Below are 54,485 nucleotides of genomic sequence, written 5' to 3'. Positions count from 1 at the left end.
CTTCGATGGCTCTCTGAAATTCGATTGCGGCGACGAGGGCGTGATTGTGCTCGCCCAGGGGGATGCCACAACCCAGGACCGGGACACTGATTGCACGCTCCGTCTGTCCGCGGACAATCTGCAAAAGCTGCTCGCCGGCAAGCTGAACCCGATGACCGCGGTGATGATGGGCAAGATCAAGGTGTCCGGCGACATGGGCGTCGCCATGAAACTGAGCAAGCTGATCGGCTGAGCCGCTTCCTCTTGCCCTAAGTATCCTGGGGGTGAGCGCCGCAGGCGCGAGGGGGCAAAGCCCCCTCCAACCATCAGATCTTCACAGCTTTCATCTGCTCATAATAGGGCATTGCCGCCTGCAGCACGGGCTGCAGCGCGTCCGGCACGTCTGGCAGCGGCCCTTCGGCGCCGGCAAATCCGGTGGAACTCCAGACCGCGCCATACCAATGTTCAGCCCACACGCCGTCATCCTTGTGCCCGCCTTTGGGCCAGCTCAGCATCTTCGGGGAATAGGGGATGCCGATTGCGTCGCACAGCTGCTCCAGTTTTGCCGCCGGGTTCTCGCGGATATCGTGGCTGTCCACCACCACCGGCGTCTGCCCCCAGCTGCGCACCAGGTCAAACAGCTCTGCCTGCTGGCGGAAGCCGATATCCTCCAGCGTGGGATTTTCCCGTTTTGCCGCATAAGAGGCAATCACCCGCGCCGGGTGACGGATCAGAAAGACATTGACCGCCTCGCGCATCCAGTCACGCGGCACGCCCGGGATCATGTGCTGGGTCATGTGTTTTTGATAATAGTAGGGCTTCGCCCCCGGGACCGGCCCAAGCAGCGCCTTGGCCACAGCTTCGGGGTCCTGCGGCTGGCTATCCAGAATCTCACTCCGCATCGGATGGTCGAGACCGGTCATCGCCAGATAGGCAGCATAAAACGGTTCATCCACCACTGCGCAATCGCCGCGGTTGCCAAAGGCATACATCATCGCGGTCGACAGGTTCCGCGGTCCTGACCACATGGCAATCCGCATCACGCACACTCCTTCTCAATCAGGTTCTTGTAGAGGCTCCTGATACGCTCGGTCATGGGACCCATCTGCCCGCTGCCGATCTGCCGCCCGTCGATCTCCCCCACCGGGGTCTGCGCGCCGAATGTGCCGGTGAGGAAGGCTTCATCCGCGCCATATGTGTCGACCAGTGAATAGTTCCGCTCATGCACCGGAATGCCGTTCTCTCGGCACAGATCAATCACTTTCTGGCGGGTGATGCCGTTCATGCAATAGTCCCCAGTAGAAGTCCAAACCTCCCCCTTGCGCACGATGAAGAAATTGCACGCGTTGGTGGTGTTTACAAAGCCATTCACGTCCAGCATCAGCGCCTCATCCGCGCCCGCTTTCTCTGCCGCGATGCAGGCGAGAATGCAGTTCAGCTTGGAATGGGAGTTCAGCTTGGGGTCCTGGGACATCGGCAGGCCCCGGATATGCGGCACCGTGGCCAGCTTGATCGGGCGCGGCAGGTTCGGGCGCGAGTGTTCCATGATGATCGTCATGGTCGGCCCCTGTTGCGACAAGGACGGATGCTGGAAAGGCCGGGTTTTCACCCCCCGCGTGACCATCAGCCGGGTATGGGCATCCGTTGTCATGCCATTGGCTTTTTGCGTCTCTAACAGGGCGTTTTCGACACCTTCCCGGTCCAGGCCGATGTCCAGATCAATGGCCTTGGCGGCCTCGAACAGGCGGTCCAGGTGCTCATCCATGAAGGCCCAGGCGCCGTTGTACAGGCGCAGCCCCTCCCAGACGCCATCGCCCAGCATGAAGCCGCTATCGTAAACGCTGACCTTGGCCTCGGCCTTGGGAACGATTTCGCCGTTCAGGTAGATCAGGATCTCGTCGTTGCGCCGGTCTTCTTCGGCCTGATGGGTGCTCATCTTTTTGGTCATGGAATCCTCCTGCTGGCGGCACGTTAGTAAAATTGGATCCAATTTCCAACCGGTAACTTGCTGTCACCTGTTTGTGAGAATTGCGCATGCCGGGTTGAGAGGCGCGGCAACTGCCGGCAGGGTGGCATCGAAGCAGGATGGAGGCGGAGATGCGTGTTCTGGAGAGACTTAAACCCTTGGCCCTGGCGGGTTTGATCGCCATCGGCACTGCGGCGCAAACTAATCCGCTGCAGGCTCAGTCCACTGAAGTCCTTACAGTGGCTGGCGGCTGCTTCTGGTGTGTGGAAAGCGATTTCGAAAGCGTGCCAGGAGTAATCGAAGCGGTGTCAGGGTACACTGGAGGCAAGGTGGCGAACCCGACCTACAAGGACGTGACCCAAGGCGGCAGCGGCCACTACGAGGCGGTGCAGATCATTTTTGACCCGGCAAAAGTGTCCCGGCAGCGGCTGCTGGAGATGTTCTTCCGCTCGGTCGACCCAACCGATGCAGGCGGCCAGTTCTGCGACCGCGGCGAGAGCTACCGCACAGCTGTTTTCGTCTCTAACAAGGCGGAAACGGCCCTGGCCAACAGAGTAAAAGCCGACGCGCAGAAGGCCTTGGGACAAAAGATCGTGACGCCGGTTCTGCCGGCGAAGACCTTTTACAAAGCCGAGGACTATCACCAGGACTACTACAAGGGGGACAGCCTGGTGTTCACCCGGTTTGGACCCAAGCGGCAGGCCGCAGCATACGAGCGGTACCGCCGGGCCTGCGGCCGGGACGCAAGGGTCGGGCAGCTTTGGGGCGCCGCGGCGCCTTTTGCCAAGGGGCATTAGTGCGGGGCCCTGCCCCCTTGGCGGTTGCAGCCGGAACGCGGCAGGCCGCCCGGATCAGAAACGGGCGGCTTGAACCTCTGCCAGCTCGGGGATCACATCCGCGGTGCCGTGGCGGGTGACCATGAGTGCCGCGGCACGGCTGGCCTGATCCATCGCCTCTGCCATCGCCAGCCCCCGGTCCAGGCCGGACAGGACGTAGCCGGTGAAGGTGTCGCCGGCCCCGGTTGTGTCGACCGCAGTGACTGGCAGCGCGGGCACATCCAGAACGGCGCCTGTTTCACCGTCGATGTGGCGGGCGCCTTTGGAGCCGAGGGTGATGATCACGTCCTTAATGCCAATTTGCCCGGGCGACTTGCCGGTGGCCTGCTGCAGCTGCTGGGCCTCGACCTCATTCAGGATCAGGAAATCCAGATACGGCAGCACCGCCTGAACCGCACCCGCATCAAACGGAGCCGCGGCATAACACACCCGCAAACCCATCTGCCGGCCCAGCTGCGCCGCCTCTGCCTGCATATTGGTTTCATTCTGCATCACCAGAATGTCGCCGGCGTTTGCCATGTCCAGCGCCTGGTTCAGCTGGTCTTTGCTGATCAACCGGTTGGCACCAGGGAACAGAATGATCTGGTTCTCTCCCCCCGGTTCCACAGCAATGATGGCGTGGCCGGTTGGTGCTTCCACCCGGACAATGTGCTCCGTGCCGGCTCCGTAGGCCTTCAGCCGCTCAATCGCCCAATCGCCGTCAGATCCCACTGCGCCGATGTGGTGAACCTCACTGCCGGCCCGGGTGGCGGCGACGGACATATTGGCGCCCTTGCCGCCCAGAAACCGGTCAAGGCGCAGGGCGGCCAGGGTTTCCCCCGCCGCCGGCAGATGCGGCATGGAGTAAACCATGTCCGCGTTGATCGAGCCGAGGTTCCAAATCGCCATATCAGATCACCCGATATTGCAGGCTGCCAGCACCGCCATGTTCAGAATGTCATTGGTGGTGGAGGTAGTCGAACAAATCTGAATCGGCTTGTCGATGCCTGACAGGATCGGGCCGATCACCGTGGCGCCGCCCATCTCCTGCATCAGCTTGACCGAGATCGAGGCCGAGTGGCGCGCCGGCACGATCAGGATATTGGCCGGGCCGGTCAGCCTCTGGAACGGGTAGTACCGCTGCGCGCGCTCGTTCAGAGCCACGTCAACGGTCATCTCGCCTTCGTATTCGAAGTCGACGCCCCGCTTGTCCAAGACGGTTGGCGCAACATGCATCTTTTCCGCGCGTTCCGACACCGGATAGCCGAAGGTTGAGAAGCTGACAAAAGCCACCCGCGGCTCAAGACCCATATGGCGGGCCACCACGGCTGCACGCTCCGCGATGTTGGCCAGGTGGTTTTCATCAGGCCATTCATGCACCAGAGTATCGCCGATCAGCACGATCCGCCCCTTGTGCAGCAGCGCGGTGACACCCGCCACACCGTGATCGGCATCGGCATCGAACACATGGTTGATCCGGTCCAGCACATGCGCGGATTTGCGGGTCGCACCGGTCACCAGACCGTCACCATGCCCATGCGCCAGCATCAGGCTGGAGAACACATGTCGGTCGCGGCCCACCAGCCGGTGGATGTCCTTGCGGTCGAAGCCCTTGCGCTGCAGGCGGCTGTACAGGAAATCCTTGTACATTTCGAAATGGGGTGTGTTGGCGGCGTTGATAATCTCCAGCTCGCGCACTGCATCGCCAAGGCCGGCTGCCTCCAGTTTGACCCGCACGTCCTCCTGCCGGCCGACAACCAGCGATTTACCAAAGCCGGAACGCTGGTACATCACCGCCGCGCGCAGCGCGCGGGGATCGTCGCCCTCGGCAAAGATCATCCGCGACTGGGCAGAACGGGCCCGGGCGTTCAACCCGCGCAGGATTGAGGCGGTCGGATCCATGCGGGACTTCAGGCCAACCTCATAGGCGTCCATGTCCACGATCGGGCGGCGTGCGGCACCGGTATCCATGCCAGCCCTGGCAACCGCCGGGGGAATCCTATGGATCAGCCGCGGATCAAATGGGGTCGGGATGATGTAATCACGGCCAAAGGTCAGCGACTTGCCATAGGCCAGCGCCACCTCATCCGGCACATCTTCGCGCGCCAGCGCGGCAAGCGCATGGGCGCAGGCGATCTTCATCTCGTCATTGATCGCACGGGCGTGAATGTCCAGCGCACCACGGAACAGATAGGGAAAGCCCAGAACGTTGTTGACCTGGTTCGGATAATCCGAGCGTCCAGTGGCGACGATGGCATCCACACGCACCTCATGCGCTTCTTCCGGGGTGATTTCCGGATCCGGGTTTGCCATGGCAAAGATCACCGGGTTGTCAGCCATCGAGGCCACCATGTCCTGTGTCACGGCACCCTTGACCGAGACCCCCAGAAACACATCGGCCCCGCGCATCGCCTCTTCCAGGGTCCGCAGATCGGTGCTGACAGCGTGCGCCGATTTCCACTGGTTCATGCCCTCGGTACGGCCCTGATAGATCACGCCCTTGGTATCGCATGCGATGCAGTTTTCATGCCGCGCGCCCATGGATTTCAGCAGCTCGATACAGGCAATACCGGCAGCGCCGGCGCCGTTGAGGACGATCTTCACCTCCTCGATCTTCTTGCCCGACAGATGCAGCGCGTTGATCAGTCCCGCCGCACAGATCACCGCGGTGCCGTGCTGGTCATCGTGGAAGACGGGAATGTCCATTTCTTCCTTCAGGCGCTGCTCGATGATAAAGCATTCCGGCGCCTTAATGTCTTCCAGGTTGATGCCGCCAAAGGTCGGGCCCATCAGCTTGACCGCCTCGATGAACTTGTCCGGGTCTTCGGTGTCCAGCTCGATGTCGATCGAGTTCACATCGGCAAAGCGTTTGAAGAGGACCGACTTGCCTTCCATCACCGGCTTGGAGCCCAGCGCGCCCAGATTGCCCAGGCCCAGCACCGCAGTGCCGTTGGAGATCACTGCAACCAGGTTGCCCTTGTTGGTATAGTCATAGGCTGTTTCGGGATTCTCAGCGATTGCCTCGCAAGGCACCGCAACGCCCGGAGAATACGCCAGCGACAGGTCCCGCTGGGTGGTCATCGGGACGGTCGCGTTGATCTCCCATTTGCCCGGAGACGGCTCCAGGTGAAACGCCAGGGCTTCCGCGTCGGTGATCTTGTTCTTGGGCATTTAATCTCTTGTCCTCTCCTCGTCGCCGACCGTCTTATCCCAGCCCACCGCGCCCCTCAATCCGGGGTTTCAAGAATCTGTATCGCCAGATTTTAGAAAAAAGCGGCTAAAAGACGATAGATTCCGTCAGGATTTCGCCTCAAAGCAGACCGCGGAATGCTGTAATTCCTTAATAGGTCTTAAGGCGCACCTGTCTTCCAGGTGGCGCTGAGGCCGGGAAGTCTGGGCCAGAAAGCAACGGTCAGAACGGCGTTTGTCCGCCCGCCAAGGGCATAGGATCAAAGGAAAAGTGAGGAATGATAAGTTTCCACAACAATTCCGGGGCGATGGTGGCCTTGCAGACATTGGGCGGAGTCAATTCTCAGCTCAACCAAACGCAAGACAGCATTTCCACCGGTCAGACCATTAATTCCGCACAGGATAATGCGGCCCTCTGGGCGATCTCCGAACTGATGAACTCGGATATTTCCGGCTTGCGATCGGTGTCGGACTCTTTGTCGCTGGGCGAGGCTACCGTGGCGGTTGCCTCAGCCGGCGCAGAGCAGATCACCGAAACCCTGACCGAAATGCGGTCACTGGCCATCATGGCCAGCAGCGGCATGGGCGACTTCAGCAAGTATGAGGCCGCCATGGCAAAGAAGACCGAGCAGATCAATTCGATCATCTCGTCTTCCGGCTTTAACGGGGTGAACCTCCTGAAGACCGATGTCGACGGTGCCGGCGGCACCGGACTGACAGTTCCGTCTGCGATCTCCAGCGACGGCAGCCTGACCACCCTCAGCGTTGACGGTGTGGATTTTGAAGGCAGCCCGCAGTTCGATCTTGGCAACCGGACCGCAATCACCGACAGCGCCAGCGCCCTGACCGCCTTGGGAGAAATCGAAGGCTTTCTTGCCTACGCAGTCGAAGGTTCGGCGGCTCTGGGATCCAGCGCCAATCAGCTCGCTGGTCAGGGCGATTACGTCAGCAAGCAGTCGGATGCGCTCACCCGGGGCGTCAGCTCGATGATCGACACCAGCATCGAAGAGGCCGCAACCAAGCTGCTGGCATTGCAGTCGCAGCAGCAGCTCAGCACGCTGTCGCTCTCCATCGTGAACACGATGCCTGACACGCTGCGCAACCTCTACTGACAGCAGGCTGCCGCCGGGTCCCCTGGCGGCAGCCATATCCGGGTTTTCCTCGCTCCGCCCCCATTGTAGATGTCTTGCAAAGACGACCCCGGGGGACTTTTCATGACCGTAACGCCCATGATGGCGCAGTATCTGGAAATCAAAGCAGCGCATCCCGACGCGCTGCTCTTCTACCGGATGGGCGACTTCTACGAGATGTTCTTTGAGGATGCCGTGAACGCGGCTGAGGCGCTGGACATCGCTCTCACCAAACGCGGTAAGCACAACGGTGACGATATTCCGATGTGCGGCGTGCCGGTTCATGCCGCCGAAGGTTACCTGCTGACCCTGATCCGCAAAGGCTTCCGCGTCGCTGTTGGGGAGCAGCTGGAAAGCCCGGCCGAGGCCAAGAAACGCGGCTCGAAATCGGTGGTGAAACGCGATGTTGTGCGGCTGGTCACCCCCGGCACACTAACCGAGGACTCCCTGCTGGAGGCGCGGCGCCACAATTTCCTGGTGTCTTATTCCGAACTGCGGGATGAGGCCGCGCTGGCCTGGGCTGATATTTCCACCGGCGCGTTTCACGTGATGCCGGTTGCCCGGGTGCGCCTGTCTCCGGAGCTGGCCCGCCTGGCGCCTTCGGAACTGATCGTTGCGGATGGGCCAGCCTATGATGCCGCCCGCCCGCTGACCGATGAATACAAAATTCCGCTTACCCCACTGGGCAAGGCCAGCTTTGACAGCACCGCAGCGGAAAAGCGGATCTGCTCCCTATTCAACGTGAGCGCACTGGACGGCTTCGGCACCTTCACCCGGGCCGAAGTCTCTGCGATGGGCGCGCTGATCGACTATTTGGAGATCACCCAAAAAGGTAAACTGCCGCTGCTGCAGCCGCCGCAGCAGGAAGCCCAGGACCGGGTCGTGCAGATCGACGCCGCCACCCGCCGCAATCTGGAGCTGACCCGTTCCCTGTCCGGCGGCCGTGCAGGCTCGCTGCTGTCAGTAGTTGACCGGACGGTTACACCCGGCGGCGCCCGGCTGCTGGAACAGCGCCTGTCCAGCCCCTCACGCAACCTCGACACCATCCATCAGCGTCTCGCAGCCTTGGATTTCGCGGTTGAGCACACGCGGACTGCCGAAGATCTGCGCGCCGCTTTGCGCAAGACGCCGGACCTTGACCGTGCGCTTTCCCGCCTAGCCTTGGAGCGCGGCGGCCCGCGCGACCTGGCCGCTATCCGCAACGGGCTGTCGCAGGCAGAAGTGATCGCAGGTCTCTGCAGCGGGATGGAGCTTCCCGCACTCGTGGCCGGAGCAGTCTCGGATCTGCAGGGGTTCGATGACCTGCTGTCGCTGCTGGACGCCGCCCTGGTCGCCGAACCGCCCCTGCTGGCCCGCGATGGCGGTTTCATCGCGTCTGGCTATGACCCGGACCTGGACGAAGCCCGCACCCTGCGCGACGAGGGCCGCTCGGTCATCGCCTCCATGCAGCGGAAATACGCGGAGCACACCGGCGTCTCCTCCCTGAAGATCAAACACAACAACGTGCTGGGCTACTTCATCGAAACGACTGCGACCCACGCGGACAAGATGATGTCCCCGCCGCTGAACGAGACCTACATCCACCGCCAGACCACCGCCAACCAGGTGCGGTTCACCACGGTGGAGCTGAGCGAGATAGAGACCCGCATCCTGAACGCCGGGAACCTGGCGCTGGAAATCGAAAAGCGGCTCTATACAAGGCTTTCCGGCGCCATTCTGGACACTGCTGCCCGCCTCAACACCGCCGCCCGCGGGCTGGCGGAACTGGACCTTCTGACGGCGCTGGCCGATCTGGCCCGCGGCGAGAACTGGACCCGCCCCAAGGTCGACAACAGCCGCGCGTTTCACGTCAAGGGCGGGCGCCACCCGGTGGTGGAACAGGCCTTGCGCCAGCAAGGCGGCGAGACCTTCGTGGCCAATGATTGCGACCTCACCGCTCAGGACGGCGCAGCCGTCTGGCTGCTGACCGGCCCGAATATGGCCGGTAAATCGACCTTTCTGCGGCAAAACGCACTGATAGCCCTGCTCGCCCAGATGGGCAGCTACGTCCCCGCAGACGGCGCTCATATCGGCATTGTCAGCCAGCTGTTCAGCCGTGTTGGGGCATCGGATGACCTAGCGCGCGGCCGCTCTACCTTTATGGTGGAGATGGTCGAAACCGCCGCCATCCTGAATCAAGCAGACGACCGCGCCTTGGTCATTCTCGATGAAATCGGCCGCGGCACCGCCACGTATGACGGCCTCTCCATCGCCTGGGCCACGCTGGAACACTTGCATGAGGTCAACCGGTCCCGGGCGCTGTTCGCCACCCATTACCACGAATTGACCCAGCTCGCGGCCAAGCTGGAAGGCGTCGACAACGCCACCGTGGCTGTCAAGGAATGGGAAGGTGAGGTGATCTTCCTGCATGAGGTGCGAAAGGGCGCCGCTGACCGTTCTTACGGCGTCCAGGTCGCGCAGCTCGCCGGTCTCCCCGCGTCGGTGGTTGCACGTGCACGGGATGTTCTCGACATGCTGGAGCAGGGCAGCCGCGAAGGCGGGTCCAAGATCCAGATTGACGACCTGCCCCTTTTTGCGGCCGCCCCGCCGCCGCAGCCCAAGGCGCCGGCCGGTCCTTCTCCTGCCGAAGAAATGCTTGCAGCCATTCATCCGGATGAGCTGTCGCCACGGGAAGCGCTGGAGATGCTCTACAAGCTGAAAGAAGCTGCTACCTGAAACGAAAGAGCGGCCCCAGCCGGGACCGCTCTTTCATCTTTCCTGAAATACTCCCGCCGGAGGCACAGGCCCGCCAGGGCCTGTTCATCAGCTGGCCGGAGTGGACGACACGCCAACCTGCGCCGCACGCAGAAGACGGTCGTGCAGCATGAAGCCTTCTGCCGACACCTGGATGATGTCGCCGGCCTTGGTGCCCGGCACCGGAGCCTCAAACATCGCCTCATGCACCTGCGGATCGAACTTGTCGCCAACCTCCGGCGAAACGACCCGGATACCGTGTTTCTCGAACACACCCAGCAGCGAGCGCATGGTCAGTTCGACACCTTCGATCAGGGCCGCGGACACCTCGCGCTGTTCGTCGGTTGCGGCTTCGATCGCGCGCTTCATGTTGTCATAGACCGGCAGCATGTCGCGGGCCAGCTTCGAGCCGCCATACTGCTCCGCCTCGCGGCGTGCCTTGTCGCCGCGCTTGCGGGCGTTTTCCGCATCCGCCAGCGCCCGCATAAAGCGGTCCTTCAGCTCATCCCGTTCTGCCCGGAGCGCATCAAGTTCCAGCGAGGCGTCGTCAAACTCCTCAGTTTGCGCTGCCATCTCCTCCGCCTCGGCGGCGGCGATGTCATCCAGAAAGTCTTCGTCCTTGAGCTCTGCCATTTTTCACCTCTAACTCCGGTCCGACAACAGCTTGCCGACCAGTTGTGCCGTATAGTCCACAATCGGCACGATCCGTCCGTAGTTCAGGCGCGTCGGGCCGATCACCCCCACCGCGCCGATTATCTTTCGATCCGCGTTCATATAGGGAGACACCACCAAAGAGGAACCCGAAAGTGAAAAAAGTTTGTTCTCCGAACCGATAAAAATACGCACGCCCTCGCCGTCTTCGGTCAGTTCCAGGAATTCAGCGATATCACGCTTGCGCTCCAGGTCGTCAAACAAGGTCCGGATCCGCTCCAGCTCCTCCGCCGCACCCGGCTCCGCCAAAAGATTCGCCCGGCCACGCACGATCAGACGGGCCTGCTCGCTACCGTCATCCTCCCAAACTGCCAGGCCGCTTTCGATCATTGCGTGTGCAAGGCTGTCGATTTCCTGACGCCGCGCCGTGATCTCCTTTTGAATTTCCCGCTGCACTTGGCTCAGGGTCTTACCCTCAATCAGCGCATTCAGAAAATTCGCTGCCTCCCGCATAGAGCTGGGGGTCTGCCCCGGCGGCGGGGTGAACAGCCGGTTTTCCACATGACCATCGGAGAACACCAGCACCACCAGTGCCCTGTCATGCGCCAGCGAGACGAACTCGATATGGCGGATCTCGGCCTCATGCTTGGGTGTCAGCACTAGCGACGCGCCCTGTGTCACCCCGGACAGCGCCGCCCCCACCCGGTCCAGCATCCCGCCCACATCGCCGGCATTGCGGCCCAGCGTCGCGTCGATTTTCTCGCGGTCCTGCACATTCAGATCGCCGACTTCCAGCAGCCCATCGACAAACATCCGCAATCCCAGCTGCGTCGGCACCCTGCCAGCGCTGACATGCGGGCTGTTCAGCAGACCCAGAAACTCCAGATCCTGCATCACGTTGCGCACAGTCGCCGCGCTGACTTTTTCGCTCAGCGACCGCGTCAGGGTTCGGCTGCCCACCGGATCGCCGCTTTCCAGATAGCTTTCCACCACAGCCCGGAACACCTCCCGGGAGCGGTCGTTCAGGTCCTCCAGAATGTTGCTCGGATTGCTCATTGTTCGTCCAGTATTTCTTACGGTTTAAACATAGGAACCCGCTACCCGGATGTCATTAAAGAGCAGAGCGGCAAAAGGTCAATCGGGCTTGCATAGCCCCGCGTCCGGGGGATATCCCCAAGCCAGCTAACAAAGGATGTGCCATGCGACCCTCAGGACGACAACTGAACGAAATGCGCCCCGTGTCGATCGAGACCGGCTTTACCAAACACGCCGAGGGCTCCTGCCTGATCAAGGTTGGCGACACCCACGTCCTGTGTACCGCCACCATCGAGGACCGCGTGCCGCCCTTCATAAAGGGCACCGGCCTGGGCTGGGTCACTGCCGAATACGGCATGCTGCCCCGCGCCACCAACACCCGGATGCGCCGCGAAGCTTCGTCGGGCAAGCAGGGCGGACGCACCGTGGAAATCCAGCGCCTGATCGGACGTGCCCTGCGGGCCGGCGTGGACCGCGTCGCCCTGGGCGAACGGCAGATCACCGTCGATTGTGACGTGCTGCAGGCCGATGGCGGCACCCGCTGCGCCTCGATCACTGGCGGCTGGGTCGCACTGCGGCTGGCGGTCAACAAGCTGATAAAAGCCGGCGACGTTCACATCGACCCGCTGCTGGACCCGGTCTCCGCTGTATCCTGCGGCATCTATGCCGGCCAGCCGGTTTTGGACCTGGATTACCCTGAAGACTCCGAAGCTGGCGTCGACGGCAATTTTATCATGACCGGCTCCGGCAAGCTGATCGAAGTGCAGATGTCGGCTGAAGGCTCTGTCTTCTCTCGCGATCAGATGAATGAGCTGATGGACCTGGCCGCCAAAGGCGCTGTCGAGCTTGCAGAGATGCAGAAGGCCGCGTCCAAATGACCCGCAAACTGGAAGGCGGCAAGCTGCTTGTCGCCACCCACAACAAGGGCAAGCTGAACGAAATCGCGGAGATCCTCACCCCCTACGGCGTGACGGTGATCGGCGCCGGCGAGATGGACCTGCCGGAACCGGAAGAGACCGAAGACACCTTTGTCGGCAATGCCCGGATCAAGGCCCATGCCGCCGCCAGGGCAACCGGTCTCCCTGCCCTGTCCGATGACTCCGGCATCACGATCGACGCGCTGAACGGCGCCCCCGGCGTTTACACCGCCGACTGGGCTGAGACCCCGAACGGCCGCGACTTCAAGATGGCGATGACCCGCGCCAATGACGAGCTGACCGCAGCAGGCGCCAGCGCGCCCCGCACTGCCCAGTTCCGCTGTACCTTGGTCGTCGCCTGGCCCGACGGCCATGACGAGGTATTTGAAGGCGTGATGCCGGGCCAGCTGGTCTGGCCAGTCCGCGGCGGGCATGGCTTTGGCTATGACCCGATGTTCCAGCCGGACGGTTACGAGATCACCTGCGCCGAGATGGACCCCGCGGAAAAGAACACGATCAGCCACCGCGGCAAGGCGCTGGCCCAGTTCGTGCAGGGCTGTTTCAGTGGATGACTGGCGTAATGGGGGCTTTGGCCTGTACGTGCATTGGCCCTTTTGCCAGGCCAAATGCCCCTATTGCGACTTCAACAGTCATGTCTCCGCAAGAATAGACCAGAAGCTTTGGGTTAGAGCCTATCTGGCTGAACTCGACAGACTCTCCGAGCAGCTCCCCGGCCGCGTTCTTAACACGATTTTCTTTGGCGGCGGCACCCCGTCCCTGATGCAGCCGGAAACCGTCGCCGCCGTCATCGAGCGGGCACGTGAAATCTGGCCTTTCGCCAACGACATGGAGATTTCTCTGGAGGCAAACCCGGGCTCCGTCGAGGCCGGCCGCTTTGCCGGCTACCGGGACGCCGGCGTCAACAGGGTCTCCATGGGCATTCAGGCCCTGAACGACGAAGACCTGCGCAGGCTCGGCCGCATTCACAGTGTCGCAGAAGCAAGGGCGGCCTTCGACATCGCCCGGGAGTGCTTTGACCGGGTCAGCTTCGATCTGATCTACGCGCGTCAGGGGCAGACTCTGGAGGCCTGGAAAGCAGAGCTGAAAGAGGCCCTCTCGATGGCCATTGACCACCTTTCTCTCTATCAGCTCACCATCGAGGATGGCACAGCCTTTGGCGACCGTTACGCCAGAGGCAAGCTGCGCGGCCTGCCAGAGGATGACACCGCCGCTGACATGTACCTGGCCACCCAGGACCTAACCGCGGCGCACGGCATGGCATGTTACGAGATTTCCAACCACGCCAGGCCAGGGGCGGAGTCCCGCCATAACCTTATCTACTGGCGTTACGGAGACTATGCCGGTATCGGCCCAGGCGCCCACGGAAGACTGACGTTGGGCGGCGTTCGTTATGCCACAGAAACCCACCTTGCCCCGGGCGCATGGCTGCAAGCCGCAAACGCCGGTAACGGAGAATCCCTGCGAGTTCCCCTAGCCACGGAAGATGCTGCGGCAGAATACCTGATGATGGGGATGCGGCTGAGAGAAGGGCTGGATATGGTGCGTTTTACTGAGCTTTCTGGCCGGCACCTCTCGGAAAGCAAGCTTAACGACCTTGTAGATCTGGGTATGGTAACTATCTCTGAAAAGCGGCTTCGCGCGACCGCTCAAGGGCGCGCCGTATTGAACGCGGTGCTCCGCGACTTGTTGATGGATTGAGGCAATGCGTTTCCTTTATGCCGGCTTAGGACTCTGCTGCGTGGCCTTAGCGGTTATTGGGATTGTTCTGCCTCTTCTGCCAACCGTGCCTTTCCTCCTGCTCGCCGCATTCTTCTTTGCCAATTCCTCCGACCGTTTGCACAACTGGATCGTTGCCCATAATGTTTTTGGCCCGATGATCTTGGATTGGCGGGAACGCGGCGCTATCCGGCCGGGCGCAAAAAAGGCGGCAACCGTTTCGATTGCCGCCGTCTTTGGGCTATCTCTTCTGCTTGGCGCGCCCGGTCATATATTGGGCATCCAGGCGGTGGTTCTCACGGCTGTACTGACCTTTATCTGGTCCCGCCCTAACGGCTGAGCATATTGCACAGCTCATCCAGCTGATCCAGGTTCTCATAACTGATCGTCACGGACCCGGCCTCTCCACCAGGCTTGTGGTCAATCGAGACCTTCATCTTCAGCATCGCAGACAGGTCCCCTTCCAGAGCCCGGGTATCCGCATCTTTCTCTGCTACAGCCTTTTGCTTTTTGGCTGGCGCCGTCCGGATTCCGGCAGCGTCTTTCTTGACCAAAGCTTCTGTTGCCCGGACCGACAATCCGCCCTTAACGATCTTCCGCGCCAGGTCTGAAGCGTTATCAGAGGTTATCAGCGCGCGCGCATGCCCGGCCGACAGTTTTCGTTCCTGTACCAGGATCTGAACGTCTTCCGGCAAATGCAGCAGCCGCACCAGGTTAGCGATGTGGCTGCGGCTCTTACCAAGCGCCTCGGCCATCTTTTCTTGAGTATGACCGAACTTCTCCATCAGCTGCTTATAGCTCTGCGCTTCTTCCATCGCGTTCAGATCAGAACGCTGGATGTTTTCGATGATGGCAACTTCCATCATCTCCAGATCGGAGTATTCGCGGATCAGGACCGGAACTTCATGCAGCTGCGCCGCTTGCGAAGCGCGCCAACGGCGTTCGCCGGCCACGATCTCGTAAACACCGCCTGCCTTCGGCCGCACGATCAGCGGCTGCAGGACACCCTTTTCCTTAATGGACGCCGTCAGGTCATCCAGATCCGCCTGCAGGAACTGGCGGCGCGGCTGGTTCGGGTTGGCAACAATCTTTTCGATCGGCACCAGCACTTCTGCATTCCGCGGCGCCTCTGCCTGGGTGCTCACCGGTGCAGGGTTCACATCTGCCATCAACGCCGACAACCCCCGGCCCAGCCCGCGCGGTTTCGTCTTTTTGTCTGCCATGGTTGCCTCCGGTTCTTTTTCTGCATTTAGGCCGCTATCTTGTGATGTTTATTCAGGAGTTCTTCGGCCAGGGCGCGGTAGGCCTGCGCTCCCAGCGAGTTGGTATCGTAGTTCAAAACAGGGAGCGCGTAGGAAGGCGCTTCGCTCACCCGCACGTTACGGGGGATTTTTGTCTGAAACACCAAATCTCCCAGGTTGTCGCGCGCATCCTGCTCGACCTGCTGCGACAGGTTGTTGCGCCGGTCGAACATCGTCAAAACGATTCCCTCAATGCGCAAATTGGGATTCGCAGATTGGCGAACCTCTCGAATCGTCAGCATCAGTTGCGTGACCCCTTCCAGCGCAAAGAATTCGCTTTGCAGCGGGATCAGAACGGAATGCGCCGCTACCATCGCGTTTACGGTCAGAAGGTTCAGAGACGGCGGGCAGTCAATAAGGACATAATCCCAATCGTAGTCATCCATAGCCGTCTGACGCAGGGCGTCATGCAGCAGAAAGCTGCGCTTTTCATTGGTGAAAAGTTCGATATCCGCGGAGCTGAGATCCACCGTCGCCGGGATGATGCACAGGTCTTCGATTTCAGTCTGACGAATCACATCCGTCAGAGAGGCATCTTCCACCAGAAGATCGTAAGTTGTCAGATCCCGGTCGGCGGGATCAATCCCGAGCCCGGTCGAAGCATTCCCTTGCGGATCAAGATCGACAACCAGGACCCGCAGCCCGCACTCGACTAGGGCGGCAGCAAGGTTTATCGCCGTTGTTGTCTTCCCTACCCCGCCTTTCTGATTTGCGACCGCGATAATACGAGGCCCCTCCGGGCGGGAATAATCAGACACGGGCCACTCCCTTTATCTTTAGGATTACTGCTTCTTGTTCCGTCAAACTTTTAACTGGTTCCGCATCAAACCGCCATCGTTGCCGCGCGTTATCCACCTCTTTTTTCCAGGTTTCCCCCTTGGGGAGCAGAGCAGTTCCTCCGGCGCCAAGATGCCTCTCAGCGAACTCCAAAAGGAGGGACAGATCCGCCAGCGCGCGCGCCGACAGAACCTCCGCGTTCTGCGGGTCAGCTTGCTCAATACGTTTGGAAATCACCGTGACCTTCGCATCGCACTCCCGTGCAACGGTACGAAGGAACGCTGACTTGCGCTGATCGCTCTCAATCAAAGTGGTCTTCATTTCCGGGGCTTCGTCTGCAGCCAGAATCGCAGCAATCAAACCCGGAAATCCGCCCCCGCTTCCGATATCCACCCAGTGATCGGGGGCATCAACACAGCGGAAAACCTGAACGGAATCCGCAATATGCCGCGACCACAGGAGTTTCAGGCTGGACTTGGAAACCAGGTTGATCTTGGGATTCCATTTCTTTATGACCTGCTCGAAGATCTCCAGCCTCGCCAATGTTTCACGTGAAACATTCAATTCCTCGAGGATTCGTTTCTCGTTCATGCAGATTTATCCTGCCGCGATTGGTCCCGGCGAAGACGAGCCAAAAGGAGCGCCAGAGCTGCCGGCGTCATCCCATCAATCCTCGCGGCTTGCGCCAAGGTTTCCGGGCGTGCTACTGACAGTTTTTGCTGCAGTTCATTCGAAAGCCCCTCAATACCGTCATAGGCATAATCCGCTGGGATTACATACCCTTCATCCCGCTTCATCGCGGATATTTCCCGCTCCTGCCGCGCAATGTAATTCGCATAAAGCGCATCACGTTCGACCTGCCGGCGGATATCCGGATCGACACTTTCCAGATCAGGCATGAGGGGCACGATATCCTCAAATGCCACATCAGGAAAAGCAAGAACCTCCATCCCGGAGCGCCGGTTTCCGTCCTGATTCACCCTAATCCCTGCTGCGGCAACCTGTTTCGGGGTGAAGCTCTGCGCTTCCAGAACGGTACACGCTTGCCCCAATCGGTCGCTCTTTTCCAGGAAGACCGCCTGGCGTTGTTTGCCGGCGCAGCCGATCTCGATGGCCAAGGGAGTCAATCTCTGATCAGCGTTATCAGCCCGCAGGGACAGCCTGAATTCCGCGCGGGACGTAAACATCCTATAGGGTTCGGTCACTCCGTTCGTGGTCAGGTCATCGATCATAACACCGATATAGCTGTTTGATCTACTGAAGCTGACGGGGCCCTCCCCCAAGCTGGCACGCGCGGCGTTCAGGCCGGCAACCATCCCCTGGGCTGCGGCCTCCTCGTACCCAGTGGTGCCATTGATCTGGCCGGCAAGATACAGCCCGGGCACGTCTTTCAGCCGCAGCTCCAGAGTCAGAGCCCGAGGATCAACGTAGTCATACTCAATGGCGTATCCCGGTTGAAGGATGACCGCTTGTTCCAATCCACGGATCGAATGAACATAATCCTCCTGAACATTCTGCGGCAGGCTGGTGGAGATGCCGTTCGGATAGACAGTGTGGTCTGTCACGCCCTCAGGCTCCAGGAAGATCTGATGAGAGTCTTTATCTGCGAAGCGGACAACCTTATCTTCGATCGACGGGCAATAACGCGGGCCAACCCCTTCGATGTGCCCGCCGTACATTGCAGACCGTTCCAAATTCTTCTGTATGATCTCGTGGGTCTTCGCGTTGGTGTGGGTGATCCCGCAAGACACCTGCTTTGCACTGGTCGATTTTGTCAGGAAGGAAAAGAAAACAGGATCCTCGTCTCCTGGCTGCGCTTCCAGAATATCCCAGTTGATAGTCCGTCCATCCAATCGCGGCGGTGTGCCAGTCTTCAGGCGGCCCAACGGCAGAGCAAAGTTATCCAGACGCTCCGCCAGCTTGACCGACGGCTTGTCCCCCATGCGGCCGCCCGGTTTAGAAACGTCACCTATGTGAATAACGCCGCGCAAAAAGGTTCCCGACGTCAGAATGACCGACTTACTCGGAATTTCGCTGCCGTCGGAAAGGATCACGCCGGCGACGGCATTCCCTTGCAGGAGAAAGTCAGTGACCTCCCCTTCAACGATATCCAGATTCTCCTGCGCCACCGTCAGCCGCAGCATTTCCCTCCGGTAGATCGCCCGGTCCGATTGCGCGCGCGGCCCCTGCACTGCGGGGCCTTTGCGGCGGTTCAGCAAGCGGAACTGAATGCCGGCGAGGTCGGCCACCCGCCCCATCACACCGTCTAGCGCGTCAATCTCCCGAACCAGATGCCCTTTTCCCAGCCCGCCAATCGCTGGGTTGCAGGACATGACGCCGATACCATTGCGGTCCAGCGTCACCAGTGCTGTGCGAACACCCATCCGTGCTGCTGCATGGGCGGCTTCGGTGCCGGCGTGGCCGCCGCCTACTACGATCACGTCATAAGCTGAATGTTTCACGTGAAACACTCCTTCATTTCCCCAGGCAAAAACTCGAGAAAATCTCGTCCAAGAGATTCTCTACGCCAATCCGCCCAACCAGCATTTCCAGTGCCCGAATGGCCGATCGCATTTCCTCGGCCGCTATATCATAGAACTCGGGGCCGCGTTGCAGGATTTCTTGCGCTTCAGACAAGCTGACGAGCGCCGAAAGCATGGCATCCCGATGCCGTGCCCGCGTCGCGATACCAGCTTGGGCTGACCGGTTTTGCAACACTTTGGAGATATGATCAACCAGCCGGTCAATCCCCTGCCCTGACTGGCCGGAAATCGCATCGCCGGCATCGTCGCGCAAATCTGCCTTGGGCAGCAGCCGGATGTCCCCCTGCTGCATTTCGACATCCAGGACTTCGTCCCTTTCCGCCAGAAACACGCGCAGATCAGCATCTTGCGCCCGTTTACGGGCCAAGGCGATACCGATCCCTTCAACGTGATCATCGGTGTCGCGCAGCCCCGCAGTATCAAGTAGAGTCACGGGCAGGCCGGCAAGATCCATACGGACTTCGATAATATCCCGGGTGGTGCCGGCATACTCAGACGTGATTGCCGCCTCCCGGCCGGCCAGCGCGTTCAGCAGCGTGGACTTACCGACATTCGGAGCGCCGACGATTGCCACCTCAAAACCGCTGCGGATTCGTTCGGCAATTCTGACACCGGCAGTCTCCTTTTTGAGGCCGGCTTGAACATCCGCCAGCAATTCTGAAACCTCGGGGGTAACATCTACCGGCACGTCCTCGTCTGCGAAGTCGATGGTCACTTCGATCAAAGACGCAGCGCGGATCAGTTTGACCCGCCAAGCTTCCGCCAGCTTCCCCAGCCCGCCGGCGAGGATCACCTGCGCTTGCTTGCGCTGTGCTTCGGTTTCCGCGTCAATCAGATCGGCAAGACCCTCGACCTGAGCCAGGTCCAGATTACCGTTTTCCAGCGCGCGGCGCGTGAACTCACCCGGATCGGCCATTCGGAGGCCCTCGATTCGTCCCAGCGAATCGAGCACAGCAGAGACTACTGCTGTACTTCCATGTGTTTGAAATTCAACAGTATTTTCGCCAGTAAAGCTATGCGGAGCAGTAAAGCTCAGGACCAGCGCTTCATCGAGGCGCTCTCCTGATTCGTCCTGCAGGATTCGCAGGCTGGTGCCCCGCGCCGGCAAATCCCCGCCGCAAAGCTGCGCGCCGGCGGTAAGCGCCAAAGGGCCGGAGACGCGGATCACCGCGACCCCGGCCTTCCCTTGAGCGGAGGCCAGCGCAAAGATCGTGTCCATTGGGTGGCCTTTCTCTCTCGCCGGCCCGGATCAGGTATTCATCGAGTCGAAAAATTCGGAGTTACTCTTGGTCTGCTTCAGCTTGGACAGCAGGAACTCAATCGCGTCTGTCGTGCCCATCGGGTTCAGGATCCGGCGCAGCACAAAAGTCTTGGCCAGATCGCCCTTGTCGACCAGAAGATCCTCTTTCCGGGTGCCGGACTTGAGGATGTCGATGGCCGGGAACACGCGCTTGTCCGCAATCTTGCGATCCAGGACGAGTTCAGAGTTACCGGTGCCCTTGAATTCTTCGAAGATCACCTCGTCCATGCGCGAGCCGGTGTCGATCAGGGCGGTGGCGATGATGGTGAGCGAGCCGCCTTCTTCGATATTCCGGGCGGCACCAAAGAAGCGTTTCGGCCGCTGCAGAGCGTTCGCATCGACACCACCGGTCAAAACTTTACCCGAGGACGGCACAACAGTGTTGAACGCCCTACCAAGTCTTGTGATCGAGTCGAGAAGAATCACAACATCTCGTTTGTGTTCGACAAGACGCTTGGCTTTTTCGATGACCATCTCGGACACCGCAACGTGGCGGGTCGCCGGCTCGTCGAAAGTGGAGGAGACGACCTCGCCCTTCACCGAGCGCTGCATGTCGGTCACCTCCTCCGGGCGTTCGTCGATCAGCAGAACAATCAGGTAGCACTCCGGATGGTTCTTCTCGATCGAATGCGCGATGTTCTGCAGGATCACCGTCTTACCGGTGCGCGGCGGCGCCACGATCAGCGAACGCTGGCCCTTGCCGATCGGCGCAACCAGGTCGATCACCCGGGCGGAACGGTCCTTGATGGTGGGATCCTCGATCTCCATCTTCAGGCGCTCATCCGGGTAAAGCGGGGTCAGGTTGTCAAAGGCGATCTTGTGGCGGGCCTTTTCAGGCTCCTCAAAGTTGATCATGGTGACGTTGGTCAGCGCGAAGTAACGCTCTGTCTCCAGCGGCGCCTTGATCTGGCCTTCCACGGTGTCGCCGGTGCGCAGCGAATACTGGCGGATCATGTCAGGCGAGACATAGATATCGTCCGGGCCAGGCAGGTAGTTTGCCTCGGGCGAGCGCAGGAAGCCAAAGCCGTCCTGCAGCACTTCCAGCACCCCATCACCGCCAATGTCCCAGCCTTCATCTGCGCGTTCCCGCAGGATCTGGAACATCATTTCGCCCTTGCGCATGGTCGAGGCGTTTTCGATCTCCAGCTCCTCAGCCATTGCCAGCAGCGATTTTGGGCTTTTTGCCTTGAGGTCAGCCAGATTCAGGGATTGCACGGTCATATAGATACGGCCTCTACTCCCCGCTCATCCGGGGGTCGGTCACACGACAGGTTTGGAAAACGCGGCTGCCCGGACGGGCCCGCTGGAAGCCATACATAGGGACTCGTTTCAGATGAGTCAAACGCCGGCTGCAAGCGTTCCGGCGCTGCTGGGCCTGTTTCAGCGCCTCTGCGCTAGAATTTGAAGATGACGGAAACCACGATCACCAGCATCAGCACAGTGGGCACCTCATTCATCATTCGAAACTGCCGGCCCGTCAGCGTGTTCCGTTCTTCTTTGAAGTCGCGGTAGCGCAGCAGCAGCCAATGATGGAACCAGGTCATGGCGATGACCGACGCGCCCTTGGTCCAGGGCCAGACGTAGCTCCAGTCGACCATGCCGGGGGTCAGAACGATAAACAGCCCTGCGGCCCAGGACACATACATGGCGGGGCGCATGATGATCCTGAGGAGCTTCTCTTCCATGGTGAGGAAGATTGGAATGGCGTCCTGCACATTCTCAGCTTGCTCCACGTGATACACGAACAGACGAGGGAGATAGAAAAGACCAGCCATCCAGCTCAGCACGGCCATGATGTGCAGCGATTTGGCATATGGGTAGAGCGTGAACATCACATCGCTCAGGTCCATGGGCAGTTCTCCCCGGTCAGATCTGATCACCCTAATAAATAAATGAATATTAGAAGGATGATGTTTTTGTAGTGTGCGTGGATTCCAGTGGATAAGTGAATCCTCCCCCGCTTATCCCCAGCAAGGATAAGATTCCAGCGCGGAAGGGACAGGAGTCCTGGTTTTGCCGCCGGCGCCATGAAAATAAGGCGCGTTAAGGATGTCTTTACCTTCGCGTGCTTGGGGATAACAACGGGATGAACCGGGGAGTGCCGGCATATCCACGGATTCAAAGTTATCCTGACTCACAAAGGACGACTCAGCGGGTTGAATCCCGGGATTTGCGTCAACCCCTGGAGTCTTTACTTGAGCGTGGAAAACCATACAAAACGTCCTGAAACCGTCTGCTTCTTTCCCACGGGGTTTTCCACATGACTGCCCACATTGTGCTGGCTTCTGGTTCCGAAATCCGGGCGCATCTGCTGCGTCAGGCCGGGATCGAATTCGAAACGGATGTGCCGAGACTGGATGAGCGGGCGATCAAGGCCGCGCTGATGGCAGAGCAAGCGCCGCCGCGGGACATTGCCGATGCGCTGGCAGAAGCTAAGGCGCGCAAAATCAGTGCCAAGCATCCGGGCAGGCTGGTTTTGGGGTGCGACCAAGTCCTGGATTTCGAAGGGCAACTTCTTTCCAAGCCGGCGAGTGCAGAGGTCGCGTTGTCCCAGCTGAAAGAAATGCGCGGCAAGCGGCACATGCTGTTGTCGGCCGCCGTGATCTATCGGGATGGTGAGCCGATCTGGCGCCATGTCGGACAGGTCCGGCTGGTGATGCGCAACTGCTCTGACGCTTATCTGGAGAATTATGTCAACCGCAACTGGGACAGCATCCGCCACGCGGTGGGGGCATACAAGCTGGAGGAAGAAGGCGTGCGGCTGTTCGCTTCTATCGAGGGCAGTTACTTTAATGTCTTGGGATTGCCGCTGATGGAGCTTATCAGTTACCTGGGTTTGCAAGGGGTAATCGAGCAATGACAGAAGCAAAAATCCCGCTCGCCGGTGTGATCGGCTGTCCGGTTTCACATTCCAAATCCCCGCAGCTCCATGGCCACTGGCTGAAAACGCATGGCATCGCCGGGCATTATGTGCCGATGCATGTGGAGCCTGCGGACCTGGCAGAGGCCATCCGGGCAATGCCGAAAATGGGGTTCGTCGGGGCCAATGTCACGATTCCGCACAAAGAAGCGGTGATGGAGATAGCCGACAAGGTCACCGACCGGGCGAAACTGATCGGCGCGGCCAACACCCTGATTTTCCGGGAAGACGGCACCATCCTGGCCGATAACACAGACGGGTACGGCTTTATCACCAACCTGCATCAAGGCGCGCCGGATTGGGATCCTCAGTCCGGGCCGGCCATTGTGCTTGGGGCCGGCGGCGCCTGCCGTGCAGTAGTTGCCTCGCTGATAGAGGCCGGGGTCCCGGAGATCCTTCTGAGCAACCGCACGCGCGAGCGGGCGGAACAGTTGCAAAAGGATTTCGGCAACCGGATCAGCGTGGTGGAATGGCTCCAGGCCGGCAACGCCATCGAAGAAGGCAAGCTGATTGTGAACACAACCTCTCTGGGTATGGTGGGCAAACCGCGGCTGCGTGTGCCTCTGGACGGTTTGCGGTCCGATTCCGTCGTGACGGACCTGATATATGCACCGCTGAAAACCGGCCTGCTGGAAACGGCAGAGGAAGCCGGCTGCACTGTGGTCGACGGGCTGGGCATGCTGCTGCACCAGGCGGTTCCGGGGTTCGAACGCTGGTTCGGCCACCGCCCTGAAGTTGACGCTGCCACCCGGGCGGCGGTGCTCGGATGAGCTTCAGCCTCGGCCTTACCGGGTCCATCGGAATGGGAAAAAGCACCACCGCCCAGCTGTTTGCGGCGCAGGGTTGCGCGGTCTGGGATGCGGATGCCGCGGTTCACCGGCTGTATGGCAAAGGCGGTGCGGCCGTTCAGCCGATGTCGGAAGCATTTCCTGACGCTATTGAGGGCGGGGAAGTCAGCCGCGCCGCGCTGAAACGCATCATTGGTGCAGATCCGCAGGCTCTGACGCGGATTGAGGCCATCGTGCATCCGCTGGTCGCGCAGGACCGCGCGTCCTTCCGGGCTGACGCGAAAAGCGACGTTCTGGTCTTTGACATCCCGCTGCTGTTTGAAACAGGTGGCAACGCGGAAATGGATGCGGTGGCCTGCGTGACGGTGGACGCGGAAACCCAGCAAGAGCGGGTTCTTGCCCGCGGCACAATGACGGTTGAGCAGTTCCGGCAGATCCTGCAAAAACAGATGCCAATTGAGGAGAAGATGGCCCGCGCCGATTATGTGATCGAGACGGACACACTTGAACACGCCGAGGCGCAGGTGGCAGAAATCCTCGCAGATATCAGGAGCAAACTGACCCATGCGTGAAATCGTTCTTGATACCGAAACCACCGGGTTTGATCCGTTTTCCGGCGACCGCATCGTCGAAATCGGTGCGGTGGAGCTGTATAACCACATGCCCACCGGCAAGACGTTTCACGAATACATTAACCCGGAACGCTCGATGCCGGCGGAGGCGTTTTCGGTGCACGGTATCGGCCCCGACTTGCTGGAGCCGCCCCAAAAGCCGGAACCCGGTGCGGTGACGCTGCGGGACAAGCCGGTCTTTGCCAAGGTCGGGCAGAAGTTCCTGGATTTTGTTCAGGACTCCAGGCTGGTCATTCATAATGCCAGCTTCGACATGAAGTTCCTGAACGCGGAGCTGGATTGGATGGGCCTGCCAAAACTGCCGATGGATCAGGCGCTCGACACGCTGGCCATGGCCCGCAAGCGGTTCCCAGGCTCGCCGGCAACGCTGGATGCGCTGTGCCGCCGCTTCAACATCGACAACACCAATCGGACCTTGCACGGGGCGCTGCTCGACTCCGAGATCCTGGCAGATGTCTATCTGGAGCTGATTGGCGGGCGGCAGCCTGATTTCGGTTTGTCCGCCCAATCCTCTTCCAGTTCGGCCCAGGTCGAGGATGACTGGCGCCCTGTGCCGCGTCCAGCCTCCCTGCCCGCACGGATCACCGCGGAGGAATTGGCCGCGCATGAGGCATTTGTGGACAAGCTGGGAGATGACGCTTTGTGGAAAGCCTCCTGATCCCGCGAAGGCCCGCAAAAGAAAAACACCGCTGAATCCCAGCGGCGTTTTCCGTTTCAAAGGTCTGAAACCTTACTGCGTGGGTGCCGCTGCTGCAGCTTCGGACTGGCGGCGGGCCAGTTCGTTGCGGTAGATCGCCACAAAGTCGATGTTGTCCAGGTTCAACGGCGGGAAGCCGCCGTCGCGGGTCACATCGGACACGATGCGGCGCAGGAACGGGAAGGTCATGCGCGGGCATTCGATCAGCAGGAACGGGTGCAGCTGGTCTTCCGGCACACCGACGATGTTGAACACGCCGACATATTCCAGTTCCAGCACGAACAGGACGTTGCCGGCTTCCTTGTTCTTGGACTCGACGGTCAGCTTGGTGACAACCTCATACTGGTTCTCGGCCGAGCGCTTCTTCGCATCCAGGTTCACCTGCACGCTGACGTCGGGCTGAACCTCGCCGCCGGTGCCTTTCTGCGCCATCACGTTTTCAAACGACATGTCGCGGATGAACTGGCCCAGAATGTTCATCTGGACTTGCGGCTGCTGCTGGGCTTCGCCGTTTTCGGCCATGTAGATACTCCTGAAAATATGCTTTGGACCGTGCTTACCAGCTTGGTCCGGGTTCCTCAACGGGGACCGTCAACCCAGCCGGAGGGGCCGCCGCGCCGGTCAGACGGGGTCACATCTTCATAGTCGCCGTCGATGACGTCATCGGGCCGGCCGGCCGTTCCGGGATAGTGGCGGCCCTGCATGCTGCCGGGGCCCATCTGGAACTGCGCGACTGTGACACGGGCGCGCAGGTGGCGGTAAACCGCCAGCCGCACCGGCGGCATCAGCAGCGCAAATCCGACGGCGTCGGTAAAGAAACCCGGTGTGAGAAGCAGCGCACCGGCCACCAGGATCATGGCGCCATGGGCCAGAGGTTCTGCCGGGTCGGACAGTTGCTGGAACGAAGATCTCAGCTGTCCCATGGCCATACGCCCCTGGGTTTTCACCAGCCAAGTGCCCAGAACTGCGGTCAGAACCACAATGGCCAGGGTCGGCCACATGCCGATGGCGCCGCCAACTTGAATAAACAAAGCGATTTCAATGATGGGAACCATCAGAAAGGCCAGGAAGAGATACATCGGGGGTTTCCTTGCGATCATACACCCGGGCGGTAGACTTGCCCCCGCCCGTCACCTACATAAGACGTGACCGCTTTGGTTTCAAACAAAGCACGAACGCCTAGCATGAGGTTTCCATGGAGTCGCCTGTGATTCAGCTTTTGGTTCTGGCCGGTATCGCTGTGTTTCTGATCCTGCGCTTGAGAAGCGTTCTGGGAACACGCGAAGGCTTTGAAAAGCCGCCGCTGCCGCAATCCGAAGCCCGGGGCCGCCGCCCGGATCTGGAGGTGATCGAGGGCGGCCCGGACCGCGATATCACGGATTATGTGGCGGAAGGCAGTGAGCAGGCCCAGGCACTGGCGGCAATGAAACGGGCTGAGCCCTCCTTCCAGGTCCAGGAATTCGTGCAGGGCGCGCGCGGTGCCTATGAGATGATCCTCATGGGGTTCGAACACGGTAATCTGGACGACATTCAGCCCTTCCTGGCGGAAGATGTCTTTGACAGCTTCGTGGATGCCGTCGCGCAGCGCGAGGACAAGGGCTACAAGATCGAGGCCGACTTCATCGGCGTGCGGGAAACCACTCTGCAGGACGCGCAGTTCGACCCGCAGACCGGCCGCGCCGAAATCACCATGCGCTTCGTCGGCGAGATGACCTCAGTGGTCCGCGACCGCGGCGGCGACATTGTCGAGGGCGACCCCAAGGCGATCAAACGCCAGAAGGATACTTGGATCTTTGCCCGCAACATGGGCAGCGACGATCCCAACTGGCAGCTGGTTGCGACGGACGCATGATTGCGGCGCTTCGGGGGGCACTTGGGGCGGCTGCACTTGCAGGCGCCGCGATGACCGCCTCCGGGGCGCACTCAGAGACCGTGTCCAGCATTCTGGAATTTGAACAGCTTGATGGCTGGGCAGAAGATGACCATGCCCAGGCGCTGCAAGTGTTTCTGGGCACTTGCAGGGATCTGAAGGACCCCGACTGGGCCGCCCTGTGCAAGGCCGCCAGGTCGCAGCCGCCGGGCGGGGCGCGGGCGTTTTTTGAGCTGTTTTTCCGCCCGGTGCTGATCGAGGACGGCAACCCGGCTCTCTTCACCGGCTATTTCGAGCCGGAACTGACTGGCTCCCGCTATCCCACCAGCCGCTTCCGCTATCCGGTCTACAAGATGCCGCCAGAGGCACGCGGCGCTGATCTGTGGCTGCCGCGCCGTGAAATTCTGACCGGTGACGTGATGCAGGGCCGCGGGCTGGAAATCGCCTGGGTGGATGACCCGGTTGAGCTGTTCTTTCTGCAGATCCAGGGTTCCGGCCGGATCCGCCTTCCGGACGGCTCGACCATCCGGGTCGGCTATGGCGGCGCCAACGGCCACCCCTATAAATCCATCGGCAAGGAGCTGGTGCGCCGCGGTGTCTACAACGCCCATCAGGTCAGCGCCCAGGTCATCAAGTCCTGGGTCCGGCGCAATCCCGCGGACGGCAAGGAGCTGCTGTTTCACAATCCGTCTTATGTGTTCTTCCGCGAGGTGCGCAAAGTGGCGGCCTCCAAGGGGCCGCTTGGCGCCATGAACCGCTCGGTCACGCCGATGCGCACCATTGCCGCCGATCCCGCCTATACCCCGCTTGGCGCGCCGGTTTGGGTGGAAAAGGACGGCCATTTGCCGCTGCGCCGGCTGATGGTGGCGCAGGACACCGGATCCGCTATCAAGGGCGCTCAGCGGGCCGACATCTTTGTCGGCACCGGTAATCAGGCCGGCGAGACCGCCGGCACGATGAAAGACCCGGGCCGGATGGTGGTGCTGCTGCCGATCCAGCGGGCCTATGCGATGCTGCCGGAAGACCTTTGAATGACACGGCGAAAATTGACAGGCGATGAGATCGACCTCTGGCACAAGGTCGTAAAGCACACGGAGCGTTTGCATCCGGGCACCCATTCGTCGCCCCCTGCCCCGCCGATGCCCAAACCCAAACCGGTGAAGCAACCCGAACCGCGCCAGGACCCGTTCGAGGTCGGCAGCCGGGCCAAACCCAAGCCGGTGAAACACGACCTAAGGCCTTCGATTGCCCGCAGCCTGGCCAGTGATCCGCTGCAGATGGACGAAAAGGCCTTTCGCCGCATGAAGCGCGGCAAGCTGAAGCCGGAAGGAAAGCTGGACTTGCACGGGATGCGCATCGACACCGCGCACCCTGCTCTCACACGGTTCATCCTGTCGGCGCAGGCCTCCGGCAAACGGCTGGTGCTGATAGTAACTGGCAAGGGCAAGGACCGCGACGAGCCGGGCCCGATGCCGGTGCCGCGCGGGGTGTTGCGCCACAAGGTGCCGCAGTGGCTCTCGCTGCCGCCCTTGGCGCAGGCGGTCCTGCAGATCACCCCGGCGCACGTCAGTCACGGCGGCGCGGGCGCCTATTACGTTTATCTGCGGCGCAACCGCTGACGGCAGGGCCGTTACCTGTTGTCCGCAGGCGTCCCGGTCAACGCGACCTTGACGGCATTTTCGCGAATGACAATCTGGCCCGGCAGTATGTTCTGAAGCCGGTTTCGCGCCCGGTCGCGCGCAAACGTGTCCGCGGTTTGCCGGGCGCCGTTCAGCAGCGCCACCAGCGCCGGCGAGGAAGCCGCCACGAAATGCTGTGACTCCGCCTCGCCGGCAAAGGCGGTGGTGTCGATGATTTCCACCGGCAGGCTGCTCAGCTCTTCGATATTGTCCAGATTGCCGAGCCGCTCTTGCCCGTCCAGCCCGCGCAGGCGCTGGGACAGCGTCAGGACGTTGTCCTTGCGCGAGACAAAGATCAGGAACGGCTGCGGCACCTTGCGGAACCGCCGCATCTGGGTCTTGAACACATCAATGTCCAGATCCGGCGACATCAGCACCACGCCGCCCAGGTTCCGGGCGGTCCACCCGGGGGTCTGGATTTCAATCTGGCGCAGCGTCTCCATCGTCAGCAGCCCGCCCATGGAATGCGCGACGACCACCACCCGGCCGGCACCGGCGACACGCAGCTTGCGCAGCAGCTGCTCCAGCCCGTCGCGGGCGAACAGAACGCTGTCGCCGTCATAGGCATAGCCAAGTGGTTGTCCCTTGCTGGGCCAGGAATAGATGACCGTGGCGCCGGGAACGTTGATATCATGGGTCAGCTGGGCGGCCCGGAACGCAGTTTCGGCCTGGGTCGAGTTGAAGCCATGCACGAACACCGTGATGTCGCGTTCCTTTGGCGGAAACTTGGCCAGTTCCTGCTGCAACCGTGCCCCGAAGGCGGCGTCACTTTCGAATTTCTTCCGCCCTGCCATGGTGAACTCAGTGACGGGATCCGGGTTCCTGTAGCCGAATTTCAGGGAACCCGGAGTATGTTCCGGCGGAATTGAAACGGTCAGTTCAAGCAGGCTGTATCCCTCTGCCCGCTCCACGCCAAAGGTGCCATCGGGCAGCTGGTCGCGGTTGGTGGCGGCAAACACGGTCTTGGGGGTGCCCACGTTCAGGGCTGCGGGATAGGTGGGGGAAAAGGACCTGTCAGTGCAAGCTGTCAGTAACACCAGCATCACACCGCAAATCAGGCGCAGCCTTTGCATATCATCCCACCTCAATGAACTGGCGGCAGGCTACTGCACCTGCCGCCAATGTCCAGCGGCCGCAACCCGTGCGGGCGGGTTACAGCACGTAACGGCTGAGATCGGCTGAGCGGCCAAGCTCACCCAGGTTCTTTGTGACAAAGGCCGCGTCCACGGTTACCGCCTCACCCGAACGGTCCGGTGCGGTAAAGGACAGTTCCTCGAACACCCGCTCCATCACCGTGTACAGCCGCCGGGCGCCGATGTTTTCCACGCTCCGGTTCACCTCGGCTGCGATCTTGGCCAGGGCCGCGATCCCGTCTTTGGTGAAGGCGACCTCAACTTCTTCGGTGCCCATCAGCGCAGTGTACTGGCGGGTCAGCGCATTGTCGGTCTCGGTCAGGATGCGGACGAAGTCCTCCTCCGTCAGGGCCCGCAGGTTGACCCGGATCGGCAAGCGGCCCTGCAGTTCGGGCAGCAGGTCTGACGGCTTGGCAATGTGGAAGGCGCCGGAGGCGATGAACAGGATGTGGTCGGTTTTGACCGGCCCGTGCTTGGTGCTGACGGTGGTGCCTTCGATCAGCGGCAGCAGGTCGCGCTGCACGCCTTCGCGGCTGACATCGCCGCCCCGGGTTTCCTGGCGCGCGCAGACCTTGTCGATCTCGTCCAGGAAGACGATGCCGTTCTGTTCCACCGACTCCAGGGCGCTGCGGGTGACGGTCTCGTCATCCAGCAGCTTGTCGGCCTCCTCGCCGATCAGCACCTCATAGCTTTCGGCGACGGTCATCTTCTTGCGGGTGGTGCGGCCGCCCATCGCCTTGCCGAACAGATCGCCGAGGTTCAGCATCCCCATATTGCCGCCGGGCTGTCCGGGGATTTCGAACATGCCCATCGGGTTGGAAGTGTCGGCCACATCCAGCTCAATCACGGTATCGTCCAGCTCACCGGCCTTGAGCTTCTTACGGAACATGTCGCGGGTGGATTCGCGCGCATCACTGCCGGCGATGGCTTCCACAACCCGGTCCTCCGCCGCTTGGCGTGCGTTTGCCTTCACGTCTTCGCGCATGTACTCGCGGGTCTGGGCAATGGCGCTGTCAACCAGGTCACGGATGATCTGCTCAACATCCCGGCCGACATAGCCGACTTCGGTGAACTTTGTGGCTTCCACCTTGATGAAGGGCGCGCGTGCCAGCTTGGCCAGGCGGCGGGAAATCTCGGTCTTGCCAACCCCGGTAGGGCCGATCATCAGAATGTTCTTGGGATAGACCTCGTCGCGCAAATCATCTGCAAGCTGCTTGCGCCGCCAGCGGCTGCGCAGCGCCACGGCCACGGCGCGCTTGGCTTCCTTTTGGCCGATGATGAAACGGTCCAGTTCAGAGACGATTTCGCGGGGGGTGAGATCGGTCATGTCAGTCCTTTCCGGGCAAAACTCTTGAGAAGAAGTTTTGCTAAGAATTTCGAGGAAAATTCTTAGCCGCCGATGGTTTCGACGGTCAGGTTTCCATTGGTGTAGACACAGATATCGGCGGCGATGGCCATGGCGTCCCGCGCTACCGTTTCGGCGGACCTGTCGCTGTCCATCAGGCCGCGGGCGGCCGCCAGTGCGTAATTTCCGCCGGAGCCGATTGCCGCCACATCATGTTCCGGCTCCAGCACGTCGCCGGCGCCGGTAATCACGAACATGTCCTTGCCGTCGGTGACAATCAGCATCGCCTCCAGCTTCTGCAGGTATTTGTCGGTGCGCCAGTCCTTGGCCAGCTCGACACTGGCACGGGCCAGCTGGCCCGGGGTCGCTTCCAGCTTGGCTTCCAGCCGTTCAAGCAGAGTGAACGCGTCAGCGGTCGAGCCGGCAAAACCCGCCACCACGTCAAACCCGCCGGGCGACAGGCGGCGCACCTTGCGGGCCGTGCCCTTGATCACCGTTTGCCCCAGCGAAACCTGGCCGTCGCCGGCGATGACGACCTGGCCATTCTTTTTCACACCGATGATCGTGGTGCCGTGCCAGCCAGGAAATTTATCGTCTGCCATGTAAGTCTCCGTTTGGTTGCCCCCTATATGGAACCAACCCCCCGCCGGCACAAGAGATCGGCTAGGATCCGCGCTGATCCCAGGCTTGCGCCGGTGTTCGCTGCTATGCAGCATTTGCAGATCGGGGCTGTTTAACCGGCAATTGTGGAACCCGGAACCGCATCCTAAATGAAGCTCGCAACCGGCACAGCGTCGGCTGTTTCTCAGAAGGATATGCGCAAATGACGACCGCAAACATTCATGCGCCGCTCGGAGCAGTCACCGTTCTCCGCGTGGTCGACGCAGTGGCCAATGTGAAAACCGCCATCGTGGAATGGTATGTTGCCCGCGAAACCCGCAAGGTTCTGGCGCAGCTGACCGATGCCCAGCTGCGAGACATCGGCCTCGACCGTTCCGACATCGCCAAGTTCTGATCCCCGATGACCAGAAACCCTGAATGAGCCGCCCTGCCACGGGCGGCTTTGTTCATTCCGGGGTGCTGGTTTTGTATTTACCGGCCTGATCCGGCAGCCAGGCTTCGACCGCTGCGGTGGCCACCACATGACGGCTGCCTTCCACGGCATCCTCCACATCCAGTCCGCCCTTGACCGCCCGCACCCTGGCCCGTCCGCGCGGCAGGTCCTGTGCCACCAGTTCGCAATCCACCGCGTCCGGCTGTTGCACGCCGATGGTAACCTCCACCCGCATTTCGCTGTGGTCTACTCCCAGCTTGGAAAACAGCGTGATGGAGGAGTGATGCAGCGCGTCCTGCACCGCACGGCGGGCGGCTTTGGTATAGTCTTGGCCGTAAAGGTCGTTGCCGGTGCCCATTTCCAGGATGATGCGCTTTTCGCTCATTCTGCGGCCTCCATGTCAAAGGACACAACCACCGCTGCATTGGCGATCACCGTGCGTCCGCCCTGGGGCTTGTCTATGTCGAGCCCGCCTTTCACCACCGTGATGCTGGGCCGGCCGTAGGGGAAGATCTCCAGAAGCGCGTCCTTGTCCACCGCTTCCGGTTCCTGCACACCGATCTCGGCATCGATGATCATGTCTTCTTTTGAGAAATCAAACAGTTCCGCCATGTTGACGGAGTTGTGCCACAGCGCGTCCCTGATCGCGCGGCGGGCGGCTTCAGTGTAATCCTCGCGCCTGAGAGATGTGCCCATGCCGAATTCCACCAGGACCCGTGTCTTGGCCATGCTGCCTCCTGTATCTGCCTTGTGTGCGACCCTTGCAGGGCAGCCGGGCAAAGGAAAGAGCCAGTTTGGCGATTGCCGCAGCGCCAGAGCTTGCCAAAAAAAGAGCTGTCCCCGCCGGGACAGCTCTTTGAAATGCGGCAGCTGGTTCAGGCTCAGATCGACTCTTCGATCCAGCTCTGCAGCGCGGCCTTGGGGGCGGCGCCTGCGCGGTTCGAGATCACTTGGCCGTCCTTGAAGATGAACAGCGCCGGGATACCGCGCACGCCCATGGCAGCGGCGGCGTTCGGGTTGCTGTCCACGTCGACCTTGGCAATTTTCACCTTGCCGTCGAATTCCACGGCCAGCTCTTCCAGAGCCGGACCAATCTGCTTACAGGGACCGCACCACTCAGCCCAGAAATCCACCACAACGGGGATGTCGGAGTTCTTGACTTCGGCGTCAAAAGTGGCGTCGGTGACGGCAACGGTGGACATATGAATGTCTCCATGAGTGTGTGGCAACTGGAGTCGGAACCTAGGTACGGCTTAACCGATCGTCAAGGTTCCAACTGCCGCTTCAATGCCGCAGTCACAAGGTCGTGCGGCAGCGGCATCAGGGTTGCGGTGCGGGTCCAGAGCAGTGCGGTTTCGATAGTGCGGCCCGGATAGATCAGGGCCAGCGCATGGGCATAGGCCCCCATCTGCCGCAGCAGGCCTTCGGGGCATTGTTCAGGCGTTGCGGGCACGGTGGCGTTCGATTTGAAATCCACCGCGAGGACCGTTTCCGGTGTGATGATCAGCCGGTCGATGACGCCATGCAGGCGGGCGCCGTTCAGGTCAGCGGTGACAGGAACCTCGGCCAGTGTATCCGGGTGAAACACATCTGCCAGAGCGGCATTCCGCAGTACTGCGGAGGCCTCGGCCAGCAGTTCCGCACAGTCGCCTGCCCCTTGCAGCAGGTTTTGCGCCAGCTGCGGCCAGTCTGCGCCAGCCCGTCCCGGCAGATGCTCCAGAAGCAGGTGCAGCCGGCTGCCGCGGGCCTTTGCTGCCTCCTCATCAAGCCCCTGATCGCCCGGCAGCGCTTTGGCTCCGCCCAGGTCGGACGGGCTGAGCGCTGGCGCCGGCGCTGCATAGGCTCTGGCGGAGCGGGTGAAGACCTCCGGCAGATCATGTTTCACAACTTCCTGTGCTTCGGGCACGACCAGCGGCGGGCCGTCCCAATCGCCATGCTGCAGCCGCAGGCCGGTGCCGCCTTCCGCGTCGAATTCCACCGCGCCGCCGTCGCGCATCGCACGCTCGGTCAGCCGGTACCAGCTGTCGCCCTGCTCACCCACCTCGCCGGCAGCAGCGACGATCAGCCACTTCTCCGCCCGGGTCAGGGCCACATACAACAGCCTCAGCCGTTCGTTCTGCAGCTTCTCCTGCGCGGCTTCGCGGGCCGCCAGCATGGCGGGCGGCATCTGGTCCTTGGGCAGTTTCCAGACCGGGGTGCCGTCGGCCAGCATGATCTCTGCATCCCGCGGTGCCTGCCGTTTGGCAGTGTCCGGCAGAATCACGATCGGCGCTTCCAGCCCCTTGGAGCCATGCACCGACATCACCCGGATCATGTTGCCGGCCGCGCCCATCTGGCGTTTGATCTCCAGATCATCGGTCTGCATCCAGACCAGAAAGCCGGTGAGGCTGGGGACATCGGTGCGCTCATAGGCCAGCGCCTGCGACAGCAGCGCGTTGATGCCGTCCTCAGCCTCCGGTCCCAGCCGGCCCAGCAGTTTTTGCCGGCCGCCATGACGAGTCAGAATGCGTTCGATCAGGTCATAAGGGCGCAGGAAGTCGGCGTTGGCGCGCAGGTCGTTCAGCACGGCCATGGTTTCGGGGAACTCCCCTGCCCGGTCGCGCAATGCCGGCCACAGGTACATCGCCTCCCGCCGGTGCGCGAGGTCGAACAGCGCCTGCTCCGTCCAGCCAAAGAGGGGCGATTTCAGCGCCTCCGCGAGCGACAGAGAATCTTCGGGCAAAGCAAGGAACCGCAGCAGCGCCGCGATATCCTTGACGGCCAGTTCTGCGCCCACTTTCAGCCGGTCGGCGCCGGCGATGGGCAGTTCGGCCTTCTTGCAGGCACGGATGATCTCCGAGAACAGATCGGACCGGCGCTGCACCAGGATCAGGAAGTCGCCGGCCTGCACCGGGCGGCGCTTAAAGGTGCCCCGTTCCGGGCCGTCCTCGGGGATGGTGACGCCGGTGCCGATCATCCGTTTGATCGAACGCGCAATGCGCTCCGCCAGGATCACAGTGTGGTGGCGGCTGCTGGGGCGGTCCACCGGGCTGGTCCAGTCGGGGTCCTCGTCATCCTCGACCTTGCCGACAACCGGCCACAGATCCACCCGGCCCGGCAGGTCGGATTTAAACGCTTGGTGCAGCGCGTCCTTGCGGAATCCTGCCCGCGGGCTGTCGCGAAACACCAGATCCACCAGTTTCAGGATCGCGGCGGAGGAGCGGAAGGAAAAGTCGAGCGAAGCATCCTGCAGCCCTGCTCCGGTTTCCGCCAGCCGGTTGCCGAACTCCTGCTGCATCCGGTCGAATGCGTCCGGGTCGGCGCCCTGAAAAGAATAGATCGACTGCTTCTTGTCGCCGACCACAAAGATCGTGCGCTCCACGTCGGAACGCGCGCCTTCGCCGGCGGTGAATTCCTGCGCCAGCTTTTCGATCACGTCCCATTGCACCGGGCTGGTGTCCTGCGCCTCGTCCACCAGGATGTGGTCGATGCCGCCATCCAGGCGGTAGAGCACCCAAGCGGCAACGCCCGGATCGTTCAGCAGCTGGCGCGCCTTCAGGATCAGGTCGTCGAAGTCGAGCCAGCCGCGCAGCTGCTTGCGGCGCTCGTATTCCGGCAGGAAGGCGGCGGCAAAACGGTGCAGGTCGTGACTCTTGCGCGCTGCCGTCAGCGCCAGGCGTTTTGCCCGCGCATCCTCGACCCGCCGCATCAGCGGTTCCAGCTGATCCATCAGGGACAGGTGGGATTCGCGCAGTTTCTTGGTCGGGAACTTGTCAATTTTGGCTGTGAAAGGCTCCTTGGCGCTGGCGCCAGTCAGAAACACGCTTTCAAGTGTCCCCAGGTCGGCAAGCGCGGGTTTGGTGATGCCAGCCAGCTTGGCCGCGGCTTTCTGGTCGGTCGAACCGCCCTGCCCCAGCATCTCGCGGGTTCGCTGCAGCAGTTCTTCCTCGCCGCCCAGAAACACCAGCGCTTCCAGTGCAGTCTCGTCAAATCCTTCGGGGAGCCCGAACAGCTCCAGAAGCTGGGCCCAGTCCAGTGGGTCGCCGAAATCAGCGCGGCGCTGGCAGATGGCAGAGGTGAGCGTCTCAAAATCACTGTCGCTGACTTGCCGTGCCAGGGCATCGAGCTGAGGCGCTTGCGGGCCCTGGGCAAAATCCTCCATGATCTCCGCCCGCAGCAGCTGGCCTGCGCGGTCGTCCATCTCGGCAAACTGGGGGCTGACGCGGGCCTCCAGAGGGAACCGGCGCAGCAGCGAGGAACAGAAGGAATGGATGGTTTGAATCTTCAACCCGCCCGGTGTCTCGATCGCGCGGGCGAACAGGGTGCGCGCCTGTGCCAAATCCTCAGCCGTGGTGCTGACTTCTCCCAGTTCGGTCAGCGCGGCGGTCAGCGCCGCATCCCCAAGCATCGCCCATTCCCCCAGCCGTTTGAACAGCCGGTTTTGCATCTCGCTGGCGGCGGCCTTGGTGTAGGTGAGGCACAGGATGTGCTGCGGCTGCACGCCCTTCAGCAACAGCCGTGCCACCCGGTCGGTCAGCACTTTGGTCTTGCCAGAGCCTGCATTGGCGGCCAGCCAGGTAGAAGCATCAGGGCGCGCAGCCCGGAACTGCGCCTCAGAGGCGGCATCGCGGATGGTCATGCCAGATCCTCCGGCTGCGGGGTGGCGCTGCGGTCCCATTCGCCGTAGCGCGCCAAGTGGTCGTAATCGCCGGCGATGTCGTCCCGGTGCACCATGCGCCGGCTCGAATAGCCTTGGTCAGGCTCAAAATAGGCCGCGATAAGCGTGCGCAGCTCATCCCAGACCTTGGCTGGCGGCTCCGCCTCCAGCGGCGCCCGCACTTCGCTCAGCTTGCTGCCCAATCCTATGAACAGGGCGCGTGCGACCTCCGCAGGGCCGAGGTCCTCGAAAGCGCCCTCTTCGGCCATAGCCGCCTCGATCAGCAGCTGTTTTTCGAATTTCTTCTGCTGCGCTTCGCTGGGCGGCGTGCCCGTCTTGTAGTCATAGAGGTGCAGAAATCCGCGGTCGTCCATGTCAATCCGGTCGGCGCGGCAGGCGATGGTGAAATCGAGCGGATCCAGCCGGGCGCTGCCCTTGGCCTCAAAGGCGACCGGTTTGGCGCGAGCCTGGCGCTCCTGCTCGGCCAGGACAAAGTCGCCGGCAATCTTGCGGATGCGGCTGTGCCACAGGATGCGGGCGACGGGCCAAGGCACGTGTGTCTCCAGCAGCTCCCGGGTCTTGCCGACAAGATGACCGGCGGTCAGCAGTGAGGGGTCGGCCTGCGTTTCCTTGATGAAATGCTCAAATACTTCATGCACAACGATTCCGCGCAGAAGGGCGTCGGGTTCCTGCACCAGCGGGTTCAGCGGTTTCAGGCGCAGCACATGTTTGGCGTAGATCGCGTAAGGATCGCGGATCAGCCGCGGGATTTCGGTGATTGTCAGCCGCCGCGGGCGGGCCGCCACCGGCGGGCACGGGGCCGGGCGGGGGTATTGCGGAATCGGCGTGGGTTCTTCCAGCGCTTCCGCCCAGCCCAGCCACTGGCGGCCTTTGGCGCGCATGGAGTCCAGTGCCGCGCGGCCGCCCTGTTCCGGGAGGCCCGACAGCAGGTTGGTCAGCCGGTTCAGCCAACGGGAGGGCACGGTGTCGGCTTCCTCTGACCGTTCGGCGCGGGTCAGCCAGACCTCGGGCGCGGCGATGGCCTGCTGGAAGTCATGCGCCGACAGGCCGATGCGCCGTTCGGGCAGCAGAAGGCCGGCCTGGTTGCGCAGCTGCCGGTTCAGCCAGGGGTCGGGGCTGGCGGCCTCGGGCCAGCTGCCTTCGTTCAGGCCGCCAAGAATCACCAGATCGGCGCCCTGCACACGCGCTTCCAGCGTGCCCCAGATCATGATCGAGCCATAAGGCGCATCGCGGTCGCGCACCTCACCCTGGCTCAGCAGCGCGCCCAGCAGGTCGGTGAAGTCGCGGGCGGTCATGCCGCCGCCATACGGCGCCTCGGTCTCCAGGTTTTCGATGCAGGCGAGGGCGGCCTGGCCGGCTTTTTTGTCCCACAGGGTTCCTGATCCATCGGCTTGGCTGCCAGCGGCGATGCGTTCGGCCAAATCGCGCAGGCGGTTCACCCACTCGGTCAGGGGAAGCGTGCCAACAACCTCTTGATCCGCGAAACAGTATGACAGCCAACCGGTCCATCCCGGCGTCAGCTCGCGGCCCTTTTCAAATGCGGCAAAGGCTGCGGCATCCGGGAAAGGCGGGCCGTTGCGGCGCAGGGACAGTTCCAGCTCGCGCGTCTGGCGCAGATGGTTGCCGCGGTCCGCGCCGTCATGGGTGAGCGGGTGTTTCAGCAAAGTCAGCAGGCTGTCGCAGGCCAGCGGCTTGCAGAACAGCCCCGCCACATGGCGCAGGAAGCGGCCCGGCGGCGACAGCTGCAAGGGCTGGCCGGCGGAGTCATCGGGCAGAATGTCCCAGCGGTCCAGCGCCGCGGAGACCTGGCGGGTCAGCATCCGGTCCGGGGTGATCAGCGCCGCGGTCTGCCCGTCTTCGGCCGCCTGGCGCAGGCGCAATGCAATGGCGAGCGCCTCGGCACGGGGGCTGGGCGCCTCGACCAGGGTGAGGTTTTCGGTGGCCTCGCTCAACCCGGTCAGCAGGGGGCCTTCGCTCATCCAGGCATCTGTGACCGGAGCGGGGCGCAAGGCCAGCGAAACCAGCCGGTTGCGTTCGGGCGAGGTCGGCAGCGTTCCCGTCCAGGGCTGCACGTCGCCGGGTGACAGCTCCAGATCTTTCATCAGCTTGTGGAAACGGTACTGCGGGTGATCTTCTGAGATCATCGGATCATCCAGCCCGGCCCAGACATGATCCGGCTGGTCAAAGTCGAAGCCCGGCAGCACCACGGCCCCTTGCGGCAGCCGCGCGATGGCCTGCATCAGCATCAGCGTTGTGCCGCGCGATCCGGTGGAGCCGGCCAGGATCACCGGATGCTGCGGGGGCTTGTCCTGCCACTGTTCAATCAGATTCAGGACTACCTGCCGCTGCCGGGCCTGTGCATCCATTGCGCCCTCATGCAGGCCGGTGAAGTCGTCGGCGATGCCGATAAAGGCCTGCGCGCGGGCCCAATGGCCCGACATGTCTGAGACATCCAGCGCGCGGATCGTATCGGTGCTGACGCCTTCGCCCTGCATCTCATCGATCAGCGCCGCCAGGCTGTCGGAGAGGTCATAAAGCGAGGCGCGCGAGGCGAGATCGGGTTGTGCGTCCAGAAGTTTCGCGATCAGCTGCGACAGTTCCAGCCGGCGCCGCAGCGGGGGCAGGGCGGGCGGCAGGCCGTCCAGCGTGGCGCGCTGGGCCAAGTCGGCCAGCAGCATCATTCGCGGCAGCAGCATGGCCGGGCCGGCATCAAACAGGCCACGCACCCGGCGCGCCATACGGGAGGTGTTGACGATCAATTCAGCCCGCGCCAGCGCCTCCGGCGGCAGGCCCTGGCTTCGGCTGCGCAAGCCCTCAACCAGCGCACGCGGGAAATCGGCGCCGCAGGGCACGGCAAACAGGCGTGGTTTGGCGGATGGTTTAAACATCATCAGCGGTTATCAGGTCCTCGGCCAGTGTGATCCCTTCGGGATGGCCCACATCGCACCAGCGGCCGGGATATTCCAGCGCAAACAGCCGGCCTGCCGCGGCCATCTGATTCCAGAGTATGTTGAGCGAGAAAACCTTGTCCTCAACCTGGTGAAGCCTTTCCGTTTTCAGAATCTGCACTCCGCCATAGACCAGATCACCGCCGCGGCTGATGCGCCCCTCGGCATCCGTCGAGAAATCGCCGCCGCCGGTGCGGCCGACGGCCCTGTCCAGCGGCACGCAGACCAAGAGCGCATCCATGCGATCCGGGTCCCAGGCCTCCTGCGCCAGATGCAGCGGGTTGGGGCCTTTCCAGATGGCGTCGGTGTTCATCGTGAAAACCGGGCCGTCCCCCAGCAGCGGCAGCGCATGGCGCAACCCGCCGCCGGTGTCGAGAATATCCGGGTTTTCAAGGCTAAGAAGCACATTTTCAGGCTCTAAATAGGCCTTTAGCGGCTCTGGCTTGTAATGCAGGTTGGCGGCGATCCGCGCCGGATGGATGGCTTGCGCCAGCTCCAGCGCATGGGCGATCAGCGGCCGGCCCGCCACCTCGATCATCGGTTTGGGCTTGTCGCGGGTCAGCTCCCGCATCCGGGTGCCAAAACCCGCGGCAAACAGCATGACGGCATCGGGCGAGCGCTGCATCAGGGCCTCAGCTTGTCCAGGTTCTCCGGTGTGGGCGCCGGCAGGTTCTCGCGCAGCAAATCTCCGACCCGGGCCAAAGCCGGGTGCTCCAGCCCGTGGATAAAATGATCCCAGACCCGCGGGATAAGGTCTACGTAGTGCGGTTTTCCGTAGTCCGTGCTGAGACGGGCGAAGACACCGAGAATACGCATATTCCGCTGCACACCAAGCACGGTATAGGCAGTTCTGAATCCAGTTTCATCCACACCGGCCGCTGCGATATAGCGGTCGATCATCTGCATTTCGATGCCGGCGGGCACGTCCCGGCGGGCATCTTGCAGCAGCGACACCAGATCATAGGCCGGATGGCCGGCGCGGGCGTCCTGAAAATCCAGAAGGCCGACACGGCCAACGCCCTTGCGGTCCGGCAGCCACAGAAGGTTTTCGGCGTGATAGTCGCGCTGTACCAGAACCGGATCGCCTTTCACGGTGGCGCGCAGGATGTCTTCGAACAGATCCTCGAACCGGGCCTGCAGATCCGGATCCTGGCTGCCGGTGATGCCAGCGCGGTATTTCGACAGCGCCAGCGCGGACATTTCCGCCATCATCCGCGGGCCGTAAGGTTCCAGATCCGGCATTGGTGCCTGGTGCAGTGTCACCAGCGCATCCGTCGCCGCCTCATACAGCTGCTTTTCCAAGGCCGGTTCGCGCCGGATAACCCGGGCATAAAGATCGTCGCCCAGATCCTCCAGCAGCAGGAAGCCGTTCTTGGCATCCCGTTCCAGAATCTCCGGCGCGCTAAGGCCCTGCTTCCGCAGATATTCGGCAACACGGATGAACGGACGGATGTCTTCGCCCTTTTCCGGCGGCGCGTCCATCAGCACCACTGTTTCGCCATCTGGACCTGTCAGCCGCTCATAGCGGCGGTTGGAGGCGTCGCCGGCGAGCGGGCCGCGCTGCCAGCCGGCATAAGGTGTTGCGGACAGGAAAGAGTCGCAAAGTTGATTGCGGTCGGTCATGCGCTGATGCGCTCCATCAGGGGCTGCCATTTCTCATCGCTCCAGCGGAGCGTCAGATGGCGGCGGTCTTCGTGTTCGGGGTCCAGCGCCAGCGTCAGATGCAGGGCGTGGGCAGGCGTCAGCTCAGCCAGCCGGTCGGGCCATTCCACCAGGCAGATCGCGGAGTCAAACGCCTCGGTCAGGCCCAGCTCCTCCAGTTCGTCCAGTGAGGACAACCGGTAGAGATCGGTGTGCCACAGCTCGCCGGCGGGCACGTCATAGGTCTGCACCAGCGTGAAGGTGGGGGAGGGCACGTCTTCGGGCACCTCCATCAGCGATTGGATCAGGTGGCGGGCGAAATGGGTCTTGCCGGCGCCGATCACCCCCTCCAGCAGCAGGCAATCGCCGGGGCGCAGGGCCCCGGCGATTTGTGCGGCCAAGCGGGCCGTATCTTCCGGTGAGTTCAGCGTGCAGGCCGCGGTATGCGTGGTCATGGCGGTACAATGCCGCCGCCGCCGGCCTGCTGCAAGCCGGTTTCCCGGTTCAACCCTGGGTGATGGCGGGGAAACGCTCCTGGCTCGCCGGCAGGGCGGCGGTTTCCGGCGGGCGGAAGCTGACCATGGTGGCACCGTTCTGGATCGCCGATACCTTGCAGATCAGCGGCGTGCCATCGCGCAGCTGGACGCGGGACCACCAGGCCTCCCGCCCCTTATAACCGGCGACAAAATCGCGGATCTCACCCCAGACGGGGGTCGGGGCGGCGGTATTCTGCCAGACCCGGCTGGCATCCATGATTGATACTTTGGCAAAGCTCGCCTCAGGGTCCATCTGCCACAGGCTGCCATAGGCGGTGTTGCAGAAAGTCATGGTGCCGTCGCTGGCAAAGACTGCGATCGCCTCGTCCATCTGGTCCAGGATCGACTGCCCCATTTCCAGCTCTGAGCGGAACTGGCGGGTGAGGGTCACTTCGGCGGTGATGTCCTCGAACAGGAAGGCGATGGCACCGTCCGGATGAGGGCGGCCAGACACCTTGTAGACGGAGCCCGACGGCAGCGACCAGGTTTCCTGGTACCGGCCTTCGGCAGCGGCTTCCAGCAGGTCGGCCATCTGGTGGCGCCAGCTGGAATAGCTTTTCGGTTCCGGCATCATCCGCTGATCGCGCAGGCGGTCGAAGAAGGTCAGCAGGTTGGGCCGCGAGCTGAGGAAGTTGGCGGGCAGGGCGGTCAGGTCGATCAGAACCGGGTTGAACAGAACCAGCTGCCGGTTGCGGTCAAAGATCGCGAGGCCAATCGACAGCTGCGCAAAGGTCTTGGCCAGCGTCTGGACAAAATTGCGCTGGGCCACCTCGGCATCGACCACAGCGTTCACGTCGACCGCATGGCACAGCCAGCCGGCCTCGGTTTCGGTGGTCGAGACGTTATACCACAGCTTTTTCTTGCTTTCCGGCAGCGGGATGGAGATCCGCTCAGGCTTGCCGCTGGTCATCGGGTCGTGCAGATCGGTGAACAGGGGGTCGGCAAAATCCGCGTTCCGGCCGCGGATTTTCTGGCTGAGGTTGTCATAGGCAAGGTTGGACCAGGTGACGTTGCCCTCTTCCGATTGCAGCCAGACCGGGTAGGGCGCCTGATGCACCGCGGCGCGCAGGGTGGTCAGTTCCTGATCAAGGGATTTGTTCTGCTCCTCCAGGGCGCTGCGGCGCAGCTGCACCCGGGTCACCCCGTCAATCCATTCGCAATGCGCCTCGCGGCTTTCGGCAGCGGCAGTGCCGGACAGGACCAGCGGGCCGACGTCCTTGAGGAAACCCGGGGATTGCGGCAGGCCCGGATAGCTGCGGGCCAGCTGATCGCGCAACATGCTCCAGTCGAAGTTTTCGGCCTGATCGCCAATGAACTTGCGCGCGCCGGAGGACCAGCCGATCAGGCTGTTGTCGTCAAACAGGAACACGGCATCGGTACGGCCATCGGCGGCCAGCAGGTCGTGCGCCATGCCGCGGCGGCGGGGCGTTGGCGACAGCCACCAAACCGCGGCGGCAGCCGTTGCAGCGCACAGCGCCGCCAGTACAAACCATTCGATCGAAGCGAAGTCCTGCATCTCGTCCTGCCCAGTTCAGCTCTCGTTTACCCGCATGGTTCCCCAATAATGGTTAAATGAAGTTTAATTGGTTGCCCAAAAGTGAGTAGTTAAATTTCTAAAGGTATATTTTTCCCAATGACAGGGCCGCCGTCCTCCATTGCGTCGATTTTTTTGCGCGGCCAGGCCACCTCGACAATGGCGCCGCGGCGTTCGCGGAAGGGGCTGAGGGTCTGGAACGGGTCAGTGCCATTCGCAAACCTCAGCTGGGCGCCGGTGCGTTGAAGCAGGGTTTTCGCGATGAACAGCCCCAGCCCCATGCCTTCGTATTCCGGTCTCTGCTTCAATTCGCTTTCCCCGCGGCGGCTGCGCACGAAGGGGTCGCCGATCCGGCCCAGCAGCTGCGGCGGGAAGCCCTGGCCGTCATCGCAAATGCGCAGGATGATCCGGTCGTCATCCCAGGCTGCATCAATCCAGACGGTGGACCGGGCAAAATCGACGGCGTTTTGCACCAGGTTGCGCAGACCGTGAATGATCTCGGGCTTTCGCAGCACGGTTGGCTGCTGGAAATCGCCGCCTTCCAGCGGTTCCTCATGATAGATGACCGTCTTGCCCCGGTTCATATGCGGCTCTGCGGCCTCGGTCACCAGGGTGGAAAACGGCGCTTGGCGCAAGTGCAGGTCGTCCTTGCCGGCCCGGCCCATGCTGCGCAGGATATCGCGGCAGCGGTCGGCCTGCTCGCGGATCAGGGCGGCGTCCTCGCGCAGGTCGGGGCGGTCGTCCAGTTCCTCAATCAGCTCGGCGCTGGCGAGCTTGATGGTGGCCAGGGGGGTGCCCAGCTCATGCGCCGCGGCCGCCACAACACCGCCCAGATCGGTTAGTTTCTGTTCGCGCGAAAGCGCCAGCTGGGTCGCGCTCAGCGCATCCGACATAGACCGCATCTCGTTACTGACACGGAAGGAGTAGGCGCCGATGAACAGGATGGCGATCACAATGGCGATCCAGTTGCCGAAAATAAACACATCAGGGATACGCAGGATAAAACCCTGTTCGGTCCGCAGCGGCAGGTGAAATTCGGCCATCAGCGTGACCAGGATAATAGCCGTGGCACCGATGATAAGGGTGGAGCGCAGACCCATCACCGCAGCGGAGATGGTGACCGGTCCCAGCACCAGCAGCGCAAAGGGGTTGTTCAGTCCGCCGGTCAGATACAGCAGGAAGGCCAGCTGCAGCAGGTCGAACAGGACCATCAGGAAATTCTCGAACTCTGTCAGGCGCTTGTTTTCGGGGAAGGCAAAGATGGCGATCAGGTTGCCCGCCGCCGAAATGCCGATGGCCAGGTAGCACAATGCCAGCTCCAGCTGCAGGTTGAAGCGGTGCTGCGCCACCGCGATGGCGGTGATCTGCCCGGCAATCGCCACCCAGCGCAGCAGAATCAATGTCCGCAGCCGGATCCAGTGGCTGTGTTCATGGCCGCTCGTCAGCCTGAAAATGCGATCGCTCATAAGGTCCGCTGCTCCCGCAGATGTGACGCCGTGCGCCAGTTGCATCGGCTGTATTTCTTGATAGGTCTGGCACCGCAAACGTTCAACAATCCTTCCTTACCGAAAAGTGCGATCTCATGACCCGCGTGTATGCTCTTCTTGCTGTTGCTTTTGTTGCTGCCCTTGTGGGCGGCGCCTGGTTTCTGACACGCGGAGGCAACGGGGGTGACAAATTCGCACAGTGCCGCAGCAGCCAGATCGCCGGCGGGACGGATACCATCGGCGGGGCGTTCGAGCTGATCAATTCCCGGGGCGAGACGGTGACCGACAAGGATGTGATCACCGAACCGTCGATCGTCTACTTCGGATATACCTTCTGCCCGGACGTCTGTCCGATGGATGCAGCCCGCAACGCGGATGCCGTCGATCTGCTGGCGGAGCGCGGCATCAGCGTGACGCCGGTGTTCATTTCCATCGACCCCGACCGCGATACACCTGAAGCGGTTGGCGATTTCGCCGCGAACCTGCATGAGAAAATGATCGGGCTGACTGGCTCGCTGGAGCAGGTCAGGGCGGCCAGCAAGGCCTATAAGACCTATTTCAAGAAGAATGAGGGCGACGAGGATTACTACCTGGTCGACCATTCCACCTTCTCGTATCTGGTGCTGCCTGAGGAGGGTTTTGTCGAGTTTTTCCGCCGCGACGAAACGGCAGAGCAGATGGCCGGCAAGGCCGCCTGTTTCATAGAAAAAATCTGAACCGCGATAGCTGTTTGACCTTTCCCCTTGCCCGGACATATTCTTGCGTGAACTGAAATACTTCGCGGAGGACCGGGCATGGCCGAAACTGCTCTGCAGGACATTGGACCCGATAAATCGCTGCTGCTGGTCGATGATGACGAGCCGTTCCTGCGGCGTCTGGCCAAGGCAATGGAGAAACGCGGCTTCGAGGTGGAAACCGCAGGCTCTGTTGCGGCTGGCAGCGCCATAGCAACCGCCCGCCCGCCGGCCTATGCGGTTGTCGACCTTCGGCTGGAAGACGGCAATGGCCTGGATGTGGTCGAAATCCTGCGCGAAAAACGCCCGGACAGCCGGGTGGTGGTTCTGACCGGATACGGCGCCATCGCCACGGCGGTGGCCGCGGTCAAGATCGGCGCAACCGATTACCTGTCCAAGCCGGCCGATGCCACCGACATCATGAATGCGCTCTTGGCCACAGAGGATGAGCTTCCGCCGCCGCCGGACAACCCGATGAGCGCGGACCGGGTGCGCTGGGAGCATATCCAGCGGATCTATGAGCTGTGCGACCGCAACGTGTCAGAAACCGCCCGGCGGCTGAACATGCACCGGCGCACGCTGCAGCGGATCCTGGCCAAGCGCAGCCCGCGCTGAGCCTTACAGCTGTATCATCAGTTCCGCATGGCGCCCCAAGAATGCCATGCGGGTTTCGACCGGCGGACGCAGCACGATTTCCAGCCCGTCAACGATCTCCGGTTTCGGCGTGCCGAAGAACCGGCTGGCTTCCTTCTCCTGAAATCCGGCGATCTGCACCGCCTCCATCCAGGCGCTTACCTTGTCCGCGCGCTTGATCTGCGCTTTGACCGTCTTGGGCAGCGCCGCGGGCAGCCCGAACCGCAGATGAATGGCCGTGGTCAGCCTCTGGTCCAATTCGCCATAACCCGGTCCCACTGCTGCTTTGACCGGAGAGATCATGTCACCGATCACATATTCGGGGGCATCGTGCAGCAGCGCCGCCAGCCGCCATTTGACCGGTGCCTTGGGGTACATCCGGGAAAAGATGTCTTCGACCAGCAGAGAGTGCTCCGCGACCGAATAGGCAAAATCCCCGCGGGTCTGACCGTTCCATCGCGCCACAAAGGCCAGCCCGTGGGCGATGTCCTCGATCTCTATGTCCACCGGGGTCGGGTCCAGCAGATCCAGCCGGCGGCCGGAGAGCATGCGCTGCCAGGCGCGGGCGGGTTTGGCTGGCATGGGGTGTGTCCTGTCGCTGCGGTTCCCCTTTGACTACCTCCTGAACAGGGTGCGGGCAATGCTGAGTGCCATGTCCTGTTCACGGCCGGGACACGAATGAAAACCCAGTGTTTATAAGCTGTGAAATTGAAACCGCCCCATTCAGACCCAATATTATAAGGGTATAAGGGGCTCCGCCCCCTCGCGCGGCAAACCCCTTTTGTGACGTGACTCACATAACGGAAAGGAGTTTGTCATGTTCAAACGTCTGCTTGGTGTTTCTTTGCTTTTCGGCATGGCCGCGACCGCGCCGCCTGCGCTGGCTGCCAGCTGCGGCGACCGCGAGGTGATGACCGAGAAGCTGGCAAGCGGGTATTCCGAGCGGCTGACCGCCGGCGGTTTGCAGAAAGGCCGGACCGAGGCCACTGTGATCGAGGTCTGGGCGTCGGATGAAACCGGGACATTCACCGTTCTGGTTACCCATGCAAACGGGATCAGCTGCGTCGTCGCAACCGGATCCTCGTTCTTCCACATTGCGGAAAAAGCGCCGGACCCGGGCACGCCAAGCTGAATCAGCCAGCGTGACAGGCTATCCCCCCACAGCCTGACCGACCACAAAAAGCCAGAGCCTTCGGCTCCGGTTGCGGGTATCTTCGTTGAATATCAACACATGCAGTGTTAGGCCCTGCAGCAAGTGTACTCGTAACCGGAATGGAGCAGACTATGGCCGGGGATTATATCGTCAAAGACATCGCGCTGGCCGGCTTTGGCCGCAAGGAGCTGGATATCGCCGAAACCGAAATGCCGGGCCTGATGGCCCTGCGCGAGGAATACGGCGCAAGCAAACCGCTGAAGGGCGCGCGCATCGTCGGCTCGCTGCACATGACCATTCAGACCGCAGTTCTGATTGAAACGCTGGTGGCGCTGGGCGCAGATGTGCGCTGGGCCTCCTGCAACATCTTCTCGACCCAGGATCACGCCGCCGCGGCAATTGCTGAGGCCGGCATCCCGGTCTTTGCCATCAAGGGCCAGACCCTGGAAGAGCATTGGGATTACCTGGACAAGTCGTTCATGTTCCCTGAGGGCGCCAACCTGATCCTGGACGATGGCGGCGATGCCACCCTCTATGTGCTGCTGGGCGCGCGTGCCGAAGCCGGCGAGGACATCATCCCGGTGCCGCAGTCCGAAGAGGAAGCGGTCATCAAGGAGCAGATCAAGAAGCGCATGGAAGCCTCCCCGGGCTGGTTCACCAAGACCCGCGATGCGATCCTGGGCGTGTCCGAGGAAACCACCACCGGCGTCCACCGCCTGTATGATCTGCAGAAGAACGGCCAGCTGCCGTTCCCGGCGATCAACGTCAACGACTCGGTCACCAAATCGAAGTTCGACAACAAATACGGCTGCAAGGAATCGCTGGTCGACGGCATCCGCCGTGCCACCGACACCATGATGGCCGGCAAGGTTGCCGTGGTTTGCGGCTATGGCGACGTGGGCAAGGGCTCCGCGGCCTCCCTGCGCGGCGCCGGCGCCCGTGTGAAAGTCACCGAAGCCGACCCGATCTGCGCCCTGCAGGCCGCAATGGACGGTTTTGAAGTGGTGCTGCTGGAAGATGTCGTGTCCTCCGCCGATATCTTCATCACCACCACCGGCAACAAGGATGTGATCCGCATCGAGCACATGCGCGAGATGAAGGATATGGCGATTGTCGGCAACATCGGCCACTTCGACAATGAGATCCAGGTGGCCAGCCTGCGCAACCACAAGTGGACCAACATCAAGGAGCAGGTGGACATGATCGAGATGCCCTCGGGCAACCGCATCATTCTGCTGTCCGAAGGCCGCCTGCTGAACCTGGGCAACGCGACCGGCCACCCGTCGTTCGTGATGTCGGCCTCCTTCACCAACCAGGTGCTGGCCCAGATCGAACTGTGGACCCGAGGCGATAACTACGAGAACCAGGTTTATATCCTGCCCAAGCACCTGGACGAGAAAGTCGCCCGCCTGCACCTGGGCCGCATCGGCGTCAAGCTGACCCAGCTGAGCGCCGAACAGGCCGCCTACATCGGCGTCAAGCCGGACGGCCCGTTCAAGCCGGAGCATTACCGCTACTGAGCATTCAGTTTCCGATGCAATGAAAAGCCCCGCCAGTTGGCGGGGCTTTTTCGTTATACCGAGTGGTTCGGACTGTTTTGGTAACTGCAAAACAGAAGGCGGCAAAAGGTTCCATGCGGGTGGCTGATTGAGGGTATCTTTTTCGTGATGGAACAGCTTGAGGCGGTGCTGCGTTGTCTCAGCATCAACAACTTCAGGCTGAGGAGAATCTGTCATGAAAATCGAAATGAAATCGAACGCCCGTATGCTGGTAACCGCTGCCGCCGCCGCGCTGGTGGCTGGCGCCGGGATTGCTGCCGAAAACGGTTCCTTCGCGACTGCCGAAGCCGAACTCATTCTCGCGTCCAGTGACGACGGCGTTGGCGCATCGGCCGGTGTCGAAACATCTCCGTCGCGCGGCAATGAAGGGGAGGGCACCGTTCTGGACGAAGCCGGCGCTGCTGACTCCGTTACCGAAACCACTGACAGCGATCCTGCCGGCGCCTCCGCTGGCGTCGACCGCTCCCCTTCGCGCGATGGTACCGAGGGCACTGAGCCGGTTGCGGGCGCGGACATCAGCGAAACCGCAGAATCGACCAACTCCCCCGCGCTTCCCAACACTGAAGGCGCAATGGACATCCGCACCATGACAGTTGGCGAACTGGTCGGCAAGAACGTGCTGAGCGCCTCTGATGCCGATGTCGGCGAAATCGACTATGTGATCATGCACGACGATAAACTGTCCGGTGTCGTTGGGGTTGGCGGCTTCCTGGGTATGGGCGAACACTCGGTCGCAATCCCCCTGACCGACTTCGAGGTGACCAAGAACGGGCAGCTGCGGCTGACCGCACAGTCCGAAGCAGAGCTGAAGGCGATGCCGGAAATCGACGAAAACGCAATTGAACCGGTGAAAAGCGAGGTCATTCTCGGCGACTACATGTAAGTTTTCCGGCGGGGCGTCTCAGCTAGAGACGCCCCATTTCTCAGTTGCAGGCCGGTCTGCAGAAATCAGCGCAGCTTCCCGCTAGTTGCATACTTCCGGTTGAACCTCTCGGCATTCATTCGCGGGTACTTTAGTTTTAGCTCACATTGTCCGGGTTATTGCTTTGCGGAATCGTACTGCTGGCCGCTATACAGGAGTCACCGGCCAGGACGGCCAGGAACCAGATTTTCATACGCGTGTGGTGGATTGGAGCACGCGGGGTGGAAGGGAAGGTCCTGCTTGTCCGCAGGTCCTTCCCTTTTTGGTTTCAGAACAAGGTCAGAACCAGACCGGCCGCCGCGCAGGCCAGCGTGGCATACCCGCCATCAATCAGCGTCAGCTTCACCGGCCGCATTCCATACATATTGTTCAGGGCAATCCATGGGCTGATGAAAAACAGGCCGATGCCTGCTCCGCCGATCAGACCGGCACCCAGTGTTTCGATGCCGGACAGGCTGAAAACATGCCGCATCATGCCCGCCACAATCAGTTGCAGGACAAAAGCCATGGCAAAGATCATCGGGCTTTGGCCGCCTTTTGGCTTACCGGTCTCGTCGCATTCCACGCCAGAGGCTTCGACCCAGGGCTTGGCCAGAGCGCCGTAGTAAACTGCCCCCAGCACAAAGGCCGCAGCCGCCGCCGCGATCACACTCAGAAATTCCATGATGCTCCCTTCAATGGTTCCCGCCGCTTGAGAGCAGAGTGGCAGATCAGCCGGGATCTGTCTCCCCCAGCGCGCAGACAGCGGCCCACTCCGCCTCACTCACCGGCTGCACCGACAGGCGGGAGTTTTTGACCAGCACCATCTCTTCCAGCCGCGGGTCGGCTTTGATCTGATCCAGGCTTACCGGCTTGGCAAAGGGGCGCACCGCCTTGATATCGACGCATTCCCAGCGGTCGTCCACGGTGGTGCTGTCCGGGTGCGCCTCTGCGCAGACCTCGACGATGCCGACCACGGATTTCTCTTTTTGCGAGTGATAGAAGAACCCGCGGTCGCCGATGCTCATTTCGCGCATGAAGTTGCGCGCCTGGTAGTTGCGCACGCCGTCCCATTCCTCACCCGCTTCGCCTTTGGAGATCTGGTCGTCCCAGCTCCAGGTGGAGGGTTCGGATTTGAACAGCCAGTAGCGCATCAGCCGATAACTTTCTTCCAGGTGATCAATTCGACAGCTTCAAAGAGGCCGGCCTTGTTGTAAGGGTCATTTGCCGCCCAAGCTTCACCTGCCGCCATGTCTTCAACGTCCAGAATAACCAAGGAGCCGGCCATATTACCATCCTGATCCAGCAGCGGGCCTGCCTGCGCCACTGCGCCAGTGTCATTGATATAGGCCAGATGGGCGTCACGGTTATCCAGCCGGGTCTGCAGATGGCCGGGTTTGTCGCGGGCGATCAATGCAATAAGCATTTTATTCCTCTTTTAACGGTCTTTTAAGTAAAAGAGCCGCCGCTTCGGAAATGGTCAAGCGCTGATCGAGCAAATTGGTTACCGTCTGCGTGATCGGCATCTCCAGCTGCATCTTCCGGGCTTGTTCCGCCACCGCATGCGCAGTTGCGGCGCCTTCGACCGTGATAGAGGAATCAAAGGTCTCGCCGCGACCGATCGACAGGCCCAGCCGGTAGTTGCGGGACAGGTCGGACGTGCAGGTCAGCGCCAGATCGCCAAACCCGGACAGCCCTGCCATCGTCTCGGCCTTGGCGCCGCAGGCCAGCGCCATGCGCTGCATCTCGGCATAACCCCGGGTCATCAGCGCGGCGCGGGCGCTGTCGCCCAGCCCGGCACCAATCACCGCACCGCAGGCAATCGCCATAACATTTTTCAACGCCCCGCCCAGCTCTGCGCCGATGGTATCGGTGGTGCGGTAGAGGCGCAGGTTGGCAGTGGACAGCTGCTGCTGCAGCGCTTTGCCCAGGTCCGCGCCGCCGCAGGCAAGCGTTAGCGCGGTTGGCAGGCCGCGCGCGATGTCCGCCGCAAAGCTCGGCCCGGTCAGCAGCGCCGCCGGGGATTCTGGCAGAACTTCCTGAATAACCGAGACCGGACCAAACCCGGTGTGGAGTTCGATACCCTTGCAGCATGCGACCAGGGTTTTCCCTGACAGATGCGCCTTGTGCTGTTGCAGGACGCTGCGCAGCTTTTGCATGGGCACCGCCAGCAGAAGAACCTCAGAGCTGCAGGCCTGCGCAATATCAGCAGTGGCGGTGAGGGTTTCCGGCAGGTCAGCACCGGGCAGCCGGGCCTCATTCCGGCGGCTGTCCTGCATGGCTTTGGCGTGGTCTGCATCGCGCGCCCACAGCGTCACCGGCCCGTTGCCGGCCAGTGAAATCGCGAGCGCGGTGCCAAAGGCCCCGGAACCCAGAACCGAAACGCTCATGCCTTGGCTCCTTTGCGGCCCGAGCCGATCAGCGCCGGGCTGCTCTGGTCCAGCGGCCAGCGGGGGCGGGCGGTCAGGTCCAGACCATCGCGCGCACCGGATTTGAAACGCTCCAGCCCGGCATAGGCGATCATCGCAGCATTGTCGGTGCACAGGCGCAGCGGCGGCGCGGTGAAAGCGGCGCCAGCCTCGGCGCAAACACTCTCTAACGCGGCGCGAATGGCGGTATTTGCTGCAACACCGCCTGCAACGGCGACGGTCGGCGTCCCGGGCTGTTCTTCCAGATACAGGCGGAGGGCGCGGCGGGTTTTCTCTGCCAGCGTATCCACAACGGCAGCCTGAAATCCGGCACACAGATCGGCCCTGTCCTGGCGGGTCAGGCCGCCCTTCTCCGCCACGATCTGATCGCGCATCCGCATCAGGGCGGTTTTCAGCCCGGAAAACGACAGGTTGCAATCCGGCCGGTCCAGCAAGGGCCGCGGGAAGCGGAACCGCTTGGGATCACCTGTTTCGGCTTCGGCCTGCACCGACGGGCCGCCTGGCTGCGGCAGGCCCAGCAGGCGGGCGGTCTTGTCGAAGGCTTCGCCGGGGGCGTCGTCAATGGTGCCGCCCAGGCGGGTGAAATCTTCCGGCCCGCGCACCAGCAGGTACTGGCAATGCCCGCCGGAGACCAGCAGCATCAGATAAGGATAGGCAATCCCGTCAGTCAGCCGCGGAGTCAGCGCGTGGCCCGCCAGATGGTTGACCCCAATCAGCGGCAGGCCTGTCGCGGCGGCAATCCCCTTGGCGCACATCACGCCGGATATCACCCCGCCGATCAGCCCCGGACCGGCGGTTACGGCGACAGCATCAATGTCGTTCAGGCTCAAACCGGCCTCCGCCAGTGCATCGCGCACGCAGATGTCCAGCTTCTCGGCATGGGCGCGCGCGGCGATCTCCGGCACCACGCCGCCAAAGGCGCTGTGCAGCTCTGTCTGGCCGAATACGATTGAAGACAGAACCTCGGGCTGCGCGCCCCCGGCCTGCCGCACCACTGCGGCGGCAGTGTCGTCACAGCTGCTTTCCAGCCCCAGAATGGTCAGGGTCTTTGTCATGGTCTTACCGTTGCATCGAATTGCCGCCGGGGCTACCACCTATGAGGCCTGCAAACAATCCCGGGAGCCCCGCGATGGTGCCTTTGCTGATGACACGCCCGCTGGCAGCGGCAGAGCGGTTTGTGGCCGGCCTGCCCGAAGCGGCGCGTGCCGGACTGAAAGTCGTCTATGCGCCGCTGATGGAGATCCAGGCAGCGCAGGCGCCGGTCCGGCTGGAGGGTGTGAAAGGCGTGATCTTCACCTCCGCCAACGGGGTGGAGGCCGCTTCACGTGAAACTGCCGCGCGCTTGCCCGCCTACTGCGTGGGCGAACGCACTGCTCAGGCCGCAGCGGAGTCGGGCTGGACGGCATCCTGCCTGGGCCGTTGCGCCGGGGAACTGGTTGCGGCGCTGCTCAGCCGGCGCCCTGAGACACCGCTGCTGCATCTGCGCGGCGCCCATGCCCGGGGCGGTATCGCCGGGAGGCTCACAGACGGGGGGATCCCCTGCCGCGAGCAAATCCTGTATGATCAGGTGCTTCTGCCGCTGACCAGCGAGGCCAGGGCGTTGCTTGCTGCGCAAACGGATGTAATCGTGCCGCTGTTCTCTCCCAGAACGGCGCATCATTTTGCTGACCTGTGCGGGGAAGCGGCGCATTTGCATCTGATTGCTCTGAGCCCTGCGGTCGCAGAACCGCTGAAAGGCTTGAATTGCAAGACGTTGCGGGTCAGTAAGTCGCCGGATGCTGCGGCTGTGGCAGCTGCTGTCCTTGATGCCGCAGCGCAACTGTCGCAGCTTGAGGGGGAGCGGCGCGCAGAGTAGTGTCCAGCGTGTTCGCAGGAATGAATTTTTAGGAATCGAGGGGGAGGCCGGCGTGGCTGACAAGAAAACTCCGGAAGACGTGACTGAGCCTGGCCCCGGCGAAATCAAGCCGGCCGGCGAAACCACGGAAACGCCCGAACAGGATATGACCGAGGATCAGGCGGAAGGGGCGGTTGACACGCCCGAGGATACAGTTTCCCCGCTTTCCGAGACCGAGACCGAGACCG

General features: G+C 61.9%; 56 protein-coding genes (1 of these 56 running past the window's edge). 22 read left to right on the top strand and 34 right to left on the bottom strand.

What is annotated here, in order from left to right:
- Positions 1 to 232: the 3' portion of an SCP2 sterol-binding domain-containing protein gene (locus B2P87_RS06475; protein ID WP_141891655.1), read on the top strand. It extends 53 nt beyond the left edge of the window; only the last 232 of its 285 coding nucleotides appear in the window; its start codon lies off the left edge, out of view; it ends in the stop codon at positions 230 to 232.
- Between the two features lie 73 nt (positions 233 to 305).
- On the opposite strand, the gene B2P87_RS06470 is transcribed toward B2P87_RS06475, so the two are convergent.
- Positions 306 to 1,019 carry an HAD family hydrolase gene (locus B2P87_RS06470; protein ID WP_141891656.1) on the bottom strand — a complete coding sequence of 238 codons (714 nt, stop codon included), beginning with the start codon at positions 1,017 to 1,019 and terminating at the stop codon, positions 306 to 308.
- Positions 1,019 to 1,927, bottom strand: coding sequence for a D-amino acid aminotransferase (locus B2P87_RS06465; RefSeq protein ID WP_141891657.1), 909 nt, complete (start codon positions 1,925 to 1,927; stop codon positions 1,019 to 1,021). The genes B2P87_RS06470 and B2P87_RS06465 overlap by 1 nt, the downstream gene beginning before the upstream one ends.
- 149 nt (positions 1,928 to 2,076) lie before the next feature.
- Between B2P87_RS06465 and msrA the strand changes: the two genes are divergently transcribed.
- Positions 2,077 to 2,742, top strand: coding sequence for a peptide-methionine (S)-S-oxide reductase MsrA (gene msrA / locus B2P87_RS06460; protein WP_141891658.1), 666 nt, complete (start codon positions 2,077 to 2,079; stop codon positions 2,740 to 2,742).
- A gap of 54 nt (positions 2,743 to 2,796) precedes the next feature.
- On the opposite strand, the gene B2P87_RS06455 is transcribed toward msrA, so the two are convergent.
- Together B2P87_RS06455 and B2P87_RS06450 are read right to left on the bottom strand one after the other, a co-directional pair.
- Positions 2,797 to 3,669 (bottom strand): ribokinase, encoded by an 873-nt coding sequence (locus B2P87_RS06455; RefSeq protein ID WP_141891659.1) that lies wholly within the window; start codon positions 3,667 to 3,669, stop codon positions 2,797 to 2,799.
- Positions 3,670 to 3,675: 6 nt separating this feature from the next.
- Positions 3,676 to 5,931 (bottom strand): NADP-dependent malic enzyme, encoded by a 2,256-nt coding sequence (locus tag B2P87_RS06450; RefSeq protein ID WP_141891660.1) that lies wholly within the window; start codon positions 5,929 to 5,931, stop codon positions 3,676 to 3,678.
- Positions 5,932 to 6,227: 296 nt separating this feature from the next.
- Here B2P87_RS06450 and B2P87_RS06445 point away from each other — a divergent pair, with 296 nt between their 5' ends.
- Both B2P87_RS06445 and mutS read left to right on the top strand, forming a co-directional pair.
- The gene (locus B2P87_RS06445) at positions 6,228 to 7,061 is read left to right on the top strand and encodes a flagellin (RefSeq protein ID WP_058287363.1); all 834 of its coding nucleotides are present in this window, start codon (positions 6,228 to 6,230) and stop codon (positions 7,059 to 7,061) included.
- Between the two features lie 102 nt (positions 7,062 to 7,163).
- A complete protein-coding gene (gene mutS, locus B2P87_RS06440) occupies positions 7,164 to 9,794 on the top strand; it encodes a DNA mismatch repair protein MutS (RefSeq protein WP_141891661.1) in 2,631 nt (876 codons plus the stop codon).
- Positions 9,795 to 9,881: 87 nt separating this feature from the next.
- On the opposite strand, the gene B2P87_RS06435 is transcribed toward mutS, so the two are convergent.
- Together B2P87_RS06435 and hrcA are read right to left on the bottom strand one after the other, a co-directional pair.
- Positions 9,882 to 10,445, bottom strand: coding sequence for a nucleotide exchange factor GrpE (locus tag B2P87_RS06435; RefSeq protein ID WP_058287365.1), 564 nt, complete (start codon positions 10,443 to 10,445; stop codon positions 9,882 to 9,884).
- Positions 10,446 to 10,454: 9 nt separating this feature from the next.
- Complete coding sequence (gene hrcA / locus B2P87_RS06430) at positions 10,455 to 11,519, bottom strand: heat-inducible transcriptional repressor HrcA (protein WP_058287366.1); 1,065 nt, start codon at positions 11,517 to 11,519, stop codon at positions 10,455 to 10,457.
- 143 nt (positions 11,520 to 11,662) lie between these two features.
- Here hrcA and rph point away from each other — a divergent pair, with 143 nt between their 5' ends.
- The 4 genes from rph to B2P87_RS06410 are packed head-to-tail and all read left to right on the top strand — an operon-like array spanning position 11,663 to position 14,492.
- Positions 11,663 to 12,376 carry a ribonuclease PH gene (gene rph / locus B2P87_RS06425; RefSeq protein ID WP_141891662.1) on the top strand — a complete coding sequence of 238 codons (714 nt, stop codon included), beginning with the start codon at positions 11,663 to 11,665 and terminating at the stop codon, positions 12,374 to 12,376.
- Complete coding sequence (gene rdgB, locus B2P87_RS06420; RefSeq protein ID WP_141891663.1) at positions 12,373 to 12,987, top strand: RdgB/HAM1 family non-canonical purine NTP pyrophosphatase; 615 nt, start codon at positions 12,373 to 12,375, stop codon at positions 12,985 to 12,987. Before rph ends, rdgB begins: the two co-directional genes overlap by 4 nt.
- A complete protein-coding gene (hemW, locus tag B2P87_RS06415) occupies positions 12,980 to 14,134 on the top strand; it encodes a radical SAM family heme chaperone HemW (protein ID WP_141891664.1) in 1,155 nt (384 codons plus the stop codon). The genes rdgB and hemW overlap by 8 nt, the downstream gene beginning before the upstream one ends.
- A gap of 4 nt (positions 14,135 to 14,138) precedes the next feature.
- Positions 14,139 to 14,492 (top strand): YbaN family protein, encoded by a 354-nt coding sequence (locus tag B2P87_RS06410; protein ID WP_027245219.1) that lies wholly within the window; start codon positions 14,139 to 14,141, stop codon positions 14,490 to 14,492.
- Here B2P87_RS06410 and B2P87_RS06405 read toward each other — a convergent pair.
- The 7 genes from B2P87_RS06405 to B2P87_RS06375 all read right to left on the bottom strand — a co-directional run bounded on the left by B2P87_RS06405 (position 14,482) and on the right by B2P87_RS06375 (position 21,923).
- Positions 14,482 to 15,375 (bottom strand): ParB/RepB/Spo0J family partition protein, encoded by an 894-nt coding sequence (locus tag B2P87_RS06405; RefSeq protein WP_141891665.1) that lies wholly within the window; start codon positions 15,373 to 15,375, stop codon positions 14,482 to 14,484. The genes B2P87_RS06410 and B2P87_RS06405 overlap by 11 nt on opposite strands.
- Positions 15,376 to 15,401: 26 nt before the next feature.
- Complete coding sequence (locus B2P87_RS06400) at positions 15,402 to 16,211, bottom strand: ParA family protein (protein ID WP_141891666.1); 810 nt, start codon at positions 16,209 to 16,211, stop codon at positions 15,402 to 15,404.
- Positions 16,204 to 16,821 (bottom strand): 16S rRNA (guanine(527)-N(7))-methyltransferase RsmG, encoded by a 618-nt coding sequence (gene rsmG, locus B2P87_RS06395; protein WP_141891667.1) that lies wholly within the window; start codon positions 16,819 to 16,821, stop codon positions 16,204 to 16,206. The genes B2P87_RS06400 and rsmG overlap by 8 nt, the downstream gene beginning before the upstream one ends.
- A complete protein-coding gene (mnmG, locus tag B2P87_RS06390; protein WP_141891668.1) occupies positions 16,818 to 18,692 on the bottom strand; it encodes a tRNA uridine-5-carboxymethylaminomethyl(34) synthesis enzyme MnmG in 1,875 nt (624 codons plus the stop codon). Before mnmG ends, rsmG begins: the two co-directional genes overlap by 4 nt.
- Before the next feature lie 13 nt (positions 18,693 to 18,705).
- Positions 18,706 to 19,992, bottom strand: coding sequence for a tRNA uridine-5-carboxymethylaminomethyl(34) synthesis GTPase MnmE (mnmE, locus tag B2P87_RS06385; protein ID WP_141891669.1), 1,287 nt, complete (start codon positions 19,990 to 19,992; stop codon positions 18,706 to 18,708).
- A 30-nt stretch (positions 19,993 to 20,022) separates the two neighbouring features.
- Positions 20,023 to 21,294: a transcription termination factor Rho gene (rho, locus tag B2P87_RS06380; RefSeq protein ID WP_008554331.1), complete on the bottom strand. Its 1,272-nt coding sequence runs from the start codon at positions 21,292 to 21,294 to the stop codon at positions 20,023 to 20,025.
- A 173-nt stretch (positions 21,295 to 21,467) separates the two neighbouring features.
- Entirely contained in the window at positions 21,468 to 21,923 is a 456-nt protein-coding gene (locus B2P87_RS06375) for a CopD family protein (protein ID WP_141891670.1), read from the bottom strand.
- A gap of 410 nt (positions 21,924 to 22,333) precedes the next feature.
- Here B2P87_RS06375 and B2P87_RS06370 point away from each other — a divergent pair, with 410 nt between their 5' ends.
- The 4 genes from B2P87_RS06370 to dnaQ are packed head-to-tail and all read left to right on the top strand — an operon-like array spanning position 22,334 to position 25,071.
- Positions 22,334 to 22,933, top strand: a complete 600-nt coding sequence (locus tag B2P87_RS06370; RefSeq protein WP_141891671.1) for a Maf family protein — start codon at positions 22,334 to 22,336, stop codon at positions 22,931 to 22,933.
- Entirely contained in the window at positions 22,930 to 23,763 is an 834-nt protein-coding gene (locus B2P87_RS06365; protein ID WP_141891672.1) for a shikimate dehydrogenase, read from the top strand. The genes B2P87_RS06370 and B2P87_RS06365 overlap by 4 nt, the downstream gene beginning before the upstream one ends.
- Positions 23,760 to 24,353, top strand: a complete 594-nt coding sequence (coaE, locus tag B2P87_RS06360; protein WP_141891673.1) for a dephospho-CoA kinase — start codon at positions 23,760 to 23,762, stop codon at positions 24,351 to 24,353. The genes B2P87_RS06365 and coaE overlap by 4 nt, the downstream gene beginning before the upstream one ends.
- On the top strand, positions 24,346 to 25,071 hold the full coding sequence (gene dnaQ / locus B2P87_RS06355) for a DNA polymerase III subunit epsilon (protein WP_141891674.1): 726 nt from the start codon (positions 24,346 to 24,348) through the stop codon (positions 25,069 to 25,071). Before coaE ends, dnaQ begins: the two co-directional genes overlap by 8 nt.
- A 72-nt stretch (positions 25,072 to 25,143) precedes the next feature.
- Here dnaQ and secB read toward each other — a convergent pair whose 3' ends face one another.
- Positions 25,144 to 25,632, bottom strand: a complete 489-nt coding sequence (gene secB / locus B2P87_RS06350) for a protein-export chaperone SecB (protein WP_058287379.1) — start codon at positions 25,630 to 25,632, stop codon at positions 25,144 to 25,146.
- Positions 25,633 to 25,688: 56 nt separating this feature from the next.
- Entirely contained in the window at positions 25,689 to 26,189 is a 501-nt protein-coding gene (locus B2P87_RS06345) for an FxsA family protein (protein ID WP_058287380.1), read from the bottom strand.
- Between the two features lie 116 nt (positions 26,190 to 26,305).
- Between B2P87_RS06345 and B2P87_RS06340 the strand changes: the two genes are divergently transcribed.
- Genes B2P87_RS06340 through B2P87_RS06330 form a run of 3 tightly spaced genes read left to right on the top strand, consistent with a single transcriptional unit; the run spans position 26,306 to position 28,599 of the window.
- Entirely contained in the window at positions 26,306 to 26,962 is a 657-nt protein-coding gene (locus B2P87_RS06340; protein ID WP_058287381.1) for a Tim44/TimA family putative adaptor protein, read from the top strand.
- Entirely contained in the window at positions 26,959 to 28,011 is a 1,053-nt protein-coding gene (locus B2P87_RS06335) for a murein transglycosylase A (protein WP_141891675.1), read from the top strand. Before B2P87_RS06340 ends, B2P87_RS06335 begins: the two co-directional genes overlap by 4 nt.
- Positions 28,012 to 28,599 (top strand): Smr/MutS family protein, encoded by a 588-nt coding sequence (locus tag B2P87_RS06330; protein WP_141891676.1) that lies wholly within the window; start codon positions 28,012 to 28,014, stop codon positions 28,597 to 28,599.
- 11 nt (positions 28,600 to 28,610) lie between these two features.
- Here the strand turns inward: B2P87_RS06330 and B2P87_RS06325 are convergent, their stop codons facing one another.
- From B2P87_RS06325 to hslV, 3 genes are all read right to left on the bottom strand, one after another.
- The gene (locus B2P87_RS06325; RefSeq protein ID WP_141891677.1) at positions 28,611 to 29,732 is read right to left on the bottom strand and encodes an alpha/beta hydrolase; all 1,122 of its coding nucleotides are present in this window, start codon (positions 29,730 to 29,732) and stop codon (positions 28,611 to 28,613) included.
- Between the two features lie 79 nt (positions 29,733 to 29,811).
- Positions 29,812 to 31,119: an ATP-dependent protease ATPase subunit HslU gene (gene hslU / locus B2P87_RS06320; RefSeq protein ID WP_058287385.1), complete on the bottom strand. Its 1,308-nt coding sequence runs from the start codon at positions 31,117 to 31,119 to the stop codon at positions 29,812 to 29,814.
- 62 nt (positions 31,120 to 31,181) lie between these two features.
- Positions 31,182 to 31,739 (bottom strand): ATP-dependent protease subunit HslV, encoded by a 558-nt coding sequence (hslV, locus tag B2P87_RS06315; protein WP_008554606.1) that lies wholly within the window; start codon positions 31,737 to 31,739, stop codon positions 31,182 to 31,184.
- A 221-nt stretch (positions 31,740 to 31,960) separates the two neighbouring features.
- Between hslV and B2P87_RS06310 the strand changes: the two genes are divergently transcribed.
- Positions 31,961 to 32,152, top strand: a complete 192-nt coding sequence (locus B2P87_RS06310) for a DUF1127 domain-containing protein (RefSeq protein ID WP_008555919.1) — start codon at positions 31,961 to 31,963, stop codon at positions 32,150 to 32,152.
- 52 nt (positions 32,153 to 32,204) lie between these two features.
- Here B2P87_RS06310 and B2P87_RS06305 read toward each other — a convergent pair whose 3' ends face one another.
- The 10 genes from B2P87_RS06305 to regB form a co-directional block, all read right to left on the bottom strand.
- Entirely contained in the window at positions 32,205 to 32,576 is a 372-nt protein-coding gene (locus B2P87_RS06305; RefSeq protein ID WP_141891678.1) for a Lin0512 family protein, read from the bottom strand.
- Positions 32,573 to 32,920 (bottom strand): Lin0512 family protein, encoded by a 348-nt coding sequence (locus tag B2P87_RS06300; RefSeq protein WP_058287387.1) that lies wholly within the window; start codon positions 32,918 to 32,920, stop codon positions 32,573 to 32,575. Before B2P87_RS06300 ends, B2P87_RS06305 begins: the two co-directional genes overlap by 4 nt.
- A 152-nt stretch (positions 32,921 to 33,072) precedes the next feature.
- Positions 33,073 to 33,393: a thioredoxin gene (trxA, locus tag B2P87_RS06295; RefSeq protein WP_008557909.1), complete on the bottom strand. Its 321-nt coding sequence runs from the start codon at positions 33,391 to 33,393 to the stop codon at positions 33,073 to 33,075.
- A 62-nt stretch (positions 33,394 to 33,455) separates the two neighbouring features.
- Positions 33,456 to 36,809 (bottom strand): double-strand break repair helicase AddA, encoded by a 3,354-nt coding sequence (gene addA, locus B2P87_RS06290; RefSeq protein ID WP_141891679.1) that lies wholly within the window; start codon positions 36,807 to 36,809, stop codon positions 33,456 to 33,458.
- Entirely contained in the window at positions 36,806 to 39,739 is a 2,934-nt protein-coding gene (gene addB, locus B2P87_RS06285) for a double-strand break repair protein AddB (protein WP_208764504.1), read from the bottom strand. Before addB ends, addA begins: the two co-directional genes overlap by 4 nt.
- Entirely contained in the window at positions 39,729 to 40,421 is a 693-nt protein-coding gene (locus B2P87_RS06280; RefSeq protein WP_167510272.1) for a nucleotidyltransferase family protein, read from the bottom strand. Before B2P87_RS06280 ends, addB begins: the two co-directional genes overlap by 11 nt.
- A complete protein-coding gene (locus tag B2P87_RS06275; RefSeq protein ID WP_141891680.1) occupies positions 40,421 to 41,419 on the bottom strand; it encodes an aminoglycoside phosphotransferase family protein in 999 nt (332 codons plus the stop codon). Before B2P87_RS06275 ends, B2P87_RS06280 begins: the two co-directional genes overlap by 1 nt.
- On the bottom strand, positions 41,416 to 41,892 hold the full coding sequence (gene tsaE / locus B2P87_RS06270; protein ID WP_039949602.1) for a tRNA (adenosine(37)-N6)-threonylcarbamoyltransferase complex ATPase subunit type 1 TsaE: 477 nt from the start codon (positions 41,890 to 41,892) through the stop codon (positions 41,416 to 41,418). Before tsaE ends, B2P87_RS06275 begins: the two co-directional genes overlap by 4 nt.
- Positions 41,893 to 41,941: 49 nt before the next feature.
- A complete protein-coding gene (locus B2P87_RS06265; RefSeq protein WP_141891681.1) occupies positions 41,942 to 43,489 on the bottom strand; it encodes a PAS-domain containing protein in 1,548 nt (515 codons plus the stop codon).
- Between the two features lie 89 nt (positions 43,490 to 43,578).
- Positions 43,579 to 44,973, bottom strand: coding sequence for a sensor histidine kinase RegB (gene regB, locus B2P87_RS06260; RefSeq protein ID WP_141891682.1), 1,395 nt, complete (start codon positions 44,971 to 44,973; stop codon positions 43,579 to 43,581).
- A gap of 116 nt (positions 44,974 to 45,089) precedes the next feature.
- Here regB and B2P87_RS06255 point away from each other — a divergent pair, with 116 nt between their 5' ends.
- The gene (locus B2P87_RS06255; RefSeq protein ID WP_058287393.1) at positions 45,090 to 45,710 is read left to right on the top strand and encodes an SCO family protein; all 621 of its coding nucleotides are present in this window, start codon (positions 45,090 to 45,092) and stop codon (positions 45,708 to 45,710) included.
- Between the two features lie 78 nt (positions 45,711 to 45,788).
- On the top strand, positions 45,789 to 46,343 hold the full coding sequence (locus B2P87_RS06250) for an ActR/PrrA/RegA family redox response regulator transcription factor (RefSeq protein ID WP_008553721.1): 555 nt from the start codon (positions 45,789 to 45,791) through the stop codon (positions 46,341 to 46,343).
- Between the two features lie 3 nt (positions 46,344 to 46,346).
- Here B2P87_RS06250 and B2P87_RS06245 read toward each other — a convergent pair whose 3' ends face one another.
- Positions 46,347 to 46,943, bottom strand: coding sequence for an HD domain-containing protein (locus B2P87_RS06245; RefSeq protein ID WP_141891683.1), 597 nt, complete (start codon positions 46,941 to 46,943; stop codon positions 46,347 to 46,349).
- A gap of 235 nt (positions 46,944 to 47,178) precedes the next feature.
- Between B2P87_RS06245 and B2P87_RS06240 the strand changes: the two genes are divergently transcribed.
- From B2P87_RS06240 to B2P87_RS06230, 3 genes are all read left to right on the top strand, one after another.
- Positions 47,179 to 47,493: a hypothetical protein gene (locus tag B2P87_RS06240; RefSeq protein WP_027235892.1), complete on the top strand. Its 315-nt coding sequence runs from the start codon at positions 47,179 to 47,181 to the stop codon at positions 47,491 to 47,493.
- A gap of 152 nt (positions 47,494 to 47,645) precedes the next feature.
- Entirely contained in the window at positions 47,646 to 49,034 is a 1,389-nt protein-coding gene (gene ahcY, locus B2P87_RS06235; protein WP_141891684.1) for an adenosylhomocysteinase, read from the top strand.
- A gap of 214 nt (positions 49,035 to 49,248) precedes the next feature.
- Positions 49,249 to 49,956 carry a PRC-barrel domain-containing protein gene (locus B2P87_RS06230; RefSeq protein WP_141891685.1) on the top strand — a complete coding sequence of 236 codons (708 nt, stop codon included), beginning with the start codon at positions 49,249 to 49,251 and terminating at the stop codon, positions 49,954 to 49,956.
- A 307-nt stretch (positions 49,957 to 50,263) separates the two neighbouring features.
- On the opposite strand, the gene B2P87_RS06225 is transcribed toward B2P87_RS06230, so the two are convergent.
- From B2P87_RS06225 to tsaD, 5 genes are read right to left on the bottom strand one after another with little or no spacing between them, the layout of a single operon-like run.
- Positions 50,264 to 50,659 carry a DUF1761 domain-containing protein gene (locus tag B2P87_RS06225; protein WP_058287398.1) on the bottom strand — a complete coding sequence of 132 codons (396 nt, stop codon included), beginning with the start codon at positions 50,657 to 50,659 and terminating at the stop codon, positions 50,264 to 50,266.
- A gap of 46 nt (positions 50,660 to 50,705) precedes the next feature.
- The gene (locus tag B2P87_RS06220; RefSeq protein ID WP_058287399.1) at positions 50,706 to 51,128 is read right to left on the bottom strand and encodes an EVE domain-containing protein; all 423 of its coding nucleotides are present in this window, start codon (positions 51,126 to 51,128) and stop codon (positions 50,706 to 50,708) included.
- Positions 51,128 to 51,400, bottom strand: coding sequence for a YciI family protein (locus tag B2P87_RS06215; protein WP_019295350.1), 273 nt, complete (start codon positions 51,398 to 51,400; stop codon positions 51,128 to 51,130). Before B2P87_RS06215 ends, B2P87_RS06220 begins: the two co-directional genes overlap by 1 nt.
- 1 nt (position 51,401) lies before the next feature.
- Complete coding sequence (locus B2P87_RS06210; RefSeq protein WP_141891686.1) at positions 51,402 to 52,364, bottom strand: NAD(P)H-dependent glycerol-3-phosphate dehydrogenase; 963 nt, start codon at positions 52,362 to 52,364, stop codon at positions 51,402 to 51,404.
- Positions 52,361 to 53,458, bottom strand: coding sequence for a tRNA (adenosine(37)-N6)-threonylcarbamoyltransferase complex transferase subunit TsaD (gene tsaD / locus B2P87_RS06205; protein WP_141891687.1), 1,098 nt, complete (start codon positions 53,456 to 53,458; stop codon positions 52,361 to 52,363). Before tsaD ends, B2P87_RS06210 begins: the two co-directional genes overlap by 4 nt.
- A gap of 89 nt (positions 53,459 to 53,547) precedes the next feature.
- Between tsaD and B2P87_RS06200 the strand changes: the two genes are divergently transcribed.
- Entirely contained in the window at positions 53,548 to 54,258 is a 711-nt protein-coding gene (locus B2P87_RS06200; RefSeq protein ID WP_333868282.1) for a uroporphyrinogen-III synthase, read from the top strand.
- Positions 54,259 to 54,485 lie beyond the last annotated feature (227 nt).

The organism is Leisingera sp. UBA4491, assembly GCF_002388965.1.
Lineage (GTDB): Bacteria > Pseudomonadota > Alphaproteobacteria > Rhodobacterales > Rhodobacteraceae > Leisingera > Leisingera aquaemixtae.
This window is presented reverse-complemented; position numbering and strand designations above follow the sequence as displayed.

Excerpts from the sequence above, each read along its gene's own strand:
- B2P87_RS06470 (WP_141891656.1), bottom strand. The coding sequence starts at position 1,019 with ATGCGGATTGCCATGTGGTCAGGACCGCGGAACCTGTCGACCGCGATG.
- B2P87_RS06465 (WP_141891657.1), bottom strand. The coding sequence starts at position 1,927 with ATGACCAAAAAGATGAGCACCCATCAGGCCGAAGAAGACCGGCGCAAC.
- msrA (WP_141891658.1), top strand. The coding sequence starts at position 2,077 with ATGCGTGTTCTGGAGAGACTTAAACCCTTGGCCCTGGCGGGTTTGATC.
- B2P87_RS06455 (WP_141891659.1), bottom strand. The coding sequence starts at position 3,669 with ATGGCGATTTGGAACCTCGGCTCGATCAACGCGGACATGGTTTACTCC.
- B2P87_RS06450 (WP_141891660.1), bottom strand. The coding sequence starts at position 5,931 with ATGCCCAAGAACAAGATCACCGACGCGGAAGCCCTGGCGTTTCACCTG.
- B2P87_RS06445 (WP_058287363.1), top strand. The coding sequence starts at position 6,228 with ATGATAAGTTTCCACAACAATTCCGGGGCGATGGTGGCCTTGCAGACA.
- mutS (WP_141891661.1), top strand. The coding sequence starts at position 7,164 with ATGACCGTAACGCCCATGATGGCGCAGTATCTGGAAATCAAAGCAGCG.
- B2P87_RS06435 (WP_058287365.1), bottom strand. The coding sequence starts at position 10,445 with ATGGCAGAGCTCAAGGACGAAGACTTTCTGGATGACATCGCCGCCGCC.
- hrcA (WP_058287366.1), bottom strand. The coding sequence starts at position 11,519 with ATGAGCAATCCGAGCAACATTCTGGAGGACCTGAACGACCGCTCCCGG.
- rph (WP_141891662.1), top strand. The coding sequence starts at position 11,663 with ATGCGACCCTCAGGACGACAACTGAACGAAATGCGCCCCGTGTCGATC.
- rdgB (WP_141891663.1), top strand. The coding sequence starts at position 12,373 with ATGACCCGCAAACTGGAAGGCGGCAAGCTGCTTGTCGCCACCCACAAC.
- B2P87_RS06410 (WP_027245219.1), top strand. The coding sequence starts at position 14,139 with ATGCGTTTCCTTTATGCCGGCTTAGGACTCTGCTGCGTGGCCTTAGCG.
- B2P87_RS06405 (WP_141891665.1), bottom strand. The coding sequence starts at position 15,375 with ATGGCAGACAAAAAGACGAAACCGCGCGGGCTGGGCCGGGGGTTGTCG.
- rsmG (WP_141891667.1), bottom strand. The coding sequence starts at position 16,821 with ATGAACGAGAAACGAATCCTCGAGGAATTGAATGTTTCACGTGAAACA.
- mnmE (WP_141891669.1), bottom strand. The coding sequence starts at position 19,992 with ATGGACACGATCTTTGCGCTGGCCTCCGCTCAAGGGAAGGCCGGGGTC.
- rho (WP_008554331.1), bottom strand. The coding sequence starts at position 21,294 with ATGACCGTGCAATCCCTGAATCTGGCTGACCTCAAGGCAAAAAGCCCA.
- B2P87_RS06375 (WP_141891670.1), bottom strand. The coding sequence starts at position 21,923 with ATGGACCTGAGCGATGTGATGTTCACGCTCTACCCATATGCCAAATCG.
- B2P87_RS06370 (WP_141891671.1), top strand. The coding sequence starts at position 22,334 with ATGACTGCCCACATTGTGCTGGCTTCTGGTTCCGAAATCCGGGCGCAT.
- B2P87_RS06365 (WP_141891672.1), top strand. The coding sequence starts at position 22,930 with ATGACAGAAGCAAAAATCCCGCTCGCCGGTGTGATCGGCTGTCCGGTT.
- coaE (WP_141891673.1), top strand. The coding sequence starts at position 23,760 with ATGAGCTTCAGCCTCGGCCTTACCGGGTCCATCGGAATGGGAAAAAGC.
- dnaQ (WP_141891674.1), top strand. The coding sequence starts at position 24,346 with ATGCGTGAAATCGTTCTTGATACCGAAACCACCGGGTTTGATCCGTTT.
- secB (WP_058287379.1), bottom strand. The coding sequence starts at position 25,632 with ATGGCCGAAAACGGCGAAGCCCAGCAGCAGCCGCAAGTCCAGATGAAC.
- B2P87_RS06345 (WP_058287380.1), bottom strand. The coding sequence starts at position 26,189 with ATGTATCTCTTCCTGGCCTTTCTGATGGTTCCCATCATTGAAATCGCT.
- B2P87_RS06340 (WP_058287381.1), top strand. The coding sequence starts at position 26,306 with ATGGAGTCGCCTGTGATTCAGCTTTTGGTTCTGGCCGGTATCGCTGTG.
- B2P87_RS06335 (WP_141891675.1), top strand. The coding sequence starts at position 26,959 with ATGATTGCGGCGCTTCGGGGGGCACTTGGGGCGGCTGCACTTGCAGGC.
- B2P87_RS06330 (WP_141891676.1), top strand. The coding sequence starts at position 28,012 with ATGACACGGCGAAAATTGACAGGCGATGAGATCGACCTCTGGCACAAG.
- B2P87_RS06325 (WP_141891677.1), bottom strand. The coding sequence starts at position 29,732 with ATGCAAAGGCTGCGCCTGATTTGCGGTGTGATGCTGGTGTTACTGACA.
- hslU (WP_058287385.1), bottom strand. The coding sequence starts at position 31,119 with ATGACCGATCTCACCCCCCGCGAAATCGTCTCTGAACTGGACCGTTTC.
- hslV (WP_008554606.1), bottom strand. The coding sequence starts at position 31,739 with ATGGCAGACGATAAATTTCCTGGCTGGCACGGCACCACGATCATCGGT.
- B2P87_RS06310 (WP_008555919.1), top strand. The coding sequence starts at position 31,961 with ATGACGACCGCAAACATTCATGCGCCGCTCGGAGCAGTCACCGTTCTC.
- B2P87_RS06305 (WP_141891678.1), bottom strand. The coding sequence starts at position 32,576 with ATGAGCGAAAAGCGCATCATCCTGGAAATGGGCACCGGCAACGACCTT.
- B2P87_RS06300 (WP_058287387.1), bottom strand. The coding sequence starts at position 32,920 with ATGGCCAAGACACGGGTCCTGGTGGAATTCGGCATGGGCACATCTCTC.
- trxA (WP_008557909.1), bottom strand. The coding sequence starts at position 33,393 with ATGTCCACCGTTGCCGTCACCGACGCCACTTTTGACGCCGAAGTCAAG.
- addA (WP_141891679.1), bottom strand. The coding sequence starts at position 36,809 with ATGACCATCCGCGATGCCGCCTCTGAGGCGCAGTTCCGGGCTGCGCGC.
- addB (WP_208764504.1), bottom strand. The coding sequence starts at position 39,739 with ATGATGTTTAAACCATCCGCCAAACCACGCCTGTTTGCCGTGCCCTGC.
- B2P87_RS06280 (WP_167510272.1), bottom strand. The coding sequence starts at position 40,421 with ATGCAGCGCTCGCCCGATGCCGTCATGCTGTTTGCCGCGGGTTTTGGC.
- B2P87_RS06275 (WP_141891680.1), bottom strand. The coding sequence starts at position 41,419 with ATGACCGACCGCAATCAACTTTGCGACTCTTTCCTGTCCGCAACACCT.
- tsaE (WP_039949602.1), bottom strand. The coding sequence starts at position 41,892 with ATGACCACGCATACCGCGGCCTGCACGCTGAACTCACCGGAAGATACG.
- B2P87_RS06265 (WP_141891681.1), bottom strand. The coding sequence starts at position 43,489 with ATGCAGGACTTCGCTTCGATCGAATGGTTTGTACTGGCGGCGCTGTGC.
- regB (WP_141891682.1), bottom strand. The coding sequence starts at position 44,973 with ATGAGCGATCGCATTTTCAGGCTGACGAGCGGCCATGAACACAGCCAC.
- B2P87_RS06255 (WP_058287393.1), top strand. The coding sequence starts at position 45,090 with ATGACCCGCGTGTATGCTCTTCTTGCTGTTGCTTTTGTTGCTGCCCTT.
- B2P87_RS06250 (WP_008553721.1), top strand. The coding sequence starts at position 45,789 with ATGGCCGAAACTGCTCTGCAGGACATTGGACCCGATAAATCGCTGCTG.
- B2P87_RS06245 (WP_141891683.1), bottom strand. The coding sequence starts at position 46,943 with ATGCCAGCCAAACCCGCCCGCGCCTGGCAGCGCATGCTCTCCGGCCGC.
- B2P87_RS06240 (WP_027235892.1), top strand. The coding sequence starts at position 47,179 with ATGTTCAAACGTCTGCTTGGTGTTTCTTTGCTTTTCGGCATGGCCGCG.
- ahcY (WP_141891684.1), top strand. The coding sequence starts at position 47,646 with ATGGCCGGGGATTATATCGTCAAAGACATCGCGCTGGCCGGCTTTGGC.
- B2P87_RS06230 (WP_141891685.1), top strand. The coding sequence starts at position 49,249 with ATGAAAATCGAAATGAAATCGAACGCCCGTATGCTGGTAACCGCTGCC.
- B2P87_RS06225 (WP_058287398.1), bottom strand. The coding sequence starts at position 50,659 with ATGGAATTTCTGAGTGTGATCGCGGCGGCGGCTGCGGCCTTTGTGCTG.
- B2P87_RS06220 (WP_058287399.1), bottom strand. The coding sequence starts at position 51,128 with ATGCGCTACTGGCTGTTCAAATCCGAACCCTCCACCTGGAGCTGGGAC.
- B2P87_RS06215 (WP_019295350.1), bottom strand. The coding sequence starts at position 51,400 with ATGCTTATTGCATTGATCGCCCGCGACAAACCCGGCCATCTGCAGACC.
- B2P87_RS06210 (WP_141891686.1), bottom strand. The coding sequence starts at position 52,364 with ATGAGCGTTTCGGTTCTGGGTTCCGGGGCCTTTGGCACCGCGCTCGCG.
- tsaD (WP_141891687.1), bottom strand. The coding sequence starts at position 53,458 with ATGACAAAGACCCTGACCATTCTGGGGCTGGAAAGCAGCTGTGACGAC.
- B2P87_RS06200 (WP_333868282.1), top strand. The coding sequence starts at position 53,548 with ATGACACGCCCGCTGGCAGCGGCAGAGCGGTTTGTGGCCGGCCTGCCC.